We start from the raw sequence: 56,618 nt of genomic DNA on the forward strand, positions 1-56,618 counted from the left end.
TAGCCGACGTATGTAAGGGTATCATCGATGATCGAACTGATCGCCGATTGTGTTGCGACTACACCTTCTAAACCTTTAGTTGTAGCTGTCATAAAAAAATCTCTCCTTTTTTGATTGTACTGGTTGCCGGTCCGGAACATCAGGCGGCGCCTTTTTCTGAAGCGCTTTCATTTGATTCCAAAAAAATAAAGCATATGCTTGTAGGACCGGATTTAACTGATTATTATGTAAGTTTACAGGATACCGGCAAATTACAGGGGTTGGCAAGCCGAAACACGGAAAAAGTGGTTAAAACAGTTATTTTATGGGTTGAAAGACTGAATAGTTCCAATTCATCGCCTGTCGATGGTACAGTTAAACGATCTGAGGGGCAATCCGCAAGCACATCAACGGGACCAACTGGCGGCTGGGCAATACGGGGGTTTATGCATAATGGAAAACGGGAAAAAGTTCTTGCTTGTGTTTTTGAAAAGTTTTTTCTTATAATAAGGCTAACCATATACGAATGGAAATGACTTGGAAAATGGGGAAAGATGGACTTACAGAGAAGGAGTTAAACCATTGAAAACTACGGAACAAGGGATCCGCTATATTGAATTAATTGATGGAGAGCCGGAGATTGATATCCCGGCAATGGTGAAAAAAGCGAAAACAGCATATAAACCATTTAATTTCAAAGATAAAATTGAACTTCTTTTCTTTTACAATGAGCGTAAAGATTTCAGCCATGCGATCTTTACTGAATACGGCATCATCGACGATGAATTCGATGGAAAAAAAGCAGTCCATCATCCGTTTGGCGTCAAGAGCATCATCGGCATCGAAGTGTCGGGAGACGAGACCATCCCGCTGATTGCATTCGTCATCGGGCAGGCGATAGAGCATTTCAAGCAGAACATGGATATCCGGCGCCACGCAGAGTGGAAAGAGCTGGAGAAAAGTGACAGCTATCAAAGCTGGCAAACGTATTTCTGCCAGGTCCATAGTTCGGTGATCCGTTACGGCCTGGAAGGATCCGCAGACATGTTTTTAAGAAGCTTGCCTTTTGTGTTGGCGAAAAAAGAAGAAAGTTTTTCGCCGCCTTATATTGATGGTACGTTCCGCCATCTGATACATTCGTTGAGCGAGCTGTACGTCCTGGGCCAAGCGGGTGAAAGTGAACGGGCGGATGACCACCTGAAAACGATCGGCGAGCTTACCGGCCCCGAATTCATGGAACTATACAAAGGGCTGCATGCCGAACTGGCTGATTACTTGGAAACGCTCGGCGTCAAATACAATGAATTGCATGACTTGTCGATTTTCACCACCATCGAACAATATAAAAATCAATTAGCCGCCCTATACGGCTGACATTGCTAAATTTCCATCCATTGCATCATCGAACTTCAATGAATCGACTTCGTAAGAAGCCTGCGCAACAGCGGGGCTTCTTTTTTTATTGAGAGGAAATTCAGAAAAATCAAAATGAGGGGTAGCGTTCCAGCGGCTATGTACGGTACACTTTTCATTAACGGAAGGATTAAGGTCTATTTCCTTAAATGCGAAAAGCAGGTGACAGCGATGATAGGGCAAGCACAGACGCTATTTGAAGAAATTCGCGCTTTCCGCCGGGATCTTCACGAACATCCTGAATTGAGCGGCGAAGAAATGGAAACTTCGAAAAAAATCCAAAGCAAGCTCGAGGAGTACGGCATCCAATACTATACCGGGTTTGCAAAAACGGGTGTGCTGGGTGTCATCGAAGGGGGAAAACCGGGTAAAACGATCGGCTTGCGTGCCGATATCGATGCCTTGCCGATTTTGGAGAAAGCGGATGTCCCGTTCAAATCCAAAGCGGACGGGAAAATGCATGCGTGCGGCCATGATGCCCATACAGCCATGCTGCTCGGCGCAGGCAAATTGCTGCAGGAACGAAAAGGCGAGATAGCTGGGACGGTATTGCTCATTTTCCAGCCGGCCGAAGAAAACGCGCCGGCTGGCGGGGCGGAGCAAATGATGGCAGACGGCGTATTCGACCGATACCAGCCGGATGTCTTATTGGCTCAGCACGTCTGGCCTGGGCTTCCCGCCGGTCAAGTCGGCGTCATTGACGGGTCGATCATGGGGAATTCAGACCGTTTCCAAGTGACGATACGCGGAGCGGGCGGCCATGCCTCGATGCCTCATCAAACGATTGATGCAATCGTCATCGCCAACCAAGTGATTTCAGCGATCCAGACGATCATCAGCCGGAATGCCAACCCGATGGACTCTGGCGTCATTACGATCGGAAAAATCTCAGGTGGCTACCGCTATAATGTTGTCGCCGACAGTGTGGTACTGGAAGGCACAATCCGTTCATTATCAGATGAAACAAAGCAATTATTGAAAAAGCGTTTCCATGAAGTCGTCAATGGCACTGCGGAAATGATGGGGGGCATGTGTGATATCGACTATTCGGACGGATATCCCGCAACCGTCAACACAAAACGCTGGGCCGGGGTGGTCCGAGAATCCGCGAAGAACCAATTGGGCGCTGACGCTGCTCCGGAACTGATCGGCAGCATGGCGGGCGAAGATTTTGGGCGCTTCCTGAAAAAATACGAAGGGGTATATTACTGGCTGGGCACTTCGGTTGGGGAAAACCAGAAACCGCTCCATGACCCAGGCTTTATGATCGACGAACAGGCATTGCCGATCGGTACCGGCCTGATGGCGCAGGCAGCGCTTGATGTGCTAGCGGAATTGAATGGATAGGAGGAATGGACATGGCAGATGCAATTGAACGGTTCATGGAAGAAATCGAACCGCTTCTCATCGAGCAAAGGCGCAAAAGGCATCAATATCCTGAGATCGGGTTTGCGGAATACGTGACGACTTACGAATTAAGTGAACAACTGGCAGGCAAAGGATTTGAAATTTTTTATGGCACGGATCTGCTAACAAGCGATGAGCGCATGGGCGTGCCGGACGCGCAATTCCTGGAACAACAGGAACAACGCGCGCTCGATTATGGAGTGCCGCCCGATTTTCTTGAACAGATGAAGGGCGGGCACACCGGCTTTGCCGCAGTGCTTGATACCGGCAAAAAGGGGCCGAACTTCGCTTATCGCTTTGACATCGATGCCTTGCCGATCGAAGAAGAAGACACGCCTGGGCATGTGCCGGCCAAGCAAGCATTCCGTTCGCGTGTGCCCGGCATGATGCATGCCTGCGGTCACGATGGGCATGCCGCAATCGGAGTGGGGCTCGCTCAATACCTAGCGAAAGAAAAAGGGCATCTTCGGGGCAAATATACGATTTTATTCCAGCCGGCCGAAGAAGGCGGGCGCGGGGCGAAGGCCGTGGTCGATAAAGGGTGGCTCGATGATGCCGATTATTTCCTGAGCGGGCATGTCGGCATACACGACTTGCCGTCCGGCACGGTCGCTGCATCTACATCGAAATTCTTGGCAAGTTCCAAAATCAATGCGAAATTCAATGGCAAATCGGCGCATTCCGGATTGGAGCCGAATACAGGGCGCAACGCTTTGCTCGCTGCGGCATCCGCCACTTTGCATTTGCACGGCATTTCACGACATAAAGATGGGGCGACGCGCGTCAATGTCGGAACTTTGCACGCAGGGTCCGGGCGCAATATCATCGCTGACCAAGCATTGATGGAAATCGAGACGCGCGGCGAAACCAATAAATTGGATGAATACATGCAGGAAAATGCGTTGCGTATCCTGCAGGCGAGTGCGGCGATGTTCGATGTCGAGCTGGAAATCGAGCACATGGGCAAAGCGATTTCAGCCGATGCCGATCCCAGGTTCGCTGAAATCGTGGAACGGGCCTGTGAAGCATCTACAGATTTGGCCATTGTGCCGTATTTGCCGATCGGCGCATCCGAGGATGTTACTTATATGATGGAACGCGTCCGTGAGCGAGGGGGCAAGGCGACATTCATGATTTTTGCCAGCCCTTTGCCTGCTGGCCATCACCACCCGCGCTTTGACTATGAGGAACAGGCATTGTCGGCAGGGCTGGAAACCTTGATCCGGACGACCGATTACTTGCTGAAGGAGGACGGAGGCCGTGAAGAATTGGCTGGTTGAACAATTGCAGCGGATGAATTTGAGTGATGTACTGGTCCGGCCCCAAGGATTTACGCGGGAAGGCTATACATCGGAAGAAACAGAGGCCATCGAGGTCTTTAAAACGATCGCTGAAGAACTGGGGCTCGAGGCTTCAGAAGACGCCGCAGGAAATGCCATTGCCCGTTGGAATGTCTCTGGCGGGCAGGCAGCGGTGGCGATGGGGTCCCACCTCGACACTGTTCCGAATGGCGGGGCATTTGATGGCGGAGCGGGTGTCGTATGCGGGCTTGGGGCCCTCAAGATGCTAAAGGAAGCCGATTTCGAACCGCAGCGGCCGATTGAAGTCATTTGTTTCCGTTCGGAAGAATCCTCGCGTTTCGGCGTCTCGACGATCGGCAGCAAAGCGATGAGCGGATTATTGGATCCTTCCATAGGGACGCTTGAAGACCAGCACGGCGTCACGCTCGCGCAAGCGGCCGAAAGCCAAGGGTTTGTGTGGCAGGAGTTGCTCAATGCGAAGCGCCCGAAAGAACAGCTGAAATGCTTTGTCGAGTTGCATATCGAACAAGGGATGCACATCGTCAATCATGAAAAAGATTATGGAGTCGTCAAAGGTGTCGCTTGCCCTATCCGTTTGGCGGTCACGTTCAATGGGAAAGCGGGCCATACCGGGACGACGCCGATGGACCAAAGGAAAGATGCACTGGCAGCTGCCGCACCGTTCATCTCATTCGTCCAGGAAACGGCGCTTCAAGTGAATGACGCCTATGGCAATGGCAAATCGCTTGTCGCGACGGTGTCGACATTGACGGTATCCCCGAATTCGATGAATGTCATCCCGCAAACCGTCACGGCAGGAGTCGATATCCGCAGTGTGGATGATCGCTTGAAAATGAAGATGGCAGACGCCATACGGAGCGAAGCGAAGCGCATCGAAGAAACGACAGGCGTAGCCATTGATATTGAAGTGTTGGTCGACAACCCATCCGTTTTGCTTGATGATGGGATAGCCCGGCAATTGGTCGATGCCGGTGACCACGAAGCCTATTTGGCGCATCGGATGGACAGTGGTGCCGGGCATGATGTCATGAACATGGCACAAACCTGGCCGAGCGGTTTGCTGTTCATTCCCTGCAAGGATGGATTGAGCCACCACCCTGACGAATTCGCTGCTGCGGAAGACTTGAAAATGGGCGTCGAGCTATTGTCCCGTTTCTTAATGGAGGCCACTGCAAATGCCGGAAACAGTTAAAGTCGGGCTGATCGGCCCGAACGATTCAGTCATGGAAACAATGAAAGCGGCAGGGAGCTTAGAGGGCATCGAGCTCATCCCATTCATTTACCAGCATACCGAAGAAACGAAAAGCATCATAAACGAACATTCAGCGCGCATCGGGCATTGGCTTTTTTCTGGTCCTGCGCCTTATCATTTTGCCTTGAAAGAAGAGTTAATCGATGCGGATCATGCGGATTATATACTGCTCCATGGGTCGAGCCTGCTCGGTACGATGCTTGATGCGTTCATGCAAGAAGGAGCCGTGCTTTCGAGTATCAGCGTGGATTCGGTCCCGCGCCGTGAAGTGCTGAAAATGCTCAAGGATTTCGATTTGGAAAAAATGGAGATCCATACTGCGCCGGAGCTCGGCTATATTCCAGCTGAGGAATTGATCGACTACCACGAGAAACTGTACCGTTCAGGGCACATACAAGCAGCGCTCACGTGCGTCCATGCTGCCTACAACGGTTTGAAGGAGCGGGGCGTGCCGGTCTACCGGATCAGCGTATCCGAATTGGCAGCCCACCGTGCGATTTCAGTCATTAAGGAAAGAAGCCTATCGGATTTGTACCGCATGAAACAATTGGCGATGATCGGCATCGAAATCATCTATCCGAGCCAAGCGCAACAGCGCAAGACACCGTTCAAGATCGAACGCCAGGAACTTGCGGTGAACCGTGTGCTCATCGATTTCGCCGAAGAAGTCAAAGGCTCGAAAGTCGGTATGGGCAATGGCATCTACTTTATCTATACGACCCGGGGAGAACTCGAGCTTTACGGCAAATCCCATCACCCGGAAGAGTTAAAAGATGAGATTTTTGCCAATAGCAAGTTCCAGGTACGCATCGGAATCGGTTATGGCCGGACCGTGACGGAGTCCGAGCAGAATGTGCGGCTCGCACTCGACTACGCCCGAGAAAAAGAGAGCGGCATCGTCATCTATATCGATGAAGGCGGAAAAGTGACGGAAATCAACTCATCAGGCGACCGCCTCCGATACAGCCGCCGCAGTTCAGAGGCGAAATGGCAGGAAGCGTTGAAAGGCGCATCAATCAGCCAGACTGTCATCGCCCGGATTGAATCCTTGTCCCGCCATTATGCGAAAGACGAAATTACCGCCTTGGAATTGTCCCAATGGATGAACAGTACAGAACGCAATGCGCGCAGGATCTTAACGGAACTTGAAAGCATCGGCGTTGCGGAAGTGGCAGGAGAAGAAGCCGGCCGGCGAGGGCGGCCGCGGAAATTGTACCGTTTAATATTCGGTTCATAAAACGAAAAGGGAGGAATGGGAATGGCAACACCGACAGAACAACAAGACAAAAAAGGATTCTTGAATTTCATCGAAAAGTGGGGCAACCGCTTGCCCGATCCATTCTTCATTTTTTATATTTAGCAGTCTTTGTCGTATTGCTGTCCTGGCTGGTCAGTTCACTCGGCACGACAGTCGTCCATCCGGGAACGGGTGAGGAGCTGGCGATCCAAAGCATCGTCTCAGGCGAAGGGATCCGTTATATCCTGGCAGAGACGATCAATAACTTCACCGGCTTTGCGCCGCTCGGCCTCGTGCTCGTCATGATGCTCGGGATCGGTTTGGCTGAACGCGTCGGGCTGATGGAGACCGCTATCAAGAAGTCCATCCTCAATGCACCGAAGTCACTCATTACTTATGCGGTCATTTTCACGGGAATCATGGGGAACCTGGCATCAGACGCCGCCTTCATCCTCGTGCCGCCGCTTGCGGCAATGGTCTTCGCCTCCGTCGGGAGGCATCCGCTCGCAGGGCTTGCTGCAGGCTTTGCCGGAACCGGCGCGGGATTCACCGCGAATATCCTGGTTACCGGGACGGACGCGCTGCTATCCGGCATTTCCACGGAAGCTGCCAGAACCATTGACGATACGATCGTCGTGACGCCTGTCGATAACTGGTATTTCATGAGTGTATCCGTTATCGTCATGGCGATCGTCGGGGCGATCATTACCGAGAGATTAATCGAGCCGCGCCTTGGCAAGTACACGGGCAGGGCCGATAACTCATTTGAACCTGTGACAAAACAGGAAAACAAAGGCCTGTTGTATGCCGTGATTGCAGGGGCCGTATACATCGGCTTGATCGCCTTGCTGCTGTTCTTCCCGGGCTCTCCCGTCCGGAATGAAGATGGCGGCATCATCCCGTCGCCATTCCTATCCGGCATCGTGCCGATCATCCTGTTCTTCTTCATTACAGTGGCCGTCGCTTATGGCATCACAGTCAAGAAAATCACCGAGTCGAAAGATATCCCTGCCTATATGGGAGACGCCATCAAGGACATGTCCGGCTATATCGTCTTGATCTTTGCGGCTGCCCAGTTCATCAATTATTTCAACTGGAGCAACCTTGGCATCTGGCTCGCCGTCAACAGCGCTGAGTTCTTGACGAGCATCAATATGACGGGATTGCCGGTCATGGTCGGTTTCAGCGTCCTTGCCGCCCTCCTGAATCTCTTGATTTTCAGCGGTTCTGCCCAATGGGCGCTGATGGCGCCGATTTTCATCCCGATGTTCATGCTGCTTGACTATCATCCCGCATTTGTCCAATTGGCCTTCCGCATCGCGGATTCATCGACGAACATCATCACGCCGCTAAATCCGTATATTTTGATCGTTCTCGCCTTCATGCGTGAATATGACAAGAAAGCGGGCCTTGGCACTTTGATTTCCTTGATGCTGCCTTACAGCCTTATCTTCTTCGGAGTATGGCTGGTCATGATGATCGTCTTCGCACTGACCGGGCTGCCGATCGGCCCTGGCATCAGCTTGCGCATGTAAACGAAAAAATCCGCCCCTTGCCGGCGGATTTTTTTGGGGAGTCAGGACTTTACAGAGTAAGCGATAGATACTTGTATGGCGCAGATGAAGATTCACGAAGTTTTTTCCGTTTGTTAATAGTTTGTTCATAGTTGCCCTATATACTGGTCTAGGAAGTCATCCGAGTGGAGGGTGTGTCGAATGAACCGTCAATCCAATCAAATGAAGCAATTGAAGAGAATGTTCGATGAATCGTATGAAGCGTGCAGGAAAACCAATGGCGCCATCGTTTCCGAACTGCGAAAACAAGGCGTCAACGCTTCACTATGCAAAAAGCCGGCTATTCTTGAACCGTCCGTTTAAATCTCCGCGCCTCTTGAATCGTCAATGACGAACATGAAATGACCAACAAAAAAAGCTGTCCCTGCTGCCGGTTTGGCAGAGGGGCAGCTTTTTCAGTTAATAGCTAAGCCCTTTTTCGTAAAGCCACATTTTCAGGCTGCCGAATGAAGGGAAGGAGATGGATTCGCCGGTTTCAGGATGCTCGGCGCGGACGATGATGTCCAATTCGTTCGGTGTAAAAGACCAGCCTTCTTCCATAAGGGAACGCACCACTTTCACCATCATGCTCGAACCTTTAATTGTACCCATTTCCATCGCTATCATCTCCTTCAGTAATATCTTTCATTATAACAGGGAATCCTTTATTAGTAGTACACATATGCTTCCTGTAGTATTCCTGCAATCGCCTTTTTTTAAACCTTTGCGAGCAGCAAAGCTTTGGGCTCAGGGAAACATCTTCAACTTCCGGTGGAACTTAGCTAAGTGCTTAGCGGAAATAGGGAGAAGCTCATGCAAGGGGATAACCCGTTATGGAAGGTCAGCGTGCAATGGAATAGGTGGTTTCGCTTCATTATTTCGAATTGTAAAAAAACTGGTTGACTTTTGAAGGGAAGTGCCTATAATTCACAGTAACAGCACGAATTTTCGCACAAGAGCCTCTGGCATTTTTCGCAAAACGGCAAATGAGGAGGAAGATTCATGAAGTTCATGCCCAGAAAACGAGAGGATTTCTTTCCGAAATTATTCCAAAGCGATCTGGATTCGGATTTCTTCGACCGATTCTTCAAGGAAAGCAATTACCCTCAAGTCGATGTAAAAGAAGCGAACGGCCAGTATGAAGTAGTGGTGGATGTCCCCGGTTTTTCAAAAGATGATATTCAAGTCGATTTCAAAGACGGCTACCTGTCCATCAGCGGCAAAAAAGAGGAAAGCTCGGAAACGTCGGAAGATGAAGGGCATTACATCCGCAAGGAACGCTCTTTTGGATCATTCAAGCGCAGTTTTTATGTAGGCGATGTTGACGACCAAGCCATTAAAGGAAATTTCAAGGACGGTGTCTTGCAATTGACTGTGCCGAAGCCGGAAGAAAAAGAATCCGGAAATGGCAAGCGCATCGAGATCGAGTGAAGAGCCTGGCCAGAGGCTCTTTTTTTCGTTTCCTTAGAAACGGGTTGGGTATGTATTAGATAAGTATGGATTTGTTAGAAAGAGAGGTGTGAACGTGGAAAAGGCAGAACAATTGAACGCTGAAGAATTAAACCCGAAGCTTAAGAAAAGGAATTTTTGGTCCGGTTTATTGTTCGGCATCGGCTTGATGGCATTTATCGATGAAGTCATTTTTCACCAATTGCTCCAATGGCATCATTTCTATGATTTGGCGACACCGCAAATCGGCATTTTTGCAGATGGCTTATTGAACTCATTCGCTTGGTTTGCAGCAATCGGCGGGCTGTTCATGTTCGCGGATTTAAGAAGGTGGCATGCGGTCCGCATGAGGTACTGGATAGCCTCGGTGCTTATCGGCGCAGGGGCATTCCAGCTGTTTGACGGCATCATCGACCATAAAGTGCTGAGAACCCATCAGGTTCGTTACGGTGTGGAATTATTGCCTTATGACTTGAGCTGGAACTTGTTTGGTGCCGCGTTGCTCATTGCAGGGCTTGTACTTGCAAAATCCAGCAAGGAAGGGCGGTCCGCGTGACGAGATGATACATCATTACCTTGGCCCGATGGACCCCTGGTTCCAGTTGACGGCGGCTTTGCTGCTGGCATGGGCGTTGATGTTTTACCCGATGCTCGCGATCTGGACGAATGAACGCTATAAAAAATGGCCCGTACAGCGGTATTTGTTTTGGTATGCTGGCGTCATCGCTGCAGGTTCGGCATTGGTCGGCCCGTTGGCGGACGCAGCGCATACAAGCTTTTCTGCCCATATGACAGGGCATTTGCTGCTCGGCATGCTGGCGCCGCTGCTCCTGCTGCATGGCAAACCCCTGACCTTATTGATGAGGGGCTTGCCGACAAAAGCGGCGCGCCGCCTAAGCCGGCTGATGAATAGCCGTTTCATCGCTGTTGTCAGCCATCCTGTCAGCACCGCCGTTTTGAATTTTGGCGGGCTGTTCATTCTATACCGGACAGATCTCTTCTTATGGATGCACCAATCGACCTGGCTTTACGCATTGGTCCATATCCACGTTTTGTTGGCGGGATATGTCTTTACCTGGTCGATCTTGTACACTGACTTGACTGCGCATCGGCATTCATTCCGCTTGCGTGTTGTTGTCTTGATCGCGGCGCTTGCGTCCCATAAGGTATTAGCGAAATCCCTGTATGCCATGCCGCCGGCCGGAGTCACGACGGGTGACGGGGAAATGGGGGCGCTGATCATGTATTATGGCGGCGATGCAGTCGATATGGCCATCATCATCTTTTTTTGCTATAGCTGGTATAAAGCGACAGCGCCTGGGCGGATCGCCCGGGGCGTATGATGACCATTTCCTTTCGGGGAAGTGGTTTTTTGAGGTTTAGCGTGTGTTGCTTTGGCTCTGTGCCCGGGCGGAAAGAGTAAAAGGATGATAGAATAGAAGAAAGTATCGGTCAGGAGGCACGTAATGAACAGCTACATTGTCATGCAGGGGGAAACTTATAGAGAGGAAAAGCGCCATGGAATTCTCAGTGCGCCTATGAAAGATAAATCAGGAGCCACGCCGCATTCGTGGGCACGGGTGAAATCGCTGCAAAAAGGAGACCGGACCTTCCATTATGTAAAGGGCGCGATCGTTGCGGTCGGCACCATCCAGGAAGATGCACAGGAACGCAATGCAGGTACGCAAAAAGCTGAATGGGTTGCGCCTTGTGAATATCTGGAGTTGGATGAGCCGTTGGAAATCATCTCCTGTATCGAAGCGGTGGCACAATACCTGCCGGTCAAGTATGCCGCCTTCCAGCCCGACGGCAATGGCAACTCCGGCTATTTGTATCCGTGCAATGAATCGTTGGCATTGGTGTTGTTGGAATTATTGTCGTCTTCGAAATGGCAGAATATTGAACAACTGGAATTTGTTTATGATGCCGTGCGGGAGGGAAAATACAATTCACTGACCGCCTGGATGATGGATTCAGAATACTTGCTGAGGCAAAAAATCAGGAAATTGAAAGGCCGGTTTGAAACCATGCAATTGAAGCGGTGGGGAAGCGAATGCGCTATCTGCAGCCACTCGAACCCGGCGCTGTTGAAGGCAGTCTACAGCAAGCCATGGAAAGACAGCAGCGACGCAGAAAAGACCGATCCGGCAAACGGCATATTATTATGTGCTAACCATGCCGCGCTCTATGAAAGCGGCCAGATCTCCTTCACCGGCGCTGGCACACTCAGGATGTCGACATCGCTTCAAAAGGAAGCGGCTCGATATGGCTTGAAGAAAAATATGCGCATCACCGCGAGCGATGCGCATACGCCATTTTTGAGGTGGCATCGAAACAATTATTTCATTGGTGAATAACGAATCCCAAACGCGCAGCGGCAACTGCGCGTTTTTTATTTATGCTCAGAATGGATTGCGACACCCTTTGAATAATTTTTGAATAACCATTATTCGTTAATAGGGTTAATGAATAATCATGGGTAAATAACATATCGACAGATGCCTGGACCTCTATTCATTTTCCGTCATTTAGTCCTGCTTGAGGTTATTTTTTGACTTGCGGGCTTGTTGTGATTCTTTAGAGAGATTTGCATTTATTGAATATGAAACTGAATATGGCCGTATTTTGTGTTATAGTATATGCAATAAATGAATTAAGTGGAAAGGGTGGCGGAGATGGTATCTACGACAGAAGTAGCTAAACATGCAGGCGTGTCTCAAACGACTGTGTCCCGTGTATTGAATCGGCCTGAGCAAGTCAAAAAAGAAACCTATGACAAAGTGATGCAAGCTTTGGCTGAATTGGATTATGGGAACACGAGTGTCCCTAAAGCAGAACCTTCAGCAACATCGAAACAAGTAGCAGTGGTTTTTTCAAAGGATTGTGCCCCCGATGATTTCGCTCGTTTGCGTGAATTGGCCGAATCGGCCCAGTCATCCGGCTATCAGCTGACAGGCCATGTGTTGACGGGCAATGAATCGGTAGAAGACACAAAATCATTATTGGAATGCGCTCTTGGCGTTATCGGCATCGGCGGGATTCCGGACGAACTTCGGGAATATGCAAATGAAAAGGGCCTTGCATTTTTGCAAGCTGAAGAGGCAGCGGGCGATGCAAAGCCATTGGATGGCCGGAAAGCGGCATATCTTGCAACTGGCCATCTTGCTGAAAAGGGCCACCAGCAGATCGCCTGGGTGGGAGAAGATCTGCCGGACAACGGCGGGAAGCTTCAGGGGTATTATGAAGCGTTAGCCCACCATCAATTGAAACTGCGGAAAAAACGAATCCATACAACTCAAAGCCCTTCGGATTTCGATGCCATTGCTGCTGGACTCCGGTCGTTCAAGAAGCCGACCAGCGCATTTGTCGCTGCGAGTTATGAAGATGGACTGAAATTATTCAATTCCTTGAAAAGCGCGGGATTCAAAGTGCCGAAAGACATCAGCATCGTGGTGGTAGGGCAAGCGGAAGAGGGGAATGCCGAAGCGTTGACGGCCGTCACGCCCGCAGCCGCTGCACAGCCATTAGAGCAAAAGCTAGTGGATCTCCTTGTGCAGCAAATCGAAGGCAAAGAGACTGAAGCGCAATCCACCTCCGATGAGTTTCAACTCGATAACGGAAAAACTGTGAAAAAGTTCAAAGACCGTCAAAAAAACAAAGCCTAACTATAAGAAAAGCGGCCGTACATTTGTAATGTACGGCCGCTTTTCTTATAGTTGAAGTTCTTTGTGGGAGAATGGGCATTTGCCTTTGATCGGTTCAATATCGTCCCCAATGAAGAATTGTTTCCACTCATTATGTTCCGGATCGCCAAAGTGGCTAATGTCTGGATGGGTCGGCAGTTCATCCCATTTCTCGACACGCTCCCGAACTTTTTCACGCGACATGATGCCGCCTTTTTCAGTACCTGTCAGCCCTTCAAAGATCCTTCTCGGCTGGAACCCGAGCACCATCGAATTGCCGAGGTGGCGGGTGCGCCGCTGTTTATAGGCAGGCGCATTGCCGAAAATGAAAATAGGTTCTCCTTTGAAATTGAAATCCCATAGGTAATGGTCTGGATCCCGCGGAGCTTGTTCCGGCCACTCAGTCTCGTCCATATCATGAAGATACTGCAGAATCTCCCAGAACTGCTTGCGGTAATCATCGAGCTGCCCTTCGGATTCAAAGGGCTCCACAAACACGAACAGCCCATGGCGCTTATGTTTCGGATCTTCGAACAAGGTCAAAAATTCGGCGACGGCCACAGGCAAGTTCGACCAATCGGCCTGGCTTATGTATGCATAGCGCAGTTCACCTTTCAATTCGCCGCTTCTCCCGAAATAGCAAGGGAATGTCTTGTCGGTCACTGTCTCATGAAACGTCTTGTATTCGCGCAGCAGCCAGTCTGGCAAGTCGTTCCGGTTCATGAAATCTTCTTTCGTCAATAAAGCAGGTATTGTCGTTTGCATCACTAGACCCCCAGTTTCAAAATCTCATCCTTCAATTTGTTCCCTGAATTTTTCCCCTTGAAACACTATATTTAAAGTTAATAGAAATATCGTCAAATAAAGGAAACAAAAAAAGCGCCAGCTTTTAGCGCTTTTTTGGAAGTCGGGTATCTGGTCGGACGGTTAAACCATAATTATTCAACCACCGGCTTAACCGGTTATTCAAATATTTATTCATCATTATTTTTCGTGCCTGGCCATCTCTCGCCCGTCATCTCGACAAGGCCCAGTAGCTTTCTTCTGCGTTTTTCAAGCGATTCCATCGCCTCTTCGTAAGTTTTTGCATCGACTGTCGGAATCGATTCATCCAGATTCGCAAGGACTTGATGGGGCGGGAGAACCGATGGTTCATCTATGGAAGAACTATGCAAAGTGTCTAAATAACTGGTGATGCTGCTGGAAAGTTCCTCCATCAATAAAGTGTTCGGCTGGACTTCCGCCGGCACTCCGTATTTCAGCAAAGTCAATGATTCATCAAGCACTACGATGTTCACAGGCAGCGAGCGGTCATGTGTCGAACTGCGGTAATAATGGAGGACGGGATAGGCATTGTATTTCGACACGGCATTGCTTAATTCATTCGCGAACGTATCAAGCAAAAGATTGAAATTGCCGAAGTCCTTTCCATTCCAGGCATTGTTGACTAATGAAGCAGGATCTTTCGCAATGCCGCTGATGCTTGCGGCAAGCGAACGCTTTTCCGTCACGGCGCTCAGGACCTGCAATAGATAGGTTACACCGAATGTAATGAACAACATGCCGGTTCCGGTCGCGAAGATCGCCACAATCTGCCAGATGCCGTCATCCGGGGCAAATTCGCCATTGCCAAGGGTAAAGATCAAATATCCTGCGTAATACGCATATTCAATCCAGGACAAGGGGCCGCCGTCTTTTGTATCAACGATCATATCAGAGCTTGCAAATATGAAAGTCCAGCCAACCCATAACATGAAAATCCATGTCGCCAAGGTGAAGACCAGGATCATCGGCCCCGCGAGGCTCAAGAATTGAGAGTTGTTCCGGCTCACTTGCTTGTGGAGTGTCCAATAGGCGGAAGTAAGCTTATTGGTCAATGGCCCGGCGCCGCCGTCGACCCATAAAGTCGTCCAGATGAAATCAATCAAGGTGAGGACGACGATGATGATTCCGATTACCAGAAAAAAAAGATCCATCAATATTCCCCCTTTTTGCTTTACTTGTCCATACCCCTACAAGCCCTCAGGTTATGCATCGAAGCGTAAAATAAGCAAACAAACAGGAAAATATGCTAAAATGTAGGGATACGATAAAGAGGGGGCGTGCAGAAGATTGGGCAGGAATTTCCGGTCGAGTGCCCTTTATCAGAAGGCACTCAGACGTAAACGGCACAATGCGGCAAAGCCGCGACATATAAAGAAAATCATCATTCTCGGCGATTCCGTCGCTTATGGCTACGGTACGAAAGGCGGAATCGCCAGACATTTGAAAGATAGTTTTACTGATAGCGAAGTGCTGAACTTCGGCATCAACGGATTGACGAGCGATGGCCTTGTTGAACGGCTGCGGGCCGATCATTGGCAGGCGGAATTGGCCCAAGCCGACCTCGTGCTGCTCAACATCGGCGGCAACGACCTGTTGCGCCAGTACCGCAACGGGGGCGCAAGCGAGCTGATTCGACAGTTCGCTTCATTGAAAAAGAAATACCGCCGCAATTTACTGGAAATTTACGGCACTATTCAAAAGGGCAACGAGCGAGTGTTGATTGTTCAAAACAGCTTATACAATTCGATGAAGAAAGAAGTGCAATATTTCGGTTTCACCCAGCTCTTGTTCCGGATGTGGAATTCAGCCATCGGCGCGAAAGGCGTCATTGTCACAAACACCAGGAAAATGGGCAAATTGCCGTCCATTTGGCTGGACTCGATCCATCCGAACGAAGAGGGCTATGCGATCATGCACCAATTGCTGTTGGAGACATTGCAGACGACCGGCATAGCGTTGCCGAAAGAGCGGCGATGAACGATTTAACCCGGGCCTTCCAAGGTTTCCGGGTTTTTGAGTGCCTGGGATAAGTGCCTTTGGACAGTAGTGGTTAAGGGGAGGAAAAGCTTGTGATTTTAAATGGACATGGTATATTATGTCTATAAAAAATAAATGCGGATGGTTCTCTTGGTTTATTCCAGTTCTTTAGCCTAGCAGGTTGATTGAGGATGGAGGGTGAAGCATGTGAGAAGGAAATTAGTGCTGATACAAATGTCCAGGGCATTGGTGCCGTTGTTGGTCATGCTGCATCATCTCTCGACGACCATGATGGATTATTACGGGTATAATATATGGAATCTGGCGTTTTTGCCGTTGACGGGCGGGGTCTATTATTTCTTTTCCCTATCCGGTTTTATGGCTTATTATATCTACCGCGAAAAATTCGGCCGAAAAGGGCAGTTATCGGATTTCCTGACCAACCGATTCATCCGGATCTATCCGTTGTATTGGGTCGTGACCTTGGCATTCCTACTCTTGGCTTTTCTCTTCCCGTGGTTTGCGACGGGGGCGGAGCGGGACCTGGCTGTCATTCTGACTTCGATTTTTTTGGTCCCGAATCCCGAATGGCAAGACCCGTTCTTGATCGTTGCCTGGTCATTGGAATACACGGTTTATTTCTATCTCATGTTTTCCGTCCTGTTCATGAGCCCGCGTTTTATCGGGCAGGCGCTATTTGCCGGCTGGGGAATCCTGTCACTGCTGGGCATTGCGGGCATTGTCTATATCGACTTTTTCCTGTTCGATTTTCTATTCGCTTCCTATAATTTGATGTTCATAGCAGGGGTCTTTTGTGCGTGGCTCATTCTCCACGCCCCTATCCCGGCCACCTTAGGGTATTTATGCATAGCTGTGGGGTTGATCGGATTTCCTGTAACGTGGATGAATGCGCTGGACCCCTTTATGGAACTCAGCTTCGAAATCACTGCGAGCGTCTCTATCATGTTTTTGCTGACCGGGCTTGGCGTGATCGACCTGAACAAGGAAATCAGCATTCCGAAAGAATTCCATCAGCTGGGCAATGCCGCTTTTGCGATTTATCTTGTCCACAATGTCGTGCTGGATCTATTCTCTGAATGGATGGACCAGGTTGGATTGCATGAACTGCTGGGCAACTTCGCCATGAGCTTGCTGCTTGTGGCTTTGATGTTGTTTTTCGGGATTTTGGCACATTTCAAACTGGAGCTGCCCCTGCACCGCAGGTTTAAAGGCTGGCTGCAAAAAAACAAGGCACCTGCAGTTACGGCAAACGACACGGACGCCGTGACGAAAAATACTTAAAAAACCCCCAAGCGCAAAAGCTTGGGGGTTTCGATATTATTCGGGCTTATTCAATAGGTTTTCCAACGCTTTTTTCTCCCGGTTGATTTCATCCAGCGTCCGGATGCCCATTCTCCGGAAGATTGAAAGCGGCGGGCACCAGCCCTGCACCGCGTGCTGGATCATGAAGACGCTGACGGCACCGGATAAATACGCCCATTTTTTATTGCTGCCGAGGGCCAGAAGGGATGAAGCAAGTGCAATGGAAGCCATATTGACTTCGAGTACACGCTCGGTATCCCATTCATGTTCCAATTCCTCGATCCGCTGGCGGATTTCATTTTCGCCTTGGCGCTTGTAATAATTGACCGAAGCTTCCGTTTCCCGTTCGATTTGCTGATTGATGTAGTCGGGGGTGTTTTCGTTCACTTTCGTTTGCGTGGATGGCAATTGTTCTTTGTCCAAATCAAGTTCCATGAATATATCCTCCATTTCATTGCAGTTCTTTCTAGTATTCCGCAAATGGCATTCATTTAAACCCCTAAGCCCATACAAGCTTCAGGAGAAAACTCAGTCGATGCTGTCTGTCTGGTCTTTCATGATCTGTTCATCCATCGGGCCGACAATTTTCTGGGCGATTTCGCCTCTTGTGTTGAGGATGAATGTCGTCGGTACGGTGCGGATTTGATAGGTTTGTGCGGTGCTGCCGGTCTCGTCCATCGGAATGGAGAAGGTCAAGCCGAATTCATCGATAAAGGAGCGGATCGCTTCATCGCCGTTATCCTGCGCCGTCAAGTTGACGGCCAGGATTTCGACGTCACCGCCTTCGTTGTTTTCGTGGAATTCCTGCATGTGCGGCATTTCAGCACGACATGGCGGACACCAGGTCGCCCAGAAGTTCAGGATGACTTTCTTTCCGCGGTAATCGGAAAGTTTCACTGTTTCGCCATTTTGGTCGGTCAAGGTGAAATCGGGCGCTGCCTGGCCTTGCGAGAGCCCCTCGGCAAGAGAAGCGTCTTGTGCGCTTTCGGAACTGGCGGATTCGCTGGTGTCGATTGGGGCAGCGTCTTCTTCAAAGAAATTGAGGGCGATGATGGCGATCGCTGCAAGAAGCAATATGCCGATAATGGCTTTTTTTATCATGTGTTCGTTCCTTTCTGTTCAAAACGTCTGTCCATGGCGATGGTGAATGCGGCAAGAACTAGGAGCGTTGCATTTTGCCAGGTCAACAGCGGCCCGAAAGCGCTTAAAATCAGTAGTTCCACTGTGAAAAATGTGGCGAGTAGCAGGCTGTCCGGGACGTCTGGGCGTTTTGCCAGCAGGCGGATGGATAAAACAGCCGCCGCAAGAAGGGATGCTTGCAACAGGGCCTGCATTAACTGGTCTTCGAATAGCTGCAGGATGGTTTGGTATGCCAAAAAGAACAGCAGCCAGGCATTCGCAGCCTGTTCCGCCAAAGCAGCGTGTTTCCGGCGCATGAAGACCAAATAGGCAAGCAGCAAGGCTATGGCAAGCAGATGCCCATACAGGCCGCCATTGAAATATAGAATGGATAAAGGCACGTCAAGAAAATGCTGCAAATTGAAAATGATGTAGCTAAGCTTCCATGCCAGGATGTAAAGCGCCAGCGCGTTCCAGAACCATTCGCCAAGTTTGCGGCCAGTTGCGGCTCGCATCAGCAGGCTTGCCGCTGCAGCTGCCATCAGCACAGAAACCCAGACCGCAGGAACGGTCAGGTGCAGGATCGGGACATAGCTCATTGGCTTTGTCCCGTGCGGTATCTATTCATTATAAAGATGCCTCCGTCCGTATTGAAAGTCTTATGCCCGGCGCTTTCCATTATAGCTGAAAGCACAATCTTTTCATCTTTTTTGTTTGGCGGTTATGCTGGAATCAAGACTGAATCAGGAGGTGCCATATGGCTACATGGCATGAACGCTTTCAAACAACGGAATATGTATACGGGACAGAGCCGAATGAATTCATCGAAATGATGCAAAACAAGCTCAGGCTGTCTGGCCGAGCACTCGCGATAGCGGAAGGTGAAGGGCGCAACGCAGTTTATCTAGCCGGGCAAGGCATGCATGTCACCGCGTGGGATTTTGCAAGAAGCGGGTTGGCAAAGACCGAGCGGCTGGCGGAAGAACGCCGCGTGGGGGTTTTGACCGAGCAAGTGGACCTGGCAGAGGCTGAATGGGCAGAAGAGGCCTGGGACCTCATCATTTGCGTATTCGGCCATTTTCCAAAAGACGTGCAGCATAAAACATTCGATGGCATCAAACGTGCATTGAAACCGGGCGGCCATTTCCTGATGGAAGTTTATTCCGTCGGCCAGCCCGCTTACGGTACCGTCGGCCCAAAACAGGAATCTTTCCTGTACCGGCCTGAAGAGGTGCTTGAGGCTTTCCGGGGGTTTAAGCTCATCCATTTTTTCACGGGTGAAGTCGAACGGCATGAGGGCAAATTGCATAACGGCTTATCGCATGTCATCCAGCTCGCTTGCCAAAAACCTGCGGAATGATAGACGGCAAAACACCCATCGCCAATTTTCGGCGATGGGTGTTCTTTTAATCGGCATCTTTTCCGAGCACTTCATTCCAATCGATCGTACCGTCTTTCACTTGATCGCGGCGCTCTTTTGTCATGGCATCCGTCGGCCGGTTGCCGTTAGGCCAATCCTGTTCATGCCCTTCCCATTCCGGGCGGTTCTGTGACAGGACGAAAGCGGCCAGGTCGCTGGCATCCTGGTCGGATAATGTATTCTCAGCGCCTTTTGGCATATTGTTCTGCAAATAACCGGCCATCTTCGTCATGCGTGCAAGCCCCGCGCCATCGTTGAATGAGCCTTCTCCCCATACAGCAGGGCCGCTGTTCGAGCCGGTGCCTGCGCCGTCAGCAGCGTGGCAGGCTACACAACTTGCCTGGTAGAGTTTCTCGCCATTATCGACATCGGGCACTGGGACGTCTTCCATGGTGTTCTGGTGGCGCCACGGCATTTCGGCACCTTGCGGAATGCCTTCGGAAATATATTTGAAGTAGGCGACCATGGCATCCATGTCCTCATCGTCTTCTGCAAACATTTCCCCGTTCATGCTGCGGACCATGTAGCCATTGATGCGTTCTTCCAAAGTGACGATCTCACCGGATCGCCCGATATACATCGGATAGGCCGACGCTACGCCGACCATCAAAGAGGAATCTTCCTCAAGCCCCGCACCGGCATGGCAGCTTGTACAGGACAACTCATTCACGCGCTGTTAGCCATCCTCGACGCTGGCGGCATCTGCGCGCAACACTTCCGAGGTGTTGTTGACCAGTTCGTAGCCGCGTTTCACCGCTTCGCCTTCCGGCCCGTCCGGCACGTCATCCAAAGACGGCGGGTTGTGGCTGACACCTGCAGTCGCTTGGCCGGTTTGGACTGTTTCCGTCTCATCCGGCTGGATTTCTGCTGTTTTCGATTTTTCAGCAGACAATTCACTGGACAAGACGCCGATGGCAATGACAGCAAGAATCAACAGGAAGATGCTGCCGTAGCCGAGTTTCTTCATCTGTGACGAATTTCCGAACACCGGATCATTCGAATCGTTTCCACACTTCGGGCAGCAATCGCGCAATGTCCCGGGCAAGCATCGTGTGGGGAGAGCGGGTTTTGATGAATTCGTCCGCACAGGCGCCGTGCAGGTAGACGGCGTTCAGGACGGCGTGGCGCCAATTTTCGTGGCAGCACAGCATGCCAAGCATCATGCCGGTCAGCATATCGCCGGTACCGCCTTTTGCAAGTGCGGCATTACCTGTCGGATTGCGGTACAGTTCACCGTCGGGAAACGCAATGGTCGTTCGTGGCCCTTTCAGGACGACCGTCAAATGGTGTTCCGTGGCAAATGCCGAAGCACATGGCCCGGGAGATTCGGCAATCTGGCCTGTTGAATAACCGGAAATCCGGCTGAATTCACCGGCATGAGGCGTCAGGATGAGCGGGGCGCTTCTTTTCGCATAGCTCCGCTCGCTCAATGCGCCGGCGTCGAGTATAAGAGGGGCAGATGATTTCAGCAAACTGTCAATAGCCGCTTCGGTCAATGCATCCGGCACGACACCCGGGCCGCAGGCGATGGCTTTATAGGAAGTAAGTGAATGGGTGCCATTGGCGATATGGATCAGTGCATCCGGAACATAGGTCGCTTCGGCCGCAGCGTGTGCGATACTGCGGATGGTTTCCCGGTAGGTGCCGATTTCCAATTTCCCGACGCCGCTTGTCAATGCGCCGAGCCCCGAAATCAATGCAGCCCCGGGCATGTCCGGCCCCCCTGCCACCAACAGCGCTGTGCCGAACACGCCTTTATGGCTGTCCTGTGCACGTTCGGGCAATGTGCGGCGCACCATTTCCTGCGCCCAGGCGATGCCGTCTTGCGAATTTTGCGGATTGATCATATGAAAACCTCCCGTTCTGCGTCTTTACAACAACTGTAGCCGATTCCAAGCCATAGGCAAACCCAAAAGCGCCAGCTATGCAAGCAGACGATGTTCAAGCCTTGCATGGATGGTTCAAGCCGGTGACGGTTGCTGCAGGTATTTCGTCCCACGAAACAATGGGAATAGCTAAGTTGAAAATTTAACCCCCGGCAATGGTAACGGGTGAAGTGCCTGGGGTACGGTGGATTATATATCCAAAGAACTGAAATTTCTGACAACTATAGGCAAGCCTAGCAAGCTTTGCTATACTCAGCCTATTCAAAGAAAAGGAGTGGGGATAGTGAAAAAACACGTATTCAAGACCATGACGATGGCGGGACTTTGCGCGATGCTTGCGATGCCGGTGCAAGCGGCAGAACCGGTACAGCCGACTGAACACCATCATGATAACGCCATTTCCGGATTCATCGATTATGGGGAATTGCAAAAAGAACTCCAGCGCATCGAAGCCAATAGCAAAGGTACGGTATCAGTGGATGTTGCCGGCCAATCATTCGAAGGCCGCGATATTTATACTGCGACGGTCGGGACTGGCGATAAAGTGCTATTGATCCAAAGCGAGATCCACGGCAATGAAAAAACAGGTACCGTGGCCATTTTGAATATGCTGAAAACCCTGTCCGGCAATTCGAAAGCCGCCAAAGCCTTGCGCGATGAAGTGACGATCGTCTTCATGCCGATGATGAACCCGGATGCCTCGGAAGGCGATAAGCGCCGCAATAGCATGACATGGAGTGATGTCGTGGCGGATTATCCGGAACTCGCCGCTGCAACGCCATCATGGAATTATTTGGACCGCGGCATCAGCCAGAGCTATGATTACGGCGCCAACCCAGGCTTCGACGTCAACCGCGATTTCAACCCGGACCTGGACTACGTACCGCAAGCGGAAGATTTCCCTGGCGCATCGAACGAACCGGGCTGGTTTATCACCAAAGAAGCCCAAGTGTCACGCGACGTCTATAAATCGCTGCAAGCGGAATTCGGCACCGTCGACGTTTTTATCGACCTGCATCATCAAGGGATGTATTATGTCGATGGCACGCCGGATCCAGTCACGTTATCGCTGTCCGCACAATTCGTTCCGGACCCATCAACTGCTGAAGGAGCGAAATACAGCGAATATGCAGACCGATACGATTATAATTTTTCACGCCAGCTGAATGTAGCAGCGTATGAGGAATTGCAGTCCTACGGCAATTCGAAATTCACCAATATCTCGCTTTATTCACAAGGGCTCGATTTGCCGGGCACAGCGCTTGGCAGTTATGCGCTGAATGGCAGCGGCACCGTGTTATTTGAAGTGCGCGGCCAAACCCAGTCGCTTGGGCAGAAAGAAAAAGGCCAATTGGTCAAATCGGTGGAGCGCGGCTTGACAGCGATTGTCGAAGGGGTAGCCGATGACAGCGTCTATTCATTGGATCCCGAGGATTACGAAGACATTCCATTGACTTCCTATCGGCCGTCCAGCAATTGATGGGAAACGCAGCCAAATTCTGGCGGCGTTTTTTTATGTGCCGAGTTGTAGCGCAAGCTTGGGCTTTGTTAGACTGAAGACAAACAGAAAAGGGGTGTCATATGGCCATCAGCAAATTGAACGACCGCATTCAGCTGATCGACGGTTTCGATCTCGGCCTCGAACAGCGCACAGGCAGCTACGTCATCATGGAACAGCAGCTGACCATTATTGAAACAGGGCCCAGCCCGTCGGTGGAGCACGTAAAAGAAGGTTTGAAAGAACTCGGCATCTCACTCGATGAGGTCCGTTACATCATCGTGACGCACATCCACCTCGACCACGCCGGAGGAGCGGGCTTGCTCTTGCAGGACTGCCCGAACGCGACGCTCATCACCCACCCGAAAGGCGCCAGGCACCTGGCAGACCCGAGCCGCCTCATCGCCGGCGCGCGCGCAGTATACGGCGACCAATTCGATGAGTTGTTCAATCCGATCGTCCCCGTGCCAGAACACCGCATCGACATCAAGACAGAAGGCGACCGGCTGCAGATCGGGCCGGGTTGTACGCTGGAGTTTTGGGATACACCTGGCCATGCCAAGCATCATTTCGGCATCCTGGACCCTGTGTCGAATGGATTTTTCGCAGGGGATACAGCCGGCATCCGCTATGCCCAGCTGATCGAAGACGGCATCGACTTTTACTTGCCGTCCACTTCACCGAACCAATTCGACCCCGAGGCGATGAAGGCATCGATCGAACGGATGGAACGGCAGCAATTCGATGTGCTTTATTTCGGGCATTACGGTGCTGCCAAGGACCCGCAGGCAGCACTCAAGCAGGTGCTGGAATGGCTCGAGGTGTTTGTCGAAGAGGGAGCGGCTGCGCATCGACACGATGAATCCGCGGATCAATTGGCCAAACGGCTGGCTGTCCCGGTCCTGGCGCATCTTGCGGAACAAGGAATGGAACAGCCCCACCGCGTGCTGCCTTATATCGAAATGGATCTCCAAGTCAGCGCACAGGGCTTGCTGGATTATTTCCGCAAACAAAGCTGAACACTTCTGAAAATTTCATTTGGAAGCAATCGGCCGGTTTACAGTTCCTATTTTGCGGGCAAAGACTAGAGCACAGAAAATTCATCTAGCTGAAGGGCGGAAAATACAGTGGGACAAGTATTAACGGAAAAGACAGCAATCATTACAGGAGCAGGGCGCGGCATCGGCCGGGCAACCGCCCTGGCACTGGCCAATGAAGGCGTAGCCGTCGGGTTGGTTGCACGGACGGAAAAAGAAATCGAACAATTGGCGCAGGAGATCCGCTCGCTGCGCGGTCGCGCAGCATATGCGGCTGCGGATGTCTCGGATCCCGCACAAGTCGAGGCGGCTGTCCGGAAATTGACCGAAGAACTCGGTGCCATCGATATCCTTATCAATAACGCCGGCATCGGAAAATACGGCAAATTCATGGAACTCGAAACTGAAGATTGGCAAAATATGCTTAACATCAACTTGATGGGCATGGTCCATATGACGAAAGCGGTGCTGCCGCAGATGATGGAGAAGCAAGGAGGCGACATCGTCAACATATCCTCTTCTTCGGGACTTAAAGGCACCAAAGGTTCGAGCGCCTATAGCGCGTCGAAATTCGCGGTGCTTGGCATGAGCGAGTCTTTGATGCAGGAAGTGCGCCCGGACAATATCCGTGTCTTCGCTTTGGCACCGAGCCGCGTCATCACGGGCATGACCGATTCCGGGAATGAAACAGATGAGGAAAAAGAGAAATTCATGCAACCCGAAGATATCGCAGAATACATCGTTTCGCAATTGAAACTGGATCCGCGCATCTTCATCCCGTTGTCGAAGCAATGGGCGACCAACCCATTCTAATGACACGAAAAACCCCTGGATGCCATAAAGGCATCCAGGGGTTTTTTGCTGGTTTTATTTAGCATGCTGCGAAACCGGAGAGGGAAGTCATCATTGGGTTGAAATCCCTTCCGCTTTCAGCACTTCATCGATTTTGGCCATCGCTTCCTCTTCGTCCGTTCCGTCCGCAGCGATCGTCACGACTGACCCCGACGCGATGCCTAGCGACATGACCCCGAGAATCGATTTCAAGTTGACTTGCTTGCCGTTGAAGCCGAGTGTGATGTTTGATTGGAATTTCGAAATGGAACCGACCAGTGCGGATGCCGGGCGTGCGTGGATGCCCGCTTCGTCTGTAATCGTATATTGTTTTTCCACCATGTTGATTTCCTCCTATGGATGAACGTATTTGCGCGAAATTCATTATTTTATGAATGAATTTGACTGCTTATGAATGATTATGATTGATTTTGAAAACGATTTCAAGTATTATCTATTTAATCAGAAAAGAAAAGAAGGTGAGGGAATGCTGACCACGGAGCGGCATCAATTGATTTTGAACCTTTTGAAAGAACAGCAGAGCATCAAAATCCAGGAGCTGGTGGAACTGACCTCAGCATCGGAATCCACCATCCGCCGCGATTTGACGGAATTGGAGGAACTGCAGAAGCTGGAGCGCGTCTTTGGCGGCGCGAGGCGAATCGACCCGAACATGCCGGAACCGAGCCTATCGGATAAAGCGGCGAAGCATCTGAAGGAAAAGCGGCTTATCGCGCGTTATGCAGCATCGCTCGTCAAAACCGGGGACGCGATATTCCTGGATGCCGGAACGACCACGGCGCAAATGATCCCGTTTTTAAAAGGCAAAGATGTAACCGTTGTCACCAATGGCCTGAGCCATGTGGAAGCCCTGGCCGACCACAGCATCACTTCCTATCTGACGGGGGGCTTCATCAAATCGCGGACACGGGCTTTGGTCGGCCCCCAGGCCACCCAGTCGCTGGAGAATTACCGTTTCGATAAAAGCTTTCTCGGCGTCAATGGGATCCATCTTGTCAATGGCTTCACGACTCCTGACCCCGAAGAAGCGGCCGTCAAGCGGAGGGCCGGGGAATTATCCAGAAGCTGCTATGTGCTGGCGGACCGATCGAAATACGATAATGTCAGTTTCGCGCACGTCTTCGATCTAAGCCGGTCAGCGCTCATCATCGACAGCTTGCCGGAAGACGCAGTCGAAACCATTGAACGGCAAACGACGATTAAGGTGGTGGCACAATGATCTACACATGCACATTCGCCCCTTCCATTGATTACACAGCCTATTTGATGCATTTTGAAAGCGGCGCATTGAACCGTACGGATGAAGTGTATTATTACCCCGGCGGCAAAGGCATCAATGTCTCGCGCGTGCTCAGCCGGCTCGGCCTGAAAAGCCGTGCGCTCGGCTATGCCGGTGGCTTCACGGGGCGCTTCATTGAAGAGTTCCTGGATGCAGAAGGCATCGAGACCGACTTTATCGACACCGGCGCAATCACACGGATCAATGTCAAAATCAAGACCGGCCAAGAAACCGAATTGAACGGGCCAGGCCCGGTGCTAGGGGAAGGGCAGCTTGAACAATTGAAAGAGAAGGTTGCCGCCATGGCAAAGGGCGACTGGTTCGTCTTGGCAGGCAGTTTGCCGGCATCGGTACCGATCCAATTCTTCAAGAACCTCGCCGTCCGCTGCAAGGAGCGGGGCATCCATTTCGTGCTCGATACGTCCGGTCCCGCGCTGAAAGGATTATTGGATATGGAGCCTTTCCTCATCAAACCGAACGAACATGAACTGGGGGAGATTTTCGGGGTGGAAATCACAACCCAAGCACAAGCTTTCCATTACGCCAGTTTGCTGGTGGACAGAGGAGTCGAATATGTCATCGTCTCCATGGGGGGGAAGGGGGCTATCTTCGCTTCCCGTGAACAGTGCTTTACCGCACAGGCGCCTGCGGGCAAAGTCGTCAACACCGTCGGTTCGGGAGATTCCTTGGTATCTGGATTCATCGCTTCTTATATTCAGCATCAAGACCCGGAGAGAGCGTTCCGATACGGCGTCGCCAGCGGAAGTGCCACAGCTTTCCGGAGCGATCTGTGCGAACTGGCGGATGTGGAACGATTGCTCCCTGAAGTGACCGTAACGCCAATCGATAAAGGGGATGTGACAAAATGAGAATCACGCAATTATTGACGGAAAACACTATCATTCTGGACCTGAGAGCCGGTTCCAAGCGCGAAGTATTGAATGAACTGGCCGAGCAATTGGACACGGCCGGAAATTTGAACGACAAGCAGCAATTCATGGAAGATATCCTGGCCCGTGAAGAACAAAGCACGACAGGCATCGGCGATACCATCGCCATTCCGCACGCAAAATCCGAAGCGGTCAAAACACCGGCCATCGCGTTCGGCCGTTCTTTTGAAGGAATTGACTTCGAATCATTGGACGGACAGCCTGCACAGCTGTTTTTCATGATTGCGGCAACAGCCGGGGCCAACGATGATCACCTGGAAGCTTTATCGCGGCTTGCGACCTTCCTGATGGATGAGAAATTCCGCGTCAATATTCTGGAAGCGCAGTCGAAACAGCAAGTGCTCGATATCGTCTCTGCGAAAGAAGCGGCAGTGGACGGGCCGGAACCGGCTGAAGAGGCTGCGCCGGTTGCCGGCACAGCAGAACCCGCTCCAGCCGGCAAGATCCTGGCCGTTACGGCTTGCCCGACAGGCATCGCTCACACCTATATGGCCGCTGAAAAACTCAACGGGCGTGCAAAAGAGCGCGGCATCAACTTGAAAGTGGAAACGAACGGCTCGAGCGGCGTGAAAAACCGCTTGACCGATGCAGAGATCGCCGAAGCGGAGGCCATCATCGTGGCAGCCGATACGAAAGTCGAAATGGCGAGATTTGACGGCAAGCACGTCATCCAGACGCAAGTCGGCAAAGCGATCTATGAGGCGGACCAGCTATTGGACCGCGCACTTGCACAAGATGCGCCTGTCTATAAGCACGACCGCTCAAAAGACGCGGATGCCGGCACAGAGCCGAAATCAGGATTCTATAAGCATTTGATGAACGGCGTATCGAACATGCTGCCATTCGTTGTCGGTGGCGGGATCTTGATCGCCCTGTCGTTTTTCTGGGGCATCAACGCCGCAGACCCGGATAGCCCTGAGTACAATGAATTCGCTGCAATGCTGTCAACCATCGGTGGCGGCACGGCGTTCTACCTGATGGTTCCGGTCCTTGCCGGCTTCATCGCGATGAGCATCGCTGACCGTCCAGGTTTTGCTCCAGGGATGATCGGCGGCTTGCTTGCAATCACGGTCACAGGCGTCGAGGAAGCTAGCGGCGGTTCCGGTTTCCTCGGCGGTTTGATCGCTGGTTTCCTTGCCGGTTACGTAACGCTGCTCGTGAAGAAAGTGTTCTCGGGCATTCCGCAAAGCTTGGAAGGATTGAAACCGGTGTTGTTCTATCCGGTATTCGGCATTCTGATCACAGGGGTCATCATGATGCTCATCAACCCGCCTTTGACTCAAGTGTATACTGGAATCTCCGCTTTCCTTGAAAGCCTTGGCGGTACCAATCTGGTTCTCGTCGGACTTCTCCTTGGCGGCATGATGGCAGTCGATATGGGCGGGCCGGTCAACAAAGCCGCCTATACATTCGGCATCGCCATGCTTGATGCACAGAACTTCAATTTCATGGCGACGGTCATGGCAGCGGGCATGGTCCCACCGCTTGGACTGGCCATTGCAACGACGATGTTCAAGAAGAAATTCACCAAACCCGAACGCGAAGCCGGCAAAACGGCTTATGTCCTCGGCGCTAGCTTCATCACCGAAGGCGTCATCCCGTTCGCTGCAGCCGATCCGGCGCGCGTCATCCCGTCGGCCATCGCAGGGGCGGCTACAACCGGAGCACTGGTCATGCTGTTTGATATCGGGCTTCGTGCACCACACGGCGGCGTCTTCGTCATCGGCCTGGTGGACGGGGGAGTGGCAAGCATCTTGATGTATTTGGTCGCCATTCTCGCCGGTTCATTCGTGACGGCAATCCTTGTCGGTTTGCTGAAGAAAAATGTTACGGCAGCTGCATAAATAAAAGACCGCCATCCGGTTATTGCCGGATGGCGGTCTTTTGGTGCCTATGGAACAGCGATCCCTCACGGCGGAACGGGTTACTGTCCCGAATCGACCATGCCTTGTGCGTCCTGGCCGTCCGCATGGATCGTGATGGCAGAGCGGGCCGGAATCCCAAGACCCATGACGCCGAGTATGGATTTCAAGTTGACGATCCTGTTTTTGAATTCCAGCGATAATTCCGATTGGAAACGGTTCGCCTCGCGGACGAGTGCCGCAGCCGGCCTTCCTCTGCGGTGATGAAAATTGTTTTTTGGCCATTTCGATGTTTCCTCCCCGTGCTCTGTCTATCCGTGCATTTTCCCATTATACCCATTCAAGGGCAGTAATGGAGAAAACAAGCTTGTCGTGTGGGGGCAGGCGAAAGAAACAATGCAAATCGGAAACAAGAGACTAGGCAGGGCACAGCAAAGAGAGTAAACTATAAATAAGTGGAATATTCTGATAAATAAAGATGGTCTTGTCGATTGAAAAGAAAAATGCAACGACAGTGCAAGGGAGGAACGAGCATGAAGACGCGCAGCACGGCCGATTTCTTGAGGGATTTCAATGATGCTTTCTTCAATGGCAAGAAAGAGTTCATTGAACAGCATGTCTCGGATGGAGTGGAATGGATCATGGTCGGCGCAATGCCTTTGAAGGGAAGGCAGGCATTAGTGGATGCGGCCTTCGGGATGCAGGATTATACGCAAATGGAGTTTGAAATCGATACGGTTATTACAGGCGGGCAGGAAGGGGTAGTAAAAGGCGTCATGACCGCAAAGGGGGGCAATGACAGGGAGCGGAAATACTGCTATTGCGATTTTTACGAATGGCAAGGAGAAGGCGATCCGAAAATAACGAAAATGACTTCGTTCGTTGTCGAAACGAAATAGAGCCGGAAGCGGCTCTATTTTTATTTCTTTTCATTAAATTTAAATGTAATAAACTACATAAGGATGTTTAAGAATTTAAAAACAAGCACACAAGACAATATACCGTTTCAAGCAGGTGGATGCTGACAATTCTTGCGTTCTTTCGAAAACTTCGGCAAGATGGAATTACAGGCAATAAGAAAGGGTGCAAGACAGTGGATTATCTCAAATCACGAAAAAATGCATACGCCGTCTTATTGAGCGGGCTCATCTTGGGCGTCATCATCGCATTTTTGATCAATGATGACCCGGATACATCGACCTTGGTCGCTGCAGGCGCAATCGGCGTGGTGATCGGGGAAGCGGTCATGTTCTGGCGCTGGAGCAAACAACGGAAAACAAAACAACGCGAAGATTGACGGCTGGCAAGAAGCAATCATATAGCAGCGGAAGGGAAGTAGAGGACGATGACGACCATATGCCTGATTCGGCACGGAGAAACGGAATGGAACAAGGTCGGGCGCATCCAGGGAACGACGGATGTGCCGCTGAATGAGACCGGGAGGCAGCAAGCGAAAGCATGCGGATCCCATTTGAAGGAAGAAGCGTGGGACATCATTGTGACGAGCCCGCTCAAGCGCGCCAAGCAGACCGCGGCGATCATCAATGAAACGATGCGCTTGCCGCTTGTCGAAATGAAGGAGTTCCAGGAAAAACATTTCGGCAAAGTGGAAGGCATGACTGCAGAGGAACGTTACGGGCTCTATCCGGACAAGAACTACCCCGGGCAAGAGCAGCCGGAAGAGTTCCATAGCAGGCTGTCGAAAGGGCTAGCGCAACTCAATGAACGGTTCGGTGACCGGCGTGTACTCGTCGTTGCGCACGGAGGCGTCATCAGCGCCATACTCGAGCAATTGGCGCACGGGGAATACGACGGCGAAGTCCGGCTGCAAAACGGGGGCTTGAATCACTTGGCCTATGCCAGCGAGCGCTGGGAAATCCAGAAATATAATTTCATCGACCACCTGGAGCTATTGGAGACGAAGGCAAACTTATCGCATTAACTTAAAAGGAGCTCAGCGAATGGACCATGATGAATCCGAACGATTGCATAAAGAAATCGAAAAACTGAAATTCCATAACCGGACCTTGCTGGCATTGCTCGGGGAGTTGTTGGAAGGCCAAATGCAAAAGCCGACCATCCATGAAGCGATCGTTGTGCACGATTTGTCAAAACCGGAACTTCAGGCATTTACCCAATTGATCCGGGACTATGAGGGCGACGTAAAAGCGTTTGAACAACAGGCGGCGGCCATGGGCAGTAAATTCACCGACTTGGCCGTCAAAGGTTTACTGAAGGCATTTATGGGCTCTGGAATGCTGGCCGGCAAATGTAAAGAGATCCTTCAAGCTTATGGACAGAATTGATTGAAAAAACACCGCCGATTACAGGCGGTGTTTTACGGGGATTATTTCGCTGTTGCTAGCACCTGCTCATTTGCGTTTTTTGGCGGTTTCGGCAGGAGGTGTTTTGGCATCGAAAATGCCGCGCCGGTAAACAAACACAGCGAGCGCCGCCATGAATAAAGCAGAATTGAACCAGAACACCAAATCGTTTAAATTGCCGCCAAACAACAAGGTGTTGAGGACTGTCAAGAGATGCATCACCAGAAGAAAGATAAACAGAATTGTCGAGGTTCTCATCAGATCACTCCATAATCGTTTTGCTCTATCCATTGTAACGGAATTGGGAACCAGCGGTAAGCTTTTACGGGAATTGTAGAAAAGAGTTCATGAAAGGATGAGGAAAATGGTCAAATGGAAAGAGAGCATGGTCATCGAAGCACCGATCGAACAGGTTTGGGAGCTTTTCCAGGACGAGCAGATCCAGCGCATCATGCCAAAAGTGGAATCACATGACCTGCTCGAAGGGGAGAATAATGCCATGGGCGCTAAACATGCGCAAGTGTATACCGAAGGGAAACAGCAGCAGCGGTATATTGTCGAAACTTTGTCGTATGTGGACGAGCCTGGCCGAAAATACAGGGAAACGTCGTTTGGGATGGGGCAGATGTTCAAAGTGCGCTATGCCTTCAGCTTGGAAAAAGAGACGGAACAGAGCACGCGGTTTATCTATGAAGGTGAAAACAAAGGCATGAACGTCACGGGAAAAATGATGCTATTGGCAGGCAGCAAAAAAGCAGCTCGGAACACCGTATTGAATTTCATGAACAGGGTCAAGGAGCAAGCAGAATCCCAAAATTGAAAAGAAGGTTATCCAGTGGGATAGAATGGATTCAAGATATAAATGTAATAAACTACATAAGGCTTGTTATAAAAAAGAAAAAAACAGCCAACAATCAAAAAATATTCCCTGGAAGGAAAAAGCAGGAAGGGTGCGGCGCCACATCGAAACTACTTATTATAGAAGGAGTAAGGTTGATTCTATTGAAATACGAACTGATAGTTCATCTTCACTTCCGTGTTTCAGGGAAAGGAGTGCACGAATGGTCATATACCTACGGATGATTGCTGAAATGCTGATTATCGCCATTTTTATTTATTTCGTCAGCGGCCGGTTGATGGGATCGAAAGTGAACTTCACGAAACGCTTATTGTCCGTCGTGCTTGGGGTCGTCCTGACGACATTCGTTTATTGGTATTCATACTTGCGTTATACAGAATTCATGGATGATGCTTTCGCGACAATGCTGACAGACACAAGTACAATTATCTGGATCGGCAGCATGCTGATGATATCGATGCTATTTTATTTGATCCTCGAATTATTCGACCCGATTGAACTCGGCGACCGCGGTGAGCGCATCACGAACCGCAAGTTCATCTGGAAACGGCTGCGCAGCCGTTGGAGACGCCAGAAGCGTTTGAGTAAAGTATTGGAGATCGCTGTCAAGAATGGCATTTCCAGTACCTTGAAATATGCGCGCCATCGTGAAAACAACCGTGAACTGGCGGTCGCTTTCCGCAGGACGCTTGAAGAAAGTGGGGGCGTGTTCATCAAATTCGGCCAAGTATTGTCGACACGGACGGATTTGTTCGCACCTGTGTTCATCGAGGAACTCAGCCAGCTCCAGCAAAACGTCAAAGCTTTGCCAAAAGAGCAAGTAACGGAAATTTTGAGAAAATCCATGGCACAGCCGATTGAAGAAGTGTTTTCGAAGCTGGAAAAAGAACCACTCGCCTCGGCATCGATCGGACAGATCCACCGCGGCGTGCTGCGCAAGACCAATGAAGAAGTCATCATCAAGATGCAACGCCCTGAAGTGAGTGCCATCATGCGGGACGATCTGGACATTCTTGTGGAATTCGCCGAATGGGTATCCAGCAAATCCACGTGGGCACAGAACATCGGGTTCCGTGAATTGGCTGTCGGATTCGCCAATGGCCTGCGCGAGGAAATCGATTTTGAAATCGAAATGCGTAATATGATCCAAGTGAGCAATGCCTTGGAAGACAGCAAGAATCAAGTCAAGATCCCGAAAGTTTACCGTGAATACAGCAATTCCACAATTATCGTCATGCAGTATTTCCAAGGCAAAAGCATTTCAAAAGGAGATGCCGTATTGCGCCATTTCAAGGTCGAGCCGAAAAAATTCGGCCGTACGGTATTGTTTTCATTCCTGGAACAGATGCTATTTTCGGGAATATTCCATGCGGATCCGCATCCTGGGAATATCTTCATCGACGAAACGGACGGAAAGCCTGTTTTGCTTGATTTCGGGTCTGTCGGGCGCTTGACGGAGTCCCAGCAGGAAGCGCTCAAACATTTCATCATCGGCATCCAGCAAAACGATGCAGGAATCGTCCATGATGCTGTCAGAAAACTTGTGGAAAACAGCGAGAAAATCGACGGCGTGCGATTTGAGCAGGCCATCGGGGAGATTTTACTGAAGATTTCCTATGTCGACCGAATACCGACAGCAGAATTGATTCATTCATTGTTCGACATGATCCGCGAATTCGGATTGGCGTTCTATCCATCCGTAGGGATTGCGCTAAGATCCTTGATCAGCCTCGACAGCACTTTGCATACCATCGACCCGGGGTTTGACATGTTTACGGAAGCGAAAAGCTTCGCAAAGGAATACAAGACCTCGGTGTTGAAAAAGCCATTCAAGCAGCCGCGCGCTACAAAAGAACGGATAGAAGAAGAATTGGTGCTCATTTTGCCGGAAGTCGCCAAATTGCCGAAGCGCATCGACCAACTGATCCGGCGTGTAGAGGGCGGAAAGATCATTCTGCACCACGATGTGTTCTCAGATAAGCATAACTCGGGTTTTGTCATGCAATTATTCTCAAGGTTCGTCTTGCTGATGTCGGGGATCACGTTCGGGTTCATATCCGCAGCGTTATTGGCGATTGCGCAATTCATCGATACCGTATATGCGATTTATTTGAATACAGCAGCATATGGCGGATTGTTCCTGTGCGTCATTTTACTGGTCAGACTGTCGATCCAGGCAATACGGGATATGAAACGCAGCAATCAATTTTAATAGGATAGAGAGCATCCCGTGCAGGAAAGTCCTGCGCGGGATTTTTTTAAGCCTTGTTAAGGGCAGGTATGCGGAATGGAGAGCGTAGGGGGAGCTTGGTGAAAAAGAGGATTTTTGTTGAAATTAAAATTTAGTTTACATAATATAAATTATAGGAAGTTGTGTTTCATTTAATAAGTATACTCATGACAGTGAGACAAAACCAGGATTTTCAGTGAAACGAGCGTTTTTCATCGTTCTCGTAATCCTGGCAACTTAATCGACAGTTCAATCATTAACTTCATGTTCTCGATATGTACGGCGTTAAAAAGTTTTCCAACTCAATGCATAAAATATTCAAGTTAACTGTTCATACTATTTAATGCGTTTAAACAAATCGATTTCCAACGGTTTATGTTTCTGGTTGATTATGCTAAACCCGTCTGTTTTCATACAATGACAGAATTCAATGCCTTGGATTTCGCCGCTTGCTGTAAGCCTGCTTTTTTGCTGTCGTTCCTGCCAGTCGGTTTTCTGCCGAATTAAAGCTTCTGATTTGGATTCACTTTTTCCCCCCAGTATGATAATCTCTGTAAATCCCCGAAATCTTCCATCTCTTAAATCGCCACCCATAGTCACATCTTCAGGGTAAAAGATACAGCATTTCCGTGAACTCTTGTGCATGTTGTTTTCTTACCCTTCCTTCTCTTTCAAAACAATTACTGATTTAGAAAGTTTTCCACAAATTAACAGCTGCGAATCATACAAAGTTAAAGGAATCCCCAATCAATAATGCGAATGGACGTCCCTTTTTAATTAAAGTAAGGATAGTTGCAAAGACTTTAAATCCAAAATCACGATTTTCCGTTGGTTTTGTTGACGGATCCAGCCTTTATCTTCAAACTTCGTAAGCTTTCTGCTAATCGTTTCTGGTGTTGTCCTGAGAAAAGATGCTAAATCCTTTCGTGACATCGACAATGTAATTTCCATGGAACGGCTTTCTTCTGCTTGCTGGGTTAAATATACCGCTATGCGGGTTTCGGCATTTTCGGAAACGAAACTGGTCAATTGATGCTCTGGAGCCTCCAGCCTCTTAGAAAATTCATTCAACATTTTCCACGATATATGCGGGTGCTGTCGAAGGAACTCTTGAAGATGCCTGCGTTGGATGCCGCAAATTTCTGTTTTCTCCATAGCTTCCGCAAATACATCGTGAATCGATTCTTTGAACAACGCCAGTTCACCCGTGAAATCTCCAGGGGTGAGAATTCGGATAACTTGTTCCTTGCCAGTTTCCGATAACCGGTATACTTTTATTTTTCCTTTATGGACGATGTACAAAGAAGTTGATTGATCACCAGCCCGGTACAGCACTTGTCCTTTTTGCAAGCTGAGATGAAGGTCTGCAGTCATAAGGTAAACCAGTATCGACAAGGTGACGATCCCTGGCGTATAAATCGCAGCGAACCGGTTCAGGAATTTTTCGGTTGTTGTCTTGGATTCCTATGCTTCTTCAACCAATTCGATAATTTTTGCAAACGTCGTGTCATCTCCGACTTTATCAGCGATAATTTCAATATACCCTGAGTCCATGACGGTTCCGCTAAAAACCTTGTCTCCTGCTTTTTTGGATGAAGGCACCGGTTCCCCCGTGATAGTTGCTTCATTGAGCAATGCATGACCCATAATAATGGTTCCGTCCACTGGGATTTTTCCGCCAGTCTTTACGAGGACCCGATCGCCTTCAGCTACTTCCAGTGCCGCAAGGGTTACAGTCTGTGAATTGCGGATAACTGTCGCTTCATCAGGGACCATGTCCACCAGATTCTTCAATGAGGAACGTGTTTTCTCCAGCGTGCGTGTTTCCAGATAATCACCGAACAAAAATAGAAAAGTTACAACGGCCGATTCGACATATTCACCAATGAACAGGGCACCAATCACTGCAATCGTGACAAGCATCTCGATACTGAAGGTTTTCATTCGTACGGCCTGAACGGCCTTCAAGCTAATGGGAAAGCCAGCAAGGATTGTGGAGAAGATTAACGTCAATTGCATCATATCTATGAACCTCAAACCCTTGAATAGAAGTGCTAGCACCAGTAGAAAACCCGCCAAGAAAGTTATGCCCGTTTTTTTTGATGCAAGAAATTGGCCATTATGGTCACTTCCTTTTCTTTTATTACCTCTATAGTACGGTCAACAAGGCCAGAACAAATTGACCTGCATCAAGATAGTAAAAGAAAAGTAATAAACCTCCGGCAAGCAGTGTATCCTTAGCTTGCCGGAGGCAGTCCTGATATAGCGATATTCCATCCCCATCGGCCTCTTGTTGTTTACCCGCCGATATAGGACATGCCGATTTTTTTGCGGCTTTTTGCGGTTTGCTCCGTCCGTTCGTCAGAATACCGGTCGCTTCGCCCTTTCCATACACCACTTATCGCTTCCAACAATTCTTCGTCGTCCATTCCGCTGCGGATCAGTTCACGGATATCATAGCCCTTTACAGCAAATAGGCAAGTATAGAACTTGCCGTCTGAAGACAGGCGTGCCCTTGTGCACGAAGAACAGAAGGACTCTGAAACGGATGTAATAAAACCGACTTGTTCATCACTGCCACTATAGCGATACCGTTTGGCCACTTCTCCGTAATAATCTTCCTCTACGGGTTCCAGTATGTATTCGGATTGAAGAAGAGACAGGATCTCTTTCTTGGTGACTACTTTTTTAAAACTCCAGCCGTTGTCGTTGCCAACATCCATGAACTCGATAAAACGCAGTGTAATACCTTTGTTTTTGAAGTAAGCGGCCATCGGCAAAATTTCCTGTTCGTTGACGCCCTTTTGAACGACCATGTTCACTTTGATCTCAAAACCGAGCTCTTTAGCAAAATCGATGTTTTCGAGTATAGGTGCCGGGCTGACTCCCCTGCCGTTCAGTTTACCGAAAAGTTCAGCATCGAGTGCATCGAGACTGATATTGAGCCGTCTCAGGCCAGCTTCATATAAGGCGGGTCCTTGCTGTTTGAGAAAGAGACCATTGGTTGTCAATCCGACATCTTCCACGCCTTCAACAGAAAAGATTTTCTTGACGAGTTCCGGCAGCCCGCGGCGCATTAATGGTTCCCCGCCTGTCAGCCGGATTTTTTTGACCCCCATCGATACGAATACTTTGGTCAGCCGGTGAATTTCTTCAAATGACAGCAATTCCTGTTTTGGCAAAAATGCATAGTCGTCACCGAACACTTCTTTTGGCATGCAATAGGAACACCGGAAATTGCAGCGGTCGGTAACAGAAATCCGTAAGTCACGTATCGGCCGGCCTAGTTGATCTTTCAATGGTTGTCTTGCCATTTTAGCGTCCTTCCTCTCTATAATGTATTCCTGTTGATGTTGCGGAATTTCCCTTGGTCTTGATGTATGACTGACGCATCGATCCAACGGGTTTCCAAAGAAGCGAGAAAATCGAATACGCTTAAGTTGCCATTGTTGATGGCCCGCTCCAGGTCTTCCGCGAAACTGCCTTTCCATAAACTGAATAATGGAATTTTCTCGTCAGGAGTTTGAACGCCCGTGACATGTTTAGTCCCGGCGGCCAATTGTCTGAATGCGTTTGTTTCCTCAGGGCCGATATATGGCATATCGCAGGGCAACACCATGTACATAGCCGCCTGCCGGAGTTTCATGGCCGTACAGATGCCGGCGAGCGGGCCTTGCCCCTTTATGTCAGGTAAATCCGTGACCAGGTCAAGCTCTTTTGCGAACAGCGGCATAAGTTCTTCACGGGTAACAATGATTACCTGATCACAAACCGCATCGAGTGCTTTGTACACTTTTTCGTAAAAATAAACGCCATCGACCCTAGCAAAGGCTTTCGGGGAACCAAAACGGCTCGAAAGCCCTCCGGCAAGGAGTATTCCAACCGTGTTCCTCATCCGCCGCTAACAGGCGGGATCAATGCAACAACATCACCGGCTGCCAGCAATTCGGCAGGCAAGGCGTATTCTTCATTTACGGCAAACTGTATGGAGCTTTCCTGTAAGCTGGGGTACTTCTTAATAAGCTCTTCTTTTAATTGCCCGACGGTTTTTCCAGAAAGGCTGAGTTCCTCTGTGGCCGTTCCGGTCAATTCACGGATGCCCGCAAAATAATGCACTGTAATCATTGCCATTCTCCTTCCGGCTTTTTCTTTTGGTCTCCTATCCATTGTTCCCCGTCATTCCATATTTCCTTTTTCCATATCGGTACAATTTCCTTGATGCGTTCGATGGCGTATTCATTAGCTTCATACGCCGTTCTTCTGTGGGGCGACGATACGGCGATGACTACCGCGATATCACTTATTTGCAATTCACCGATCCGGTGGGCGATGGCCACCCGGGTGCCGGGCCATTTCCCTTCGATTTCCTGGCCTATCTGCGCCAATTTCTTTTCTGCCATCGGTACATACGCTTCGTATGCGAGATATACCGTCTGGATTCCTTTCGTCCATTCACGCACATGCCCTGTGAAGAGCGTCACTGCCCCTGCTTCAGGCCTCAACACATAATCGGCATAGAGCTGGGGGTCGATCGCTTGTGTGATTACGCTAAACGGTTTCATGAAAATCACCTTCCATCCATACTGTGAAAAACGAATCAATTGATGATCGATCATCCCGAAGCACCGGCTGGGCGCCATCAAGAAGCATGGGATGCGGGACAATGACCAGCCTGATATTATCGAGCCCTTTTAATTGCCGCCACTCTTCTTGACTGCGGACAAGCACGATCTTGGGATAGGAAGCTTGCTTGAATCCTTCGATAAGGATGCAATCCGGATCTGCCAGAAGGGACAGCTTGATGAAGTTGCTTAGTTCTTTTTTCTGTCCCTGCATATGCATCTGGACCACCCCATTGCCGAACACTAAAGAACTGGCTGCACCTGAGCCCAAAAATTTCATGCTATCCGTCTCCCGATCCGGCAGCTCAGGGGGCCCACCATGGCCATGATGCTTAATAGCAGAAACTGTCTGTCCTGCTTCCTGTGCCGATTCAATAAAACGATTCATCAAAGTGGTTTTCCCACTGTTCTTGAAACCGACAATTTGCAGGATTTTCATAGTTTCCATTCCGCCTGCCCTTCCTCAACCCCAAGCAAGAGCACATCCACCGTATCGCCTGCCGTAAAGCCTCTGGTGCCTCCCGGCAGTACTATCAATGCATTGCCTTTGGCGATCGATGCCACGGCATTTGATTTATTGAAACCCGCAGGTTTAATATTTTGCCCGTCATAGGCCGCCCGGATGAATCGTGTAAACGGGTTCGCTTTGGTGAAATCTTCCGAGAGAATCGCTGTTGTGTGAGGCAAATAAATCTTTCTCGCCCCCATCATTTTCAGGAGTGCCGGCCGAACAAACAATTCAAACCCTGTAAAGCAGGCTGAAGGGTTTCCAGACAAGCCGAATAGGTACTTGCCATCCGCGACAGCGACCGTCGTCACACTGCCTGGGCGCATAGCCACTTTGTTAAACAATACCTGCGCACCCAATCGTTCATAGATAGCCGGCAGGAAATCAAAATCGCCTACTGAAACACCGCCTGTGGTGATTAGGCAGTCGGTTTCTGCTGCCGCTTGCTGGACGATTTCAAAACTCTCGTCCAATTTATCCGCCGATAAGCCATAGGTTTTGCAAGCGATGCCCATCCTGGCGAGCTGTGCGGCAATCATCGGGCCATTGCTATTGCGGATTTTTCCGGGCACGAGCTTTTCGGCAACATCCAGCAGTTCACTCCCTGTGGAAAGGATGCCTATTGTAGGTTGTTTGGACACTTCAACCTGGGCGTAGCCGAACGTAGCGAGCAAGGCTACGGTACCAGGTTGGATTAAGCTGCCGCTTTCAATGACCTTCTCGCCTTGAGATACATCTTCCCCTTGCAGCGATACGTTCTCGAGCGGCTCGAAGGGTTTACGGATTGTAAAAGACCCATCGAACTCGACTGCCTGTTCAAACATGACAATCGCATCCGAATTTTCCGGTAAAGGCGCGCCAGTCATGATGCGCACGGCTTTTGTGCCGGTAAGGATTTCTCTTGATACCTCTCCCGCTCCGATATGGTCCACAATATCGAATGAAATGCGGTGCTCTCCGCAAGCCCCTGCAGAAAACTTTGAAATGATGGCATAACCGTCATACGGCGACCTGTCGAAAGGCGGTACGGGATGCGCGGCAATGACCGGTTCTGCGAGTATCCGGTTGTAACTGTTCTCAAGTGATACCGTTTCCGTACCGAGCGCATAAGCGTGGTCCACCACTTTCATTACGGCCTCTGAAACGGGAATCGGTTTACGTGTCTCCATCAATAGTATCTACTCCTCGATTAATCCTGATATACTGGTTCCATATGAATAGGAAAGGTTGATGAACATGACTGAACTAACACATTTCAACGAGCAAGGAAGAGCCAAAATGGTCGATGTTTCAGAAAAGAACGAAACAGTGCGGACAGCAAAAGCCAAATCGGCTGTTTCGTTGAATAACGACATTTACCAGCAAATTAAAGACGGAACCAATAAAAAAGGAGATGTATTGGCTGTCGCACAAGTGGCGGGGATTATGGCTGCTAAAAATACTGCTCAAGTTATTCCCATGTGCCACCCTCTCTCATTGAGCGGCGTGGATATTGAATTCCAATGGAATGTCGATCAAGGACATAACCATTTCGAAGTGCTTATCTTCGCAACGGTGAAAACCAAAGGGCCGACCGGCGTGGAAATGGAAGCATTAACTGCAGCTTCAGCCGCGGCATTGACGATTTACGATATGTGTAAAGCTGCCGGCAAGGAAATGGTGATCGGGCCGACGCTGCTGCTTGAAAAAACCGGTGGGAAATCAGGTGATTACAGCCGCAGTTGACGATGCTTTCCGAGTTCGAAGACCAGATGATGAATTTCGGGAAGGATTAACCGTTCCATCGCAAGCTTCACTGCACCGCGAGAACCCGGCAGGATAAAAATGGCTTTATCTGCACAGGTCCCTGCCGAGGCGCGGCTGAGAAGCGCTTTTGTACCAATGTCTTGTGAAAAGCTCAAATAGCGGAAAAGTTCTCCGAACCCCGGTAGTTCCTTTTCGAAAAATGGTTCAATGGCTTCAATTGATTGATCGCGTTTGGCAATGCCGGTACCGCCTGTACTGATGATGGCATCGATTTCCCCGCGAGCCATCCATGAGACCACAATCCCGTGTATATCCTTTACTTCATCTTTCACGATCCGATAATCGACGACATCGATGCCTGCCTGCTGCGCTAAGCTCTTCACTAATGCTCCCCCAGTATCCGACTCTTCCGTCCGGGTGTCGCTAACAGTTAAAACGGCAATTCGGATCTTTCTCCTCATCACAAACGACTCTGACATTACACCCCGTCCCTTCTTCCATCATCCGAATAATTGATGATAAAACTTCCGACCCTCCGCGATGCTGCCAATGCCGTGGATCAATAAGCGCCCGTCAGCAAACAAGACAGCCCTTTTGCCAAAAACCTTTAGTTCGACAAAATAAGGCGTACGCCTGGTCTGGGCATCAAGACGCTGCCCGATGGATTCCGCATCTGCCAATCCCACACGGCGTTTTGGGTCGGGCAGTACCTGGACTGCCTGTCTTCCGCACAGGACAGCATAAGTGCCGGATTTATCGTTGTGCAGTGCCGGAAATACGGGTTCAGGACCGCAAGTTTCGCAAGCTTCATTCTGTATGCGGGATACGCCGATATCCCATTGCGAATTATCCCATAAATTAAAGTGATGCACTTTTTTCCTCATCGAGTCGCGATTGCTGCTCATCCATTTAAGCGCTTCCGTACATTGGAGCGCTGCAGTGATTTGTACGGCAGTGGGAATGATGCCAGCTGTATCGCAGGTTTCATTGAGCGTGGGCAATACCGGCAGCAAGCATCGGAAACACGCGGTTTCACCTGGGATAAAAGGGAAAACAACTCCAGAACTTCCGACACAAGCACCGTAGATCCAAGGAATGTGATGTTTTACTGATACATCGTTGATCAAGAGGCGGGTTTCGAAATTATCGGTGGCATCCATAACCACCATACTGGCATCAGCGATTTTTTCCATCAAAGGCCCGTCAAGATGAGCCAGATACGTATGGAGTTTGAGGTCGCTGCGAATCGCCTTTAACCTGTTCTTTGCCGCCTCGACTTTGGGCATCATGTGTTCTGCATCTTTTTCGGTGAATAATTGCTGTCGTTGAAGGTTGGACAATTCCACATAATCCCGATCGACCAAATGAATTTCGCCGACGCCGGCTCTCGCTAAAGTTTCGGCAATTGCAGAACCCAAGGCGCCACACCCGATGATGCTTACCACTGATTGGTTGAGGGCTTGTTGCCCAGTAATGCCGATCGGTTTAAATAGTTCCTGTCTGGAATAGCGATTGGCCAAAAAGTGGCCCTCCTTTCCTTTACTGGTTCATGGCTTCATTTAGAAGCCGCTTTTCTTGTTGTATTCGGAAGTGATGTCGGTAAAGGTGCCGACGTAGCGGACCACTTCACCGGTATCATCTTTTACCGCACTGATGTTCAGCCACTGTAGGTATTCTTCCCCATTTTTGCGCTTGTTCCAAATTTCGCCTTGCCACATGTCCTTTTCCTTAATTTCCTTCCACATGTTCCGGTAAAATTCGCTGGTCTGTTTCCCCGATTTCATAATACTTGGATTCTGGCCGATCACTTCTTCTTTTTCAAAGCCCGTTAATTTGCTGAAAGCAGGATTGACTGTACGGATATTCCCTGAAGTGTCGGTGACGAGAATCCCTTGTCCGGTCGAATTAAACACTTCCCCAGCCAATAGCAGTCGGTCTTGATAATACATCCAGACAACCAGCACCAAACTGGCCAAAGCAACCTGGGACAATAACATAAAGCCGATTGAATATTGCCCAGTCAGCGAAAAGATGATAGACAGCATAATCGGAGGGAAGAAACCGCCAAGGCCGCCCATCATCGAAACGATGCCGTTTACGATGCCAGCCTGCTTATTGAAGTAAAAAGGCACTAATTTGAAAATGACCCCATTGCCGATTCCCGCACTCACGGCAATGGCGAGGCTGCCCACTGTATACAAGCCAATGGATGGTGAAAAGGCCAAAACGATAGCCGCCACAGTGTAGATGAAGAAAGTCCCTATTAGCAGCAATAAGGGTTGAAGTCGGTCTCCGAGCCAGCCGCCGACCGGGCGCAGGAAGGTGGCGACCGCGATAAAGCCTGCTGTCCGCATCCCGGCATCCACTTTTTCCAGCCCGAAATTATTCACCAGGAAATTCGGCAAATAAATGGTGAACGCAACAAAAGATCCGAACGTGATGAAATAAAACAGCGAAAAGAACCATAATTTTTCATTCTTGTATACGCTTTTGATTTGCTCAAGTATAGGGGTCTTCACTTTGGTTTCATGGCGGTCGCCAAAGAAAAAGTTCAGTAATGCAAAAACGATAAGTAGCACAAGGAATAATTTAACAGTAGCGGACCAGCCGATCTGGGTTGCAATCAAAGGCGTTGAAAATGTGGTAATGGCCGTCCCGATATTACCTGCACCATAAATGCCGTTTACAAGACCATGTTTCTCTTTCGGGTAATATTTCGGCAATGACGTAACCCCGACAGAAAACACCGCTCCGCCTATCCCCAGGAACAAGCCCCCGATAATCAAATCTGTAAAAGAAGAAGCTTCACTGATATAGAATACCGGAAACAATAACAGGATAAAGCTAATCAAAAATATAATTCGTGCCCCAAACATATTGGCGTAATACCCCATGGGAATCCGAAGTATGGAACCAAGCACCACAGGGACAGCGGTCACCATGGCCAATCGTTCAGGCGGGATCGTAATGTCCTCGCTGATGAAGGGGATTAACGAGGAGATAATCACCCATACCATAAATCCTACTACCAAGTTCATGGTTTGAAGCGGCAACTGCACTTTCTTAATCATTCATATCACCTTTTCCGCAAAATTTTTCTTTACGAGTGTTGATGTCGATTCCCTGCCTTAATTGTAGCTCTAATGGAAGTGCATATTAATAAGGGAGTCCCCTTACCATCTAGGGAGAAACCCTAAAAAGTGATGGCAAGCAGCCCGTTAAAAGGAATGACCAACTCCTCTACAGCTTTCGGCCCCGAGGATTGAGCTCAAGGCAAAAAAAAATAACCGCTCTCCACTGGAGGCGGTTATTGTTTATGTAATCAATGTATTCATTTTTGCGTAAAGTTCATCTTGATCTACGGCTTTCATCAATTTTTCAGCCATCGGGAACAACACGGTTTCCTCTTTAACAAAATGAATGGTCAGCACTTCAAAGGCTTCCCCTGCGTCTTTTGCGACCGCTTGCATATCCTCCAGGCTCATGATATCGATATTGCCCCGGGTATGATGAAAAAAATGTCCGATATAGCCATCGATTTCCTGATGTTCTTCCTGAATCCCCATGAGCGGCCCTTGTTCAAAACCGATGTAGGTGCCGAGAACCGGAAAGAAATGTTCTTCTTCTTTATCTGTATGATTCTTTAACGGTTCCACAAATTCATAAAGTTTTTGGCGCAGCGTCTTTAACCGTTCACGGCCCTTTTCCAAACTCATGTCCTTTTCTTCGAATTCCCGCACAATGGCATGCCAGTCTTCCATCAAGTAAGATAAATAACGGTGTTCATTTTCGAGCAGCCGCATTCCAGGCTCTGTAAATCGCAATTCTGTTGGTTTTGCCATGCTTGCCCCTCCCAAAGTGTCAAAAGTTCAAAAGTTTTTTCTTCAAAGCGAATTCCACCAATTCAGGGCGGCTCTTCAAATGGAGTTTCTCCATGATTTTCGCTTTATGGGCTTCCACTGTTTTCACTGAAATGAATAGCTTCTGAGCAATTTCTTTATTGCCGTACCCCTTGGCGATCAAGGGCAGGACTTCGATTTCACGTTTGGATAAAAGTTCAAATGGGTCTGTTTGCTTGGCAGCGGAATCCTTATTGACAAATTCCCTCACCAGAGATGTCGCCATCTTTGGATGGATATAAGTTCCCCCGCTGTGTATCGTCCGGATGGCGAGCAATAATTCCTCGTCTGGTGCATTTTTCAACATATAACCAGAGGCCCCATTTTTCAATACATGGAACAAATACTCTTCATCGTCATGCATCGTCAAAATCAATATCTTGGTCTCCGGAAAATCTTCTTTGATTTTCCCGGTTGCGATCAATCCGCTTTCCCCCGGCGGCATGCTCAAATCCAGCAATAAAATATCCGGTTGGTGTTTGGCCACCATTTGATAGGCTTCGACGCCATCAGCGGCAAGCCCGATGACTTCCATGTCTTCCTGGAAATTCAAAATCATTGAGAATCCACTTCTTACGATTGCGTGATCATCAGCTATGACAATTTTCATCGTGTCTCCCCAGCCTTTCCGATAGGAACGAGCAAGTGCACGGTCGTTCCTTTTCCTGGTTCTGAGAAAATATCAACCCTGCCGCCCACAAGGTCTGCGCGTTCTTTCATCCCATACAAGCCCAGGCCCGTTCCGCGCGGGTTTTCACCTTGTTTGAAACCGACTCCATGATCTTTCACAATCAATTGGAGAAAATCATCCTTCTTGAATAGCGAAACCTTCAATTCCTCCACGAAAGCGTATTTAATCGAATTCAATACCGCTTCCTGGCACACCCGATAGAAAACCGTTTCAATTTCGTTTCCATAGCGTTTTTTATGGATATCTGCCTTGAATTCGACCGTGATGCCATAACTTTCTTCGATTCGTTTGAAATGCGAGCGAAAAGCGGCCTCAAGACCGAAGTCATCGAGTGCAGCAGGGCGCAGTTCGACTGATAAGTTACGGATGTCATCCAAAAGCCGTGTCAAAGTTACTTTGGTATCTTCCGTTTTCTCCAGTATTTCTTGGCCGCCCTTCATATACTTAAGTGCACGCAATTCAATCACTGCACTCAGCAATTCCTGGGCGACACTGTCATGCAACTCGCGGGAAATCCGTTTCCGTTCATTTTCTTGAGCTTCAATGACATGTTTCATCATCGTATTTTGATGCAATTGTTTTTGGGTTTTAAATTGGACGCTTAAATCGCGCAACATGAAAACGCGTATGCCGTTTTCCGGGTCGATGCTGTGAAAGGTTGCCGCATATGGTACAACCCCTTTATCTTTGGTTTCCAAAAACACTTGAAAAGACGAAAAATCTTCTGGTTGTGTGCTGCTCAGGTAACAGTTTATGCAGGTCTGGATTTCTGTCGAGCTCGTGTACCCTCTGCAAGCCCGGCAAATTGCAAGTTCGGCTCCCTTCTGGAGCTGTTCTAAGACGGTCGCATCTATGATTTTTTCTGCAGCAGGATTAAGGGAAAGGATTTTGCCTTCGCGGTCGAAGAAGAAAATAGCTTCCGTGCTATTCGTAAACATTTTCAACATCAATTCAAGTCGGAGATCTTTATTCGCCGGCATCAATTCAGCATCAATTCCTTTCCGTCCAGATTCCCGATCCCTTTGGCCGCTGTCTGAATTAAGATTTGAAGCTTTTCATCCGACATTCTATCAGCTTCCCGATAGCCGCCCAATAATACGCCAGCAACCCTGCCATTATGCCAGATCGGCACAGCGCCCATGCTTCTGAGATTCTCGAATACCAGAATTGGATAGTTAAACAGATCTTCACGTTGCTCGAATTCACTGCGGTTTTTAATCATTAAAGGTTTCCCGGTTTTGAAAACCGTTCCCGCAATGCCTTTTCCGGAATGGAGCACCACTTTTTTGATCCGATTGCTTAAATTTCCGGATGTATATTTCCATTTCAAGACGTACTGATTTTCCGCTGGCTCGACAAGTGCAATGGCAACAAAGTCAAAATTATGTTCTACCTGAAACTGTTGTAGTTGGGTTTCATGGTCGGCATTGTTTTTCATCATTCAATCTCCTAGTTAAAAAGAAAAAGAGGATTTCTCCTCTCTTTCAATTTGTTGGTTTATGTCTTCTGTATAGAATATAACTTCTACCCACATAATTCAACGGGACACTCCAAACATGCACAAGGCGGGTAAACGGCCAGAAAGCGAAAATGGCAAATCCGGTAAGGACATGGATTTGGAAAGACAAAGGCACTGCGGTCATCAATGCTGGATTTGGATTCAAGAAGAACAAACCGCGGAACCAGACGGAAATGGTCGTGCGGTAATCAAAATCAGGCTGTACTGCATTGGTGACGACTGTGGCATACATTCCCATAATAACGATAAAAAGCAGCAAGGTATTGACGGCGAGGTCGGAAAATGAGCTCAGTTGGCGCACGCTTTTCTTGGAAAAGCGGCGAAACGTCAGCAAGAACATGCCCACTAAAGTGACGAAGCCGAAAAAGCCGCCGATATAAATGGCCCCGATATGGTAGAGATGGTCGTTAACTCCCACTGCTTGCATCCATGACTTGGGGACCGCCAAGCCACCGATGTGACCGAAAATTACCGGAATGATGCCCAGGTGGAACAATAAGCTGCCGATCATCAATTGTTTCTTTTCGATAAACTCACTCGATTTTGCCGTCCAGCTGAATTTGTCGACCCGGTAACGGTAAATATGGCCGAAAATGAAGACAGCTATACATAAATAAGGAAAAATCACCCACAAGACTTGGTTAAGTGCATTCATGCTTGGACCTCCTGCTCGATACAGGCTTTGAAGGTTTCCCGTAAGCCTTTCACCAAATGGAAATATGGACTTTCATGTTTTTTCAATGATTGCAGCAAGTGGAAGGTGCCATCTTCGAGAACGGCAATCAGCATGCTGAAGCTTTGTTCAGAGCGTGGATCCCCCAACCATTCTGCAGCGTAAAGAAATTCGCACATGAGCGGCAAGAAATCCGACAGCTCGGATTCGGGCATCTCCAGCCCGAACATTTCATAAAGAACTTTCAGTTTTGCCAGCATCTGCCCGCGTTCTTTGGCATCCTCAAATTTGAAATACGTCATGAACAGCGTGCAGTCTTTTTGGAAGTCGAAGGTATCGGTATACATTTCCTGTATTTCATCCAAGCTATAATCGTGCATCAAGCCCCAATAATTTTGGACATGGCAGTAAGCCGGATGGTCGCTTGCAAACGATTCTTCGATCATCGATGGATGAAAATCCAATTTCTCGGGATAAGTGAGATGATGGGTAAAGAAACCGAAAGATTCTTTGTAATGGTATAACCGCTCCAGATTAATCACGCCAAATCCCCCCGTAGAAGTTCTCTTCATAAATTTCTTTTCCGGATTTCGTCGCAGTGCCGGTAGGGCTTGGGCTTGCTGGCCCACAACCATCGCATGCTCCGCCTGACTCGGTTCCCCAACCGCCCATGCCGCCGCTGTCATAGCCTTCCATTCCTTGTGCGCGGTAGGGATTGACGCGCCCTTCCCGGTGGGTGCTTGGAATGACAAACCGATCTTCATATTTTGCAATGGCAAGTAACCGGTACATCTGCTCAGTTTGATGCGGTGTCATGCCGACACGTTCTAGTCGGCTATTATCGAACTCTTTCCCTGAAGACAAAGCACGCATATAAGAGCGCATCATCGCCATTCGTTGAAGTGATTTTTTTACCGTTTCCGTGTCTCCGGCAGTCAACATATTCGCTAGGTACTGAATCGGTGTCCGCATTTCTTCGATTGCCGGGAAAATCATATCCGGATTTTTAATCGAATCTTTCCCTTCAAAATAATTCATGATCGGGCTGAGGGGCGGGACATACCAGACCATCGGCAATGTGCGGTATTCCGGGTGAAGCGGGAACGCTAATTGATGCTCGATCGCCAGTTTATAAACAGGCGAATTTTGTGCAGCTTCAATCCAATCCTCCGATATTCCGTCTTTTTTAGCTTGGGCGATCATTTCGGGATCGAATGGGTCGATGAATAAATCACATTGCGCTTTGTACAGATCTTTTTCATCGGGCGTGGAAGCCACTTCCAGGACACGATCGGCATCGTACAGGAGAACGCCCAAGTAACGAATGCGCCCTGTACATGTTTCTGAACAGACTGTCGGCAAGCCGGATTCAATCCGCGGGAAACAGAATGTACATTTCTCTGCTTTATTGGTCTGCCAGTTGAAGTAGACTTTTTTATATGGGCAGCCGGTCATGCAATACCGCCAGCCGCGGCATGCTTCCTGGTCCACGAGAACGATGCCGTCTTCTTCTCTTTTGTAGATGGCTCCTGAAGGGCAAGAGGCCACACAGCTCGGATTTAAGCAATGTTCACACAAGCGCGGCAAGTAGATCATGAATGATTTTTCGAAATTGAATTTAATCTCTTCTTCGATTTTTTGGATATTGGGGTCGAGCGGGCCGGTAATATGGGCACCAGCTAAATCGTCTTCCCAGTTCGGTCCCCAATCGAGATCCATCTTTTCACCGGTAATGGCCGAATGAGCCCGGGCGACCGGTGAATGTTCCGATTCCCCGGCATTGGTCAAATGCTCGTAATTATAGGTCCACGGCTCATAATAATCTTTCATTTCAGGCATATCCGGATTGTAGAAAATCTTCCCAAGCGCCACTTTCGAAAGTTTGTTTCCTGATTTCAGCTCGAGTTTGCCTTTTCGGAGCTGCCATCCCCCTTTATAGAGTTCCTGGTCTTCCCAGCGCTTTGGATAGCCGATGCCTGGCTTGGTTTCCACATTATTGAACCACATGTATTCCGCGCCTTTTCGGTTCGTCCAAGTCGTTTTGCATGTCACGCTGCACGTATGGCAGCCGATGCATTTGTCCAGATTCATTACCATTGCTACTTGCGCTTTAATTTTCAAGCCAATTGACCTCCTTCATTTTCCGCACAGCTACATAAACATCCCGCTGGTTGCCGATCGGTCCGTAATAATTGAAGCCATAGCTGAGTTGGGCGTATCCCCCAACCATCTGCGTCGGTTTCATATGGATTCGTGTAGGGGCGTTATGGCTGCCCCCGCGAGTGTCGGTAATCTCGGAGCCGGGTACGTTGATATGCTTGTCTTGGGCGTGATACATGAACATCGTGCCCCTCGGCATGCGATGGCTGACGACCGCACGGGCAGTGACGACACCGTTACGGTTGTAAACTTCCAGCCAATCGTTGTCATTGATGTCATGGGCGGCAGCATCTTCGTTATTGATCCACACCGTTGGGCCGCCACGGAATAAAGTCAACATGTGCTGGTTGTCCTGGTAAGTGGAGTGGATATTCCATTTGCCATGAGGCGTTAAATAGCGCAGTACGAGCGAGTCTACCCCGCCTTTAATTTTTTGGTCATTGTTGCCAAACACCATTGGCGGCAATGTTGGTTTATAGATGGGCAGTGCTTCACCATATTGCTGGAAAATCTCATGGTCAATATAGAAATGCTGTCTGCCGGTCAATGTCCGGAAAGGTACGAGCCTTTCAATATTGGTGGTGAACGGTGAATACCGTCGGCCCATTTTATTGGACCCGCTGAATACCGGTGTCGGAATGACTTCCCTCGGCTGGACAGTGATGCTTTGGAACGTGATTTTTTCAGCTGCCCGGTCGGCAGAGATATCTTTTAATTCGACACCTGTATCTTTTTCCGCTTCCGCATAAGCTTTCTGGGAAACCCTTCCATTGGTAGCAGATGACAAGTTGAGCATGGCGTCCGCTACCTGTCGGGCCGTTTGGATTTTTGGCAAGCCATTTTTGATGGACTCATCGAAAAACGTGCCATTGATGTGTTTCAGCTCTTCGTATTCATCGGCAACCGAGAAGCTCACGCCGTGCGCTCCGGTCTTCCCGACCACCAAGTTAGGCCCGAGAGAAATGTATTTGTCATGGATTTTTGTATAATCCCGCTCGACTATGCTGAAGTTTGGCATGGTTTTGCCGGGCTCAGCGTCGATTTCCCCTTTCGTCCAGTCTTTCACGACACCCATCGGCTGGGAAATCTCGCTTTTTGTGTCATGTGCCAGCGGTGTCGTGACGACGTCTTTGTAGACACCAGGCAAATGGGTTTTTGCCATCTCCGAAAACTTCTCGGCGAGCTTGCTATAGATATCCCAATCAGATCGTGATTCCCATAGCGGGTTAACTGCCGGGTTGAACGGGTGAACGAATGGATGCATATCCGTTGATGACAAGTCGGTTTTTTCATACCATGTAGCAGCCGGCAACACAATATCTGCATAAAGCGGCGTCGACGTCATGCGGAAATCCAGAGCCACCATAAGGTCGAGTTTCCCTTCCACGTCTTCACGCCAAACGATTTCTTCGGGTTTTTCCTCGACATTCGGTTCCGCGAGCAAACCGTCTGAAGCTCCGAGTAAATGCTTCATGAAATATTCCTGGCCTTTTGCCGAGCTGGAGATCAGGTTTGAACGCCAAATGAACAGTGAACGGGGAAAGTTTTCCGGCGCGCCCGGGTCTTCTACAGAAAACTTGGTTTCCCTGGAAGTGACTTGTTCGACTGCATGGTCAATGATTTCTTTATTAGACTTCTTGCCTTGTTCTGCTGCTTCTTCTGCGAACAGCAAACTGTTTTTTTCAAACTGCGGATACGACGGCAACCAGCCGAGGCGCGCTGCGAGAACATTGTAATCAGCGGGATGCTGATAGCTGACCTCTCCGCTGAGTGCAGACTTCAAGCTGTCAGTGCCGCTTTCTTCATATCTCCATTGTTCAGTCGCAAAATAGAAGAAAGATGTGGCATTCTGCAGCCTTGCAGGACCTTGCCAATCTTTTGCAAAAGCGATAGTGGACCAGCCTTCGATCGGCCGGCATTTTTCCTGTCCGACATAATGCGCCCAGCCGCCTCCATTGACACCTTGCGAGGCTGTCAGGACTACGAGGTTCAAAATGGCACGATAGATCGTATCGCTGTTGAACCAGTGGTTAATCCCGGCACCCATGATAATCATTGAACGGCCATCTGTATCCAGTGAGTTTTGCGCAAATTCACGCGCTATCTGTATCACTACGGAAGCTTTGACAGAAGTGATTTTTTCCTGCCATGCAGGTGTGTAATGAGACTCTTCGTCGTAATAATCTTTAGCGTTCAACGGGCTGTCAACACGAGCCACACCGTATTGGCTCATCATCAAGTCATATACAGTGGAAGCATAGCGTTCTGTTCCATCCGCCAATTTCACTTTTTTAGCTGGAATTGTCCGTTTGAATACGCCATTTCCTGCATTGTCGAAATAAGGGAAGGCAATTTCGACCCATTCTTCCTGATGTCCTTCTACAGACAAGGCAGGTTCCACGCGAGTGCCATCTTCATTTTCCAAAATCAAATTCCATTTTTTATCTTCTTCCCAGCGTTGGCCCATCGTGCCGTTCGGTACCATCAGACGATCCGCCGCTTCGTCAAAAATGACCGGTTTCCACTCTGCGTGTTCGGAAACGTCCCCCAAATCGCTTGCCCGGAGGAATCGGCCCCCTTTTAAGGTATCTTCATGAGTATCCAATAAAATCATAAAAGGCATATCAGTGTATTGTTTTGCGTAATTGATGAACATCGGTTCCTGGCGCTTCTGGTAAAACTCGTCCAATATAACGTGAGTCATCGCCTGTGCCAATGCGGCATCAGTTCCTGGATTCGGAGCGAGCCAATTATCTGCGAACTTGACGTTTTCCGCGAAGTCAGGGGCTACAGAGACTACTTTCGTTCCTTTATAGCGTACTTCGGTCATAAAATGAGCGTCGGGCGTCCGTGTCATCGGCACGTTTGACCCCCACATCATCAAGTAACCAGCGTTGTACCAATCAGAAGATTCCGGCACATCCGTCTGTTCGCCCCAGATTTGCGGAGACGCGGGCGGCAAATCTGCGTACCAGTCATAAAAGCTAAGCATCTGTCCGCCGAGCAGCGAGATAAACCGGGCGCCCGATGCATAACTGACCATCGACATCGCTGGAATCGGCGTGAATCCGGCAATTCGGTCTGGCCCATATGTCCGGATGGTATAGATCAATTGTGCAGCGATCAATTCCAGTGCATCTTCCCAGTTAACCCGGACATGTCCGCCTTTGCCACGTGCAGATTTATAGAACTGGGCTTTTTCCGGATCTTCGACGATACTCGCCCATGCTTCGACCGGATTATCATGATTCGCTCGGGCCGCTTTCCACAATCTCCAAAGCCGCCCTCGCATATAAGGATATTTCACACGCAATGGGCTGTATTCATACCATGAGAAAGTAGCGCCCCTCGGACAGCCGCGCGGTTCAAATTCCGGCATATCTGGACCGCAGGAAGGATAGTCGATTTGCTGGTTTTCCCATGTAATGATTCCGTTTTTCACGAAGACTTTCCAGCTGCATGAGCCGGTACAATTGACGCCGTGCGTGGTGCGGACTACTTTATCGTGCGACCATCTTTGACGATACATGTTTTCCCAATCCCGGCTTTTTTCTTCAAGGATTGACCAGCTTCCTGAATAACTTTCAATTGGTTTGAAAAAGTTGAAACCATATTTTTTCTTCATGTGCTTATAACCACTCCTTTTCAGAATGAAAGACATTGCGGGAAACAATTCCATCTCATTCGTATGTCCTTATTATGGATTTCCTGTGTTCAGGTTCCCATTAGGGAAAGTCCTATTGAATGGTTGGAAAACCCTTGTTCACATGAATGCCGGCACAGCCCAAAGCCCTTATCTGGGATATGGCGGGGCACAAGAGCCTGTGCAATGAATCATGATGATTCAAGAGTTCACGTTTATTCTGTCACCTATCCATTATTCATGAGCCTAAAATATCGGCAATTAAAACAAAGAAAGCATCCTTCAACTCGCGAAAAGATGCTTTCTTTGACTGCTTTGTGCTATTGCTCTGCCATTTGACCTCTCTCAATCCGGAGGCTTCGATGGGCTAGTTTTTCCGCATCGCTCTTTCTATGAGTCACGAAAATGACCGGGATCTGCCAACGATCATGGATGCGCAAAAGTTGATGATGGCAACGGTCCCTTGTATCATCGTCCAAGGCTGAAAAGGGTTCATCCAACAACAGGATATCGGGCTTTGCAACCAATGCCCTGGCTAAGGCCACACGCTGCTTTTCACCGCCTGAAATCTGATGCGGATATTTAGCCAGGATTTCTTCGATTCCTAATATGTGAATCAGCTCTTTCAGCATAGGGCTATCCCGTTTTCCCTGCATGCTATAAAAGATATTCTGTTCTGCAGTGAAATGCGGAAACAGGGCATAATCTTGAAACAAGTATCCCACTTTCCGTTTTTGGATCTTTAAAGGTCTTTTACCCTCAGTATAAAATATGCGGCCGTTCAAGGAGATTTCCCCTTGATCTGGCTGTACAATGCCGGCAATACAATTGAGCAGGGTCGTTTTTCCGGAGCCTGAAGGCCCCGTCAGAGCCATGATCTCGTGACCCAGTGTAAAGCTTATGTTCAAATCAAAGTTTTCGAGCCCTTTGCTGAAATCCGCGGCCAACATATCGTTCACTCCCTCCCGAATCGAATGCTGCTCTTTTTCTTCCAATAATTGAGCCAAGAGATTGCAGCCAACCCTACAGAGGTGACGATGACGACCCAAAATGCAGCTTTTTCCATGTTCCCTGCTTCGTAGGCGAAATAGATGGCGAGCGGAATCGTTTCTGTTTGGCCAGGGATATAGCCGGCAATCATCAATGTGGCGCCAAATTCCCCAAGTCCCCTTGCAAAAGATAAGACAAGACCAGCAAAGATGCCTGGCCAGGAAAGCGGGAATGTAATGGTCCTGAATATCCGCCATTCGGACACCCCCATCGTTCGGGCCACATTTTCCCAGCGGGAATCAACTTTTTCGAAAGCTGCCATCGTGCTTTGGTACATCAACGGCAAAGAGACGATAAACGAGGCAATGACAGCTCCCAGCCAGGTAAAGACAATCTGGAGTCCAAACCACTCTTCCAATACAGAACCAAGTGGCCCATTGAGCCCAAATAAATAGATAAGACCGAAACCAATGACAGTTGGGGGCAAGACAAGCGGCAACAGAATTAGCGCTTCCAGCATGCTTTTACCCCAAAAATCACGGTTACCCATAAAGCGCGCCAGAATCAGGCTGGCGAAAAAAACAAAGAATGTGGAAATAGCGGCTACTTGAAGCGACAAAGCAAATGGGGACAAATCATAGGGCATTTTCACGTCTCTCCTTCAACATTCGCAAAGCCATAGTCCTCCAGCAATTGCTGTCCATCCTCACTTAAAAGAAACGATATAAAGTATTCCGCGGCTTGCCGGTTATCGGTTTTTTCAAGTATTCCCGCCGGATAAAAAACCTCCTGGCCGCTCATCGGCACGTCAATCAGTGTTTCTACCTTTTGCGACACTCGCGCATCTGATAAATAGACAAATCCCATTTCGGCATTGCCGCTTTCCACATAACTCAAAACCTGTTTAGCATCTTTTGCGAAAATCAGTTGATCTTCGATTATGTCCCAGAGATCAAGGTCCAACAGGGCGTTTTTTGTAAAAGTTCCAACCGGCACACTAGCTGGCTCTCCAATGGCTATACGCGAAGTCGCGTTTTCCAACGCTTGCCGTAAATCAGTTTCTCCTATCGTTTTTGCTGAAACGAGCACTAAGCGATTTTCAGCGAAATTAACAATAGTATCTTTTGCTACAAAACTTTCCTTCAACAAAAGATTCATATCTTCGGCACTGGCAGATAAAAACACATCAGCAGGCGCCCCCTGTTGGATTTGATTCCGAAGCTTGCCGGAAGATCCGTAATTAAACCTCACGTTGATCTCGGGATGGCGATTGTGAAATTCAGTTTCTATCGCGCTCATGGCGCCAGACAAGCTGCTTGCGGCCGAAACCATGAGTTCTGGCTGATGGTCTGCCGATGTAGCGCTGCACGCTCCCAGCAATACAATAGTCATTAGCAAAATAGCTTTCTTCATAATCAGCCTCTTTCAATA

General features: G+C 49.3%; 62 protein-coding genes and 2 pseudogenes. 29 read left to right on the top strand and 35 right to left on the bottom strand.

Features of this window, described 5'->3' with window-relative positions; translation table 11 throughout:
- Positions 1 to 110: 110 nt before the first annotated feature.
- The 8 genes and pseudogenes from DP119_RS15765 (at position 111) to DP119_RS15815 (ending at position 8,487) form a co-directional block, all read left to right on the top strand.
- The gene (locus DP119_RS15765) at positions 111 to 515 is read left to right on the top strand and encodes a hypothetical protein (protein ID WP_146747863.1); all 405 of its coding nucleotides are present in this window, start codon (positions 111 to 113) and stop codon (positions 513 to 515) included.
- Between the two features lie 46 nt (positions 516 to 561).
- Positions 562 to 1,353, top strand: coding sequence for a hypothetical protein (locus tag DP119_RS06335; RefSeq protein ID WP_112231975.1), 792 nt, complete (start codon positions 562 to 564; stop codon positions 1,351 to 1,353).
- A gap of 210 nt (positions 1,354 to 1,563) precedes the next feature.
- The gene (locus DP119_RS06340; protein ID WP_112231977.1) at positions 1,564 to 2,739 is read left to right on the top strand and encodes a M20 metallopeptidase family protein; all 1,176 of its coding nucleotides are present in this window, start codon (positions 1,564 to 1,566) and stop codon (positions 2,737 to 2,739) included.
- A gap of 11 nt (positions 2,740 to 2,750) precedes the next feature.
- Positions 2,751 to 4,079, top strand: a complete 1,329-nt coding sequence (locus tag DP119_RS06345) for an amidohydrolase (protein WP_112231979.1) — start codon at positions 2,751 to 2,753, stop codon at positions 4,077 to 4,079.
- Positions 4,060 to 5,313 carry a M20 family metallo-hydrolase gene (locus tag DP119_RS06350; protein ID WP_112231981.1) on the top strand — a complete coding sequence of 418 codons (1,254 nt, stop codon included), beginning with the start codon at positions 4,060 to 4,062 and terminating at the stop codon, positions 5,311 to 5,313. The genes DP119_RS06345 and DP119_RS06350 overlap by 20 nt, the downstream gene beginning before the upstream one ends.
- Positions 5,297 to 6,610 (top strand): helix-turn-helix domain-containing protein, encoded by a 1,314-nt coding sequence (locus DP119_RS06355; protein WP_112231983.1) that lies wholly within the window; start codon positions 5,297 to 5,299, stop codon positions 6,608 to 6,610. The genes DP119_RS06350 and DP119_RS06355 overlap by 17 nt, the downstream gene beginning before the upstream one ends.
- 21 nt (positions 6,611 to 6,631) lie before the next feature.
- A pseudogene (locus tag DP119_RS06360) lies at positions 6,632 to 8,145 on the top strand (AbgT family transporter).
- A gap of 180 nt (positions 8,146 to 8,325) precedes the next feature.
- A complete protein-coding gene (locus tag DP119_RS15815) occupies positions 8,326 to 8,487 on the top strand; it encodes a hypothetical protein (protein ID WP_167399200.1) in 162 nt (53 codons plus the stop codon).
- 96 nt (positions 8,488 to 8,583) lie between these two features.
- Here the strand turns inward: DP119_RS15815 and DP119_RS06365 are convergent, their stop codons facing one another.
- Complete coding sequence (locus DP119_RS06365) at positions 8,584 to 8,781, bottom strand: hypothetical protein (RefSeq protein ID WP_058380680.1); 198 nt, start codon at positions 8,779 to 8,781, stop codon at positions 8,584 to 8,586.
- Between the two features lie 384 nt (positions 8,782 to 9,165).
- Between DP119_RS06365 and DP119_RS06370 the strand changes: the two genes are divergently transcribed.
- The 5 genes from DP119_RS06370 to DP119_RS06390 all read left to right on the top strand — a co-directional run bounded on the left by DP119_RS06370 (position 9,166) and on the right by DP119_RS06390 (position 13,277).
- Positions 9,166 to 9,594 (top strand): Hsp20/alpha crystallin family protein, encoded by a 429-nt coding sequence (locus DP119_RS06370; protein WP_112231985.1) that lies wholly within the window; start codon positions 9,166 to 9,168, stop codon positions 9,592 to 9,594.
- 94 nt (positions 9,595 to 9,688) lie between these two features.
- Positions 9,689 to 10,168 carry a DUF2243 domain-containing protein gene (locus DP119_RS06375; protein ID WP_240616387.1) on the top strand — a complete coding sequence of 160 codons (480 nt, stop codon included), beginning with the start codon at positions 9,689 to 9,691 and terminating at the stop codon, positions 10,166 to 10,168.
- A gap of 4 nt (positions 10,169 to 10,172) precedes the next feature.
- Complete coding sequence (locus DP119_RS06380) at positions 10,173 to 10,955, top strand: cytochrome c oxidase assembly protein (protein ID WP_240616388.1); 783 nt, start codon at positions 10,173 to 10,175, stop codon at positions 10,953 to 10,955.
- Positions 10,956 to 11,078: 123 nt separating this feature from the next.
- The gene (locus DP119_RS06385) at positions 11,079 to 11,969 is read left to right on the top strand and encodes an HNH endonuclease signature motif containing protein (RefSeq protein WP_112231987.1); all 891 of its coding nucleotides are present in this window, start codon (positions 11,079 to 11,081) and stop codon (positions 11,967 to 11,969) included.
- A 318-nt stretch (positions 11,970 to 12,287) separates the two neighbouring features.
- Positions 12,288 to 13,277 (top strand): LacI family DNA-binding transcriptional regulator, encoded by a 990-nt coding sequence (locus tag DP119_RS06390; RefSeq protein WP_112231989.1) that lies wholly within the window; start codon positions 12,288 to 12,290, stop codon positions 13,275 to 13,277.
- Between the two features lie 45 nt (positions 13,278 to 13,322).
- Here DP119_RS06390 and DP119_RS06395 read toward each other — a convergent pair whose 3' ends face one another.
- Complete coding sequence (locus DP119_RS06395) at positions 13,323 to 14,060, bottom strand: YqcI/YcgG family protein (protein WP_112231991.1); 738 nt, start codon at positions 14,058 to 14,060, stop codon at positions 13,323 to 13,325.
- 209 nt (positions 14,061 to 14,269) lie between these two features.
- The gene (locus DP119_RS06400) at positions 14,270 to 15,271 is read right to left on the bottom strand and encodes an ion channel (RefSeq protein WP_112232000.1); all 1,002 of its coding nucleotides are present in this window, start codon (positions 15,269 to 15,271) and stop codon (positions 14,270 to 14,272) included.
- A gap of 136 nt (positions 15,272 to 15,407) precedes the next feature.
- Between DP119_RS06400 and DP119_RS06405 the strand changes: the two genes are divergently transcribed.
- Together DP119_RS06405 and DP119_RS06410 are read left to right on the top strand one after the other, a co-directional pair.
- Positions 15,408 to 16,097, top strand: a complete 690-nt coding sequence (locus DP119_RS06405) for an SGNH/GDSL hydrolase family protein (RefSeq protein WP_112232002.1) — start codon at positions 15,408 to 15,410, stop codon at positions 16,095 to 16,097.
- A gap of 207 nt (positions 16,098 to 16,304) precedes the next feature.
- Positions 16,305 to 17,399, top strand: a complete 1,095-nt coding sequence (locus DP119_RS06410; RefSeq protein ID WP_146747864.1) for an acyltransferase family protein — start codon at positions 16,305 to 16,307, stop codon at positions 17,397 to 17,399.
- A gap of 36 nt (positions 17,400 to 17,435) precedes the next feature.
- Here DP119_RS06410 and DP119_RS06415 read toward each other — a convergent pair whose 3' ends face one another.
- The 3 genes from DP119_RS06415 to DP119_RS06425 form a co-directional block, all read right to left on the bottom strand.
- A complete protein-coding gene (locus DP119_RS06415) occupies positions 17,436 to 17,855 on the bottom strand; it encodes a YgaP-like transmembrane domain (RefSeq protein WP_112232006.1) in 420 nt (139 codons plus the stop codon).
- 93 nt (positions 17,856 to 17,948) lie between these two features.
- Entirely contained in the window at positions 17,949 to 18,521 is a 573-nt protein-coding gene (locus DP119_RS06420) for a peroxiredoxin family protein (protein ID WP_112232008.1), read from the bottom strand.
- Positions 18,518 to 19,138, bottom strand: coding sequence for a hypothetical protein (locus DP119_RS06425; RefSeq protein WP_112232010.1), 621 nt, complete (start codon positions 19,136 to 19,138; stop codon positions 18,518 to 18,520). The genes DP119_RS06420 and DP119_RS06425 overlap by 4 nt, the downstream gene beginning before the upstream one ends.
- 158 nt (positions 19,139 to 19,296) lie before the next feature.
- Between DP119_RS06425 and DP119_RS06430 the strand changes: the two genes are divergently transcribed.
- Positions 19,297 to 19,899, top strand: coding sequence for a class I SAM-dependent methyltransferase (locus DP119_RS06430; protein WP_112232012.1), 603 nt, complete (start codon positions 19,297 to 19,299; stop codon positions 19,897 to 19,899).
- 46 nt (positions 19,900 to 19,945) lie between these two features.
- Here the strand turns inward: DP119_RS06430 and DP119_RS06435 are convergent, their stop codons facing one another.
- The 3 genes from DP119_RS06435 to DP119_RS06440 are packed head-to-tail and all read right to left on the bottom strand — an operon-like array spanning position 19,946 to position 21,806.
- Positions 19,946 to 20,629 (bottom strand): c-type cytochrome, encoded by a 684-nt coding sequence (locus DP119_RS06435; protein WP_240616389.1) that lies wholly within the window; start codon positions 20,627 to 20,629, stop codon positions 19,946 to 19,948.
- Between the two features lie 6 nt (positions 20,630 to 20,635).
- Positions 20,636 to 20,926, bottom strand: a complete 291-nt coding sequence (locus tag DP119_RS15975) for a hypothetical protein (RefSeq protein ID WP_240616390.1) — start codon at positions 20,924 to 20,926, stop codon at positions 20,636 to 20,638.
- Between the two features lie 25 nt (positions 20,927 to 20,951).
- Positions 20,952 to 21,806 (bottom strand): NAD(P)H-hydrate dehydratase, encoded by an 855-nt coding sequence (locus DP119_RS06440; RefSeq protein ID WP_112232014.1) that lies wholly within the window; start codon positions 21,804 to 21,806, stop codon positions 20,952 to 20,954.
- Between the two features lie 322 nt (positions 21,807 to 22,128).
- On the opposite strand from DP119_RS06440, the gene DP119_RS06445 reads away from it, so the two are divergent.
- The 3 genes from DP119_RS06445 to DP119_RS06455 all read left to right on the top strand — a co-directional run bounded on the left by DP119_RS06445 (position 22,129) and on the right by DP119_RS06455 (position 25,193).
- Entirely contained in the window at positions 22,129 to 23,325 is a 1,197-nt protein-coding gene (locus DP119_RS06445) for a M14 family zinc carboxypeptidase (protein ID WP_420812291.1), read from the top strand.
- Positions 23,326 to 23,426: 101 nt separating this feature from the next.
- Positions 23,427 to 24,362, top strand: a complete 936-nt coding sequence (locus DP119_RS06450) for an MBL fold metallo-hydrolase (protein WP_112232016.1) — start codon at positions 23,427 to 23,429, stop codon at positions 24,360 to 24,362.
- 108 nt (positions 24,363 to 24,470) lie between these two features.
- Positions 24,471 to 25,193, top strand: coding sequence for a 3-ketoacyl-ACP reductase (locus tag DP119_RS06455; protein WP_112232018.1), 723 nt, complete (start codon positions 24,471 to 24,473; stop codon positions 25,191 to 25,193).
- Between the two features lie 90 nt (positions 25,194 to 25,283).
- Here the strand turns inward: DP119_RS06455 and DP119_RS06460 are convergent, their stop codons facing one another.
- Positions 25,284 to 25,553 (bottom strand): phosphocarrier protein HPr, encoded by a 270-nt coding sequence (locus DP119_RS06460; protein WP_112232020.1) that lies wholly within the window; start codon positions 25,551 to 25,553, stop codon positions 25,284 to 25,286.
- A 145-nt stretch (positions 25,554 to 25,698) separates the two neighbouring features.
- Between DP119_RS06460 and DP119_RS06465 the strand changes: the two genes are divergently transcribed.
- From DP119_RS06465 to DP119_RS06475, 3 genes are read left to right on the top strand one after another with little or no spacing between them, the layout of a single operon-like run.
- Positions 25,699 to 26,451 (top strand): DeoR/GlpR family DNA-binding transcription regulator, encoded by a 753-nt coding sequence (locus DP119_RS06465; protein WP_112232022.1) that lies wholly within the window; start codon positions 25,699 to 25,701, stop codon positions 26,449 to 26,451.
- Positions 26,448 to 27,380, top strand: a complete 933-nt coding sequence (gene pfkB, locus DP119_RS06470) for a 1-phosphofructokinase (protein ID WP_112232024.1) — start codon at positions 26,448 to 26,450, stop codon at positions 27,378 to 27,380. The genes DP119_RS06465 and pfkB overlap by 4 nt, the downstream gene beginning before the upstream one ends.
- On the top strand, positions 27,377 to 29,305 hold the full coding sequence (locus DP119_RS06475; protein WP_112232026.1) for a PTS fructose transporter subunit IIABC: 1,929 nt from the start codon (positions 27,377 to 27,379) through the stop codon (positions 29,303 to 29,305). The genes pfkB and DP119_RS06475 overlap by 4 nt, the downstream gene beginning before the upstream one ends.
- A gap of 80 nt (positions 29,306 to 29,385) precedes the next feature.
- On the opposite strand, the pseudogene DP119_RS06480 reads toward DP119_RS06475, so the two are convergent.
- Positions 29,386 to 29,562, bottom strand: a pseudogene (locus tag DP119_RS06480) (HPr family phosphocarrier protein); the annotation flags it as partial.
- A 294-nt stretch (positions 29,563 to 29,856) separates the two neighbouring features.
- On the opposite strand from DP119_RS06480, the gene DP119_RS06485 reads away from it, so the two are divergent.
- The 4 genes from DP119_RS06485 to DP119_RS06500 all read left to right on the top strand — a co-directional run bounded on the left by DP119_RS06485 (position 29,857) and on the right by DP119_RS06500 (position 31,629).
- Positions 29,857 to 30,222, top strand: a complete 366-nt coding sequence (locus tag DP119_RS06485; protein WP_167399201.1) for a nuclear transport factor 2 family protein — start codon at positions 29,857 to 29,859, stop codon at positions 30,220 to 30,222.
- 194 nt (positions 30,223 to 30,416) lie between these two features.
- The gene (locus DP119_RS06490; RefSeq protein WP_112232030.1) at positions 30,417 to 30,620 is read left to right on the top strand and encodes a hypothetical protein; all 204 of its coding nucleotides are present in this window, start codon (positions 30,417 to 30,419) and stop codon (positions 30,618 to 30,620) included.
- Between the two features lie 48 nt (positions 30,621 to 30,668).
- Positions 30,669 to 31,265 carry a histidine phosphatase family protein gene (locus DP119_RS06495; RefSeq protein WP_112232032.1) on the top strand — a complete coding sequence of 199 codons (597 nt, stop codon included), beginning with the start codon at positions 30,669 to 30,671 and terminating at the stop codon, positions 31,263 to 31,265.
- A gap of 19 nt (positions 31,266 to 31,284) precedes the next feature.
- Positions 31,285 to 31,629 (top strand): hypothetical protein, encoded by a 345-nt coding sequence (locus DP119_RS06500; protein WP_112232034.1) that lies wholly within the window; start codon positions 31,285 to 31,287, stop codon positions 31,627 to 31,629.
- A 66-nt stretch (positions 31,630 to 31,695) separates the two neighbouring features.
- On the opposite strand, the gene DP119_RS06505 is transcribed toward DP119_RS06500, so the two are convergent.
- Positions 31,696 to 31,905, bottom strand: coding sequence for a hypothetical protein (locus DP119_RS06505; protein ID WP_112232036.1), 210 nt, complete (start codon positions 31,903 to 31,905; stop codon positions 31,696 to 31,698).
- 106 nt (positions 31,906 to 32,011) lie between these two features.
- Between DP119_RS06505 and DP119_RS06510 the strand changes: the two genes are divergently transcribed.
- Together DP119_RS06510 and DP119_RS06520 are read left to right on the top strand one after the other, a co-directional pair.
- Complete coding sequence (locus DP119_RS06510; RefSeq protein WP_112232038.1) at positions 32,012 to 32,467, top strand: SRPBCC family protein; 456 nt, start codon at positions 32,012 to 32,014, stop codon at positions 32,465 to 32,467.
- A gap of 241 nt (positions 32,468 to 32,708) precedes the next feature.
- Entirely contained in the window at positions 32,709 to 34,718 is a 2,010-nt protein-coding gene (locus tag DP119_RS06520) for an ABC1 kinase family protein (protein ID WP_112232042.1), read from the top strand.
- Between the two features lie 354 nt (positions 34,719 to 35,072).
- Here the strand turns inward: DP119_RS06520 and DP119_RS06525 are convergent, their stop codons facing one another.
- From DP119_RS06525 to DP119_RS06560, 9 genes are all read right to left on the bottom strand, one after another.
- Positions 35,073 to 35,330 carry a hypothetical protein gene (locus DP119_RS06525; RefSeq protein ID WP_146747865.1) on the bottom strand — a complete coding sequence of 86 codons (258 nt, stop codon included), beginning with the start codon at positions 35,328 to 35,330 and terminating at the stop codon, positions 35,073 to 35,075.
- Between the two features lie 183 nt (positions 35,331 to 35,513).
- Entirely contained in the window at positions 35,514 to 36,131 is a 618-nt protein-coding gene (locus DP119_RS15930; RefSeq protein ID WP_240616391.1) for a Crp/Fnr family transcriptional regulator, read from the bottom strand.
- Between the two features lie 69 nt (positions 36,132 to 36,200).
- Positions 36,201 to 36,758: a P-type ATPase actuator domain-containing protein gene (locus DP119_RS15935; protein WP_205853851.1), complete on the bottom strand. Its 558-nt coding sequence runs from the start codon at positions 36,756 to 36,758 to the stop codon at positions 36,201 to 36,203.
- 275 nt (positions 36,759 to 37,033) lie between these two features.
- Positions 37,034 to 38,050 (bottom strand): GTP 3',8-cyclase MoaA, encoded by a 1,017-nt coding sequence (gene moaA, locus DP119_RS06535; RefSeq protein WP_112232046.1) that lies wholly within the window; start codon positions 38,048 to 38,050, stop codon positions 37,034 to 37,036.
- A gap of 17 nt (positions 38,051 to 38,067) precedes the next feature.
- The gene (locus tag DP119_RS06540) at positions 38,068 to 38,631 is read right to left on the bottom strand and encodes a molybdenum cofactor guanylyltransferase (protein WP_112232048.1); all 564 of its coding nucleotides are present in this window, start codon (positions 38,629 to 38,631) and stop codon (positions 38,068 to 38,070) included.
- Complete coding sequence (gene moaD, locus DP119_RS06545) at positions 38,628 to 38,867, bottom strand: molybdopterin converting factor subunit 1 (RefSeq protein ID WP_420812292.1); 240 nt, start codon at positions 38,865 to 38,867, stop codon at positions 38,628 to 38,630. Before moaD ends, DP119_RS06540 begins: the two co-directional genes overlap by 4 nt.
- A complete protein-coding gene (locus tag DP119_RS06550) occupies positions 38,858 to 39,298 on the bottom strand; it encodes a molybdenum cofactor biosynthesis protein MoaE (protein ID WP_112232052.1) in 441 nt (146 codons plus the stop codon). Before DP119_RS06550 ends, moaD begins: the two co-directional genes overlap by 10 nt.
- A complete protein-coding gene (gene mobB / locus DP119_RS06555; RefSeq protein ID WP_112232054.1) occupies positions 39,285 to 39,806 on the bottom strand; it encodes a molybdopterin-guanine dinucleotide biosynthesis protein B in 522 nt (173 codons plus the stop codon). The genes DP119_RS06550 and mobB overlap by 14 nt, the downstream gene beginning before the upstream one ends.
- A complete protein-coding gene (locus DP119_RS06560) occupies positions 39,794 to 41,038 on the bottom strand; it encodes a molybdopterin molybdotransferase MoeA (protein WP_112232056.1) in 1,245 nt (414 codons plus the stop codon). Before DP119_RS06560 ends, mobB begins: the two co-directional genes overlap by 13 nt.
- 64 nt (positions 41,039 to 41,102) lie before the next feature.
- Between DP119_RS06560 and moaC the strand changes: the two genes are divergently transcribed.
- Entirely contained in the window at positions 41,103 to 41,591 is a 489-nt protein-coding gene (moaC, locus tag DP119_RS06565; protein WP_112232652.1) for a cyclic pyranopterin monophosphate synthase MoaC, read from the top strand.
- Here the strand turns inward: moaC and DP119_RS06570 are convergent.
- The 14 genes from DP119_RS06570 to modA all read right to left on the bottom strand — a co-directional run bounded on the left by DP119_RS06570 (position 41,576) and on the right by modA (position 56,600).
- Complete coding sequence (locus DP119_RS06570; protein ID WP_112232058.1) at positions 41,576 to 42,091, bottom strand: MogA/MoaB family molybdenum cofactor biosynthesis protein; 516 nt, start codon at positions 42,089 to 42,091, stop codon at positions 41,576 to 41,578. The two genes, moaC and DP119_RS06570, sit on opposite strands and share 16 nt — an antisense overlap.
- A 21-nt stretch (positions 42,092 to 42,112) precedes the next feature.
- Positions 42,113 to 43,132: a ThiF family adenylyltransferase gene (locus DP119_RS06575; RefSeq protein WP_112232060.1), complete on the bottom strand. Its 1,020-nt coding sequence runs from the start codon at positions 43,130 to 43,132 to the stop codon at positions 42,113 to 42,115.
- Between the two features lie 39 nt (positions 43,133 to 43,171).
- Positions 43,172 to 44,683, bottom strand: coding sequence for a nitrate/nitrite transporter (locus DP119_RS06580; protein WP_112232062.1), 1,512 nt, complete (start codon positions 44,681 to 44,683; stop codon positions 43,172 to 43,174).
- Between the two features lie 243 nt (positions 44,684 to 44,926).
- Positions 44,927 to 45,454, bottom strand: coding sequence for a hemerythrin domain-containing protein (locus DP119_RS06585; RefSeq protein WP_112232064.1), 528 nt, complete (start codon positions 45,452 to 45,454; stop codon positions 44,927 to 44,929).
- Positions 45,455 to 45,473: 19 nt separating this feature from the next.
- Positions 45,474 to 46,121, bottom strand: a complete 648-nt coding sequence (locus DP119_RS06590) for a response regulator transcription factor (protein ID WP_112232066.1) — start codon at positions 46,119 to 46,121, stop codon at positions 45,474 to 45,476.
- Positions 46,118 to 47,149 (bottom strand): PAS domain-containing sensor histidine kinase, encoded by a 1,032-nt coding sequence (locus DP119_RS06595; protein ID WP_112232654.1) that lies wholly within the window; start codon positions 47,147 to 47,149, stop codon positions 46,118 to 46,120. The genes DP119_RS06590 and DP119_RS06595 overlap by 4 nt, the downstream gene beginning before the upstream one ends.
- Positions 47,150 to 47,181: 32 nt before the next feature.
- Positions 47,182 to 47,643: a GAF domain-containing protein gene (locus tag DP119_RS06600; protein ID WP_338066445.1), complete on the bottom strand. Its 462-nt coding sequence runs from the start codon at positions 47,641 to 47,643 to the stop codon at positions 47,182 to 47,184.
- Between the two features lie 43 nt (positions 47,644 to 47,686).
- On the bottom strand, positions 47,687 to 48,376 hold the full coding sequence (narI, locus tag DP119_RS06605) for a respiratory nitrate reductase subunit gamma (protein ID WP_112232070.1): 690 nt from the start codon (positions 48,374 to 48,376) through the stop codon (positions 47,687 to 47,689).
- Complete coding sequence (gene narJ / locus DP119_RS06610; protein ID WP_112232072.1) at positions 48,373 to 48,936, bottom strand: nitrate reductase molybdenum cofactor assembly chaperone; 564 nt, start codon at positions 48,934 to 48,936, stop codon at positions 48,373 to 48,375. The genes narI and narJ overlap by 4 nt, the downstream gene beginning before the upstream one ends.
- Positions 48,929 to 50,515, bottom strand: a complete 1,587-nt coding sequence (gene narH, locus DP119_RS06615; protein WP_112232074.1) for a nitrate reductase subunit beta — start codon at positions 50,513 to 50,515, stop codon at positions 48,929 to 48,931. Before narH ends, narJ begins: the two co-directional genes overlap by 8 nt.
- Entirely contained in the window at positions 50,505 to 54,179 is a 3,675-nt protein-coding gene (locus tag DP119_RS06620) for a nitrate reductase subunit alpha (protein ID WP_112232076.1), read from the bottom strand. The genes narH and DP119_RS06620 overlap by 11 nt, the downstream gene beginning before the upstream one ends.
- A 338-nt stretch (positions 54,180 to 54,517) precedes the next feature.
- Positions 54,518 to 55,147 (bottom strand): ATP-binding cassette domain-containing protein, encoded by a 630-nt coding sequence (locus DP119_RS06625; protein ID WP_112232078.1) that lies wholly within the window; start codon positions 55,145 to 55,147, stop codon positions 54,518 to 54,520.
- A 5-nt stretch (positions 55,148 to 55,152) separates the two neighbouring features.
- Complete coding sequence (modB, locus tag DP119_RS06630; protein ID WP_112232080.1) at positions 55,153 to 55,833, bottom strand: molybdate ABC transporter permease subunit; 681 nt, start codon at positions 55,831 to 55,833, stop codon at positions 55,153 to 55,155.
- A gap of 2 nt (positions 55,834 to 55,835) precedes the next feature.
- Positions 55,836 to 56,600 (bottom strand): molybdate ABC transporter substrate-binding protein, encoded by a 765-nt coding sequence (gene modA, locus DP119_RS06635; RefSeq protein ID WP_112232082.1) that lies wholly within the window; start codon positions 56,598 to 56,600, stop codon positions 55,836 to 55,838.
- Positions 56,601 to 56,618: the final 18 nt, after the last annotated feature.

It is taken from the genome of Planococcus maitriensis (genome assembly GCF_003289925.1).
Lineage (GTDB): Bacteria > Bacillota > Bacilli > Bacillales_A > Planococcaceae > Planococcus > Planococcus maitriensis.

Coding starts and splice junctions, on each gene's coding strand:
- DP119_RS06425 (WP_112232010.1), bottom strand. CDS start 19,138: ATGAGCTATGTCCCGATCCTGCACCTGACCGTTCCTGCGGTCTGGGTT.
- DP119_RS06595 (WP_112232654.1), bottom strand. CDS start 47,149: ATGTTGAAAATGTTTACGAATAGCACGGAAGCTATTTTCTTCTTCGAC.
- narI (WP_112232070.1), bottom strand. CDS start 48,376: ATGAATGCACTTAACCAAGTCTTGTGGGTGATTTTTCCTTATTTATGT.
- DP119_RS06380 (WP_240616388.1), top strand. CDS start 10,173: ATGATACATCATTACCTTGGCCCGATGGACCCCTGGTTCCAGTTGACG.
- DP119_RS06525 (WP_146747865.1), bottom strand. CDS start 35,330: ATGGGTGGCGATTTAAGAGATGGAAGATTTCGGGGATTTACAGAGATT.
- DP119_RS06440 (WP_112232014.1), bottom strand. CDS start 21,806: ATGATCAATCCGCAAAATTCGCAAGACGGCATCGCCTGGGCGCAGGAA.
- DP119_RS06460 (WP_112232020.1), bottom strand. CDS start 25,553: ATGGTGGAAAAACAATATACGATTACAGACGAAGCGGGCATCCACGCA.
- DP119_RS06485 (WP_167399201.1), top strand. CDS start 29,857: ATGAAGACGCGCAGCACGGCCGATTTCTTGAGGGATTTCAATGATGCT.
- DP119_RS06420 (WP_112232008.1), bottom strand. CDS start 18,521: ATGATAAAAAAAGCCATTATCGGCATATTGCTTCTTGCAGCGATCGCC.
- DP119_RS06475 (WP_112232026.1), top strand. CDS start 27,377: ATGAGAATCACGCAATTATTGACGGAAAACACTATCATTCTGGACCTG.
- DP119_RS15975 (WP_240616390.1), bottom strand. CDS start 20,926: ATGAAGAAACTCGGCTACGGCAGCATCTTCCTGTTGATTCTTGCTGTC.
- DP119_RS06570 (WP_112232058.1), bottom strand. CDS start 42,091: ATGTCAGAGTCGTTTGTGATGAGGAGAAAGATCCGAATTGCCGTTTTA.
- moaC (WP_112232652.1), top strand. CDS start 41,103: ATGACTGAACTAACACATTTCAACGAGCAAGGAAGAGCCAAAATGGTC.
- pfkB (WP_112232024.1), top strand. CDS start 26,448: ATGATCTACACATGCACATTCGCCCCTTCCATTGATTACACAGCCTAT.
- DP119_RS06465 (WP_112232022.1), top strand. CDS start 25,699: ATGCTGACCACGGAGCGGCATCAATTGATTTTGAACCTTTTGAAAGAA.
- DP119_RS06400 (WP_112232000.1), bottom strand. CDS start 15,271: ATGGATCTTTTTTTTCTGGTAATCGGAATCATCATCGTCGTCCTCACC.
- DP119_RS06620 (WP_112232076.1), bottom strand. CDS start 54,179: ATGAAGAAAAAATATGGTTTCAACTTTTTCAAACCAATTGAAAGTTAT.
- moaD (WP_420812292.1), bottom strand. CDS start 38,867: ATGGCAATGATTACAGTGCATTATTTTGCGGGCATCCGTGAATTGACC.
- DP119_RS06580 (WP_112232062.1), bottom strand. CDS start 44,683: ATGATTAAGAAAGTGCAGTTGCCGCTTCAAACCATGAACTTGGTAGTA.
- modA (WP_112232082.1), bottom strand. CDS start 56,600: ATGAAGAAAGCTATTTTGCTAATGACTATTGTATTGCTGGGAGCGTGC.
- DP119_RS06365 (WP_058380680.1), bottom strand. CDS start 8,781: ATGGAAATGGGTACAATTAAAGGTTCGAGCATGATGGTGAAAGTGGTG.
- DP119_RS06625 (WP_112232078.1), bottom strand. CDS start 55,147: ATGTTGGCCGCGGATTTCAGCAAAGGGCTCGAAAACTTTGATTTGAAC.
- DP119_RS06355 (WP_112231983.1), top strand. CDS start 5,297: ATGCCGGAAACAGTTAAAGTCGGGCTGATCGGCCCGAACGATTCAGTC.
- DP119_RS06540 (WP_112232048.1), bottom strand. CDS start 38,631: ATGAGGAACACGGTTGGAATACTCCTTGCCGGAGGGCTTTCGAGCCGT.
- DP119_RS06495 (WP_112232032.1), top strand. CDS start 30,669: ATGACGACCATATGCCTGATTCGGCACGGAGAAACGGAATGGAACAAG.
- DP119_RS06505 (WP_112232036.1), bottom strand. CDS start 31,905: ATGAGAACCTCGACAATTCTGTTTATCTTTCTTCTGGTGATGCATCTC.
- DP119_RS15815 (WP_167399200.1), top strand. CDS start 8,326: ATGAACCGTCAATCCAATCAAATGAAGCAATTGAAGAGAATGTTCGAT.
- DP119_RS06430 (WP_112232012.1), top strand. CDS start 19,297: ATGGCTACATGGCATGAACGCTTTCAAACAACGGAATATGTATACGGG.
- DP119_RS06415 (WP_112232006.1), bottom strand. CDS start 17,855: ATGGAACTTGATTTGGACAAAGAACAATTGCCATCCACGCAAACGAAA.
- DP119_RS06395 (WP_112231991.1), bottom strand. CDS start 14,060: ATGCAAACGACAATACCTGCTTTATTGACGAAAGAAGATTTCATGAAC.
- DP119_RS06450 (WP_112232016.1), top strand. CDS start 23,427: ATGGCCATCAGCAAATTGAACGACCGCATTCAGCTGATCGACGGTTTC.
- modB (WP_112232080.1), bottom strand. CDS start 55,833: ATGCCCTATGATTTGTCCCCATTTGCTTTGTCGCTTCAAGTAGCCGCT.
- DP119_RS06550 (WP_112232052.1), bottom strand. CDS start 39,298: ATGAAACCGTTTAGCGTAATCACACAAGCGATCGACCCCCAGCTCTAT.
- DP119_RS06510 (WP_112232038.1), top strand. CDS start 32,012: ATGGTCAAATGGAAAGAGAGCATGGTCATCGAAGCACCGATCGAACAG.
- DP119_RS06345 (WP_112231979.1), top strand. CDS start 2,751: ATGGCAGATGCAATTGAACGGTTCATGGAAGAAATCGAACCGCTTCTC.
- DP119_RS06340 (WP_112231977.1), top strand. CDS start 1,564: ATGATAGGGCAAGCACAGACGCTATTTGAAGAAATTCGCGCTTTCCGC.
- moaA (WP_112232046.1), bottom strand. CDS start 38,050: ATGGCAAGACAACCATTGAAAGATCAACTAGGCCGGCCGATACGTGAC.
- DP119_RS06590 (WP_112232066.1), bottom strand. CDS start 46,121: ATGAAAATTGTCATAGCTGATGATCACGCAATCGTAAGAAGTGGATTC.
- DP119_RS06520 (WP_112232042.1), top strand. CDS start 32,709: ATGGTCATATACCTACGGATGATTGCTGAAATGCTGATTATCGCCATT.
- DP119_RS15935 (WP_205853851.1), bottom strand. CDS start 36,758: ATGATGCAATTGACGTTAATCTTCTCCACAATCCTTGCTGGCTTTCCC.
- DP119_RS06600 (WP_338066445.1), bottom strand. CDS start 47,643: ATGATGAAAAACAATGCCGACCATGAAACCCAACTACAACAGTTTCAG.
- DP119_RS06370 (WP_112231985.1), top strand. CDS start 9,166: ATGAAGTTCATGCCCAGAAAACGAGAGGATTTCTTTCCGAAATTATTC.
- DP119_RS06390 (WP_112231989.1), top strand. CDS start 12,288: ATGGTATCTACGACAGAAGTAGCTAAACATGCAGGCGTGTCTCAAACG.
- DP119_RS06500 (WP_112232034.1), top strand. CDS start 31,285: ATGGACCATGATGAATCCGAACGATTGCATAAAGAAATCGAAAAACTG.
- DP119_RS06385 (WP_112231987.1), top strand. CDS start 11,079: ATGAACAGCTACATTGTCATGCAGGGGGAAACTTATAGAGAGGAAAAG.
- mobB (WP_112232054.1), bottom strand. CDS start 39,806: ATGGAAACTATGAAAATCCTGCAAATTGTCGGTTTCAAGAACAGTGGG.
- DP119_RS06585 (WP_112232064.1), bottom strand. CDS start 45,454: ATGGCAAAACCAACAGAATTGCGATTTACAGAGCCTGGAATGCGGCTG.